Here is a 57671-nt window from a genome sequence, read left to right on the forward strand (position 1 = left end):
GCGGTGCGCCGGAGTTTACCTTGGTGAATCGGCACAGTTTTTTGGCTGGCCTCGGTTGTCTGGTGCTTTCCGCCTGCGCGACGGTCGGTCCCGATTATCATTTGCCCGATCAGGCCGTTGTTAATACGCCAAGTGCGCACGGGCCGTTTGTGTCGGCCGGACCTACCACCACCGATGAGGCGCTGCCGGATCAGTGGTGGAAGCTGTTCGACGATCCCGTGTTGATCGAACTCATTACGCAAGCGCTCCATGCAAATACCGACCTGCGCGTTGCGGAGGCTAACCTCCAGCGCAGTGACGTACTGCTTGCCGAAGCAAGAACGGGTCGTCAGATTGGTGGAACTGCAAGTTTCGAAACAAGCTTTGCGCAATCATCGGCCGAAGCTGTCATGCAACATGTGCCGCCGCCAGAGCATCAGATCTATAACGGTGGGGTGTCGGTCAGCTATGATCTCGACCTATTCGGTCGAATCCGGCGCGGTATCGAGGCTTCGAGGGCAGATAATGAAGCCGCCGTGGCGGCGCGGGATCTGGTTCGAGTAAATGTCGCCGCTCAAATGGCGCAAGCCTATGCCGATGTCTGCAATGCCGGGCATGAGATCGCTGATCTCCGTCAATTGGTGGTCCTGCTGGAAGAAAACCTCCGTTTCACGCGTCTGGCGATCGCTCACGATCGAGCGCCAGCGTTCGAACAGGATCGACAACAGGGATTACTGAACAGCACGCTGTCGCACTTGCCACGGATGGAAGCGGGCCAGCGGAATGCCGGTTTTCGCATCGCAACGTTGATGGGGCTTCCACCCGCCGAATATGATCACAACTTACTGAGTTGCAAAACACAGCTTGCACTCCGCCACCTATTACCTGTCGGCGATGGTCAGGCGCTGCTCAGGCGCCGACCCGATGTTCGTGCCGCCGAACGTCGATTGGCCGCCGCAACGGCGCGGATCGGCGTGGCGGCTGCGGCACTTTACCCTAATATAAAACTGGGCTTTTCTGCTGGCTCAACCGGCGCGGCGGCAGACCTGCTGTCGCCGTTGACCAATAGATTTGGACTGGGACCGATGATCAGCTGGAATCTCCAGCGCAGCACGGTCCGGGCACGTATTGCGCAGGCGGAGGCCCAGACACGCGCCAACCTTGCGACCTTCGACGGTGTCGTGCTGACAGCTTTGCGCGAAGTCGAAAGCGCCTTGAACAATTATGCGGCCGATCTCGCAGTCCTTGAAGATTTGAAGGCGACGCGTGAAAATGCATCGAAAGTGGCGAAGCGAACGAGTGCGCTACAACGTGGGGGCAAAGTTGGAGGACTGGCCGTTCTTGACGCACAGAGAAGTTTCGTCATCGCGGAACAGGCGGTGACGGTGGCGCAGACCGACATCAATCGCGATCAGATCGCGATCTTTCTGGCGCTGGGTGGCGGGTGGTCGAATACCGGCCGCTCCGCTGCTCCGCAGCAACAATGACAAAGGGGAACCAGGCTGTTCCATTTTGACGCCACCTAAATACATGGGCGACTAGCGGGCAGCGCGCTCCACCAGACGAGTATAAAGATGCCACGTTGCGTAACCTAGAACCGGTAACACGATGGCAAGTCCAATAAATGCCGGGATACAGCCAAGTACCAACAGACCTGCGACGCGCAGCCCCCATGTGGTGGTCGCCCACGGATTGGCACGAACGGCGCGAATCGATGTCTCTATCGCGGTTCCGGCGTCAACCGGACGGTCGATCACCATTGGTAACGACACCAGTGTGCATACCAATGTCACTATTGCGAAGAGCAGCCCGGTAAGATTGCCCAGGACAATCATTGTCCAGCCCTCGGACGTCGTGAACAGCTTTGTAACGAACGCCTTGATTCCTACGGGGTAAGCAGGACCGAGCGTCGCCGCGTAGATACCCCATGCAAAAGCCAGCCAAAGCAGGAACAGAATACCAAGACCCGCAGTTAAAAACAGGAGTGAGTGTCGGTTCGGCCCCTTTAGTGGATCGAAAAAATGCTTCCAGCTGGAGTCGAGACCGTCTTCCCGGCGCCGGGCGAGTTCGTAAAAGCCTGAAGCAACTGCGGGCCCAAGGATCGACAGACCTGCGACAAGGGGGAAGAACAGCGGTAAGGCCGCATCGTTGAACGCAAGAACAGCGGCTAAAATCCCCATCAGAGGATAGAGCAAAGCCAGGAAGATCAAGTCACCGCGTTTCTGGCGAAAATCGTTCCAGCCCTGGGCCAGCGCCCATCGAATGTCATCCTGACTGATCCTGCGAACCGTTGTGCGGGGAGCAGAGAAAAGTGGGGTCGAGACGGTCGCCTGCATCGGGCATCCTCCAACTATGACATTTGAATAATATACCTCTCGGCGACCAGTGTGAAGAGAATACGCACCAGTCCGCAAATGCCCGTTGGGCAAAGTGAATCCGGCTGCTCCGCCAGCTATGGGGCAGGGGCCAGTTCACCATATCAATCCTCAGCACGAAATGCGTCGTATCAGGCCATCACGAAACCGCGCAAAGCGCCCAGGTTCTGGATCCCTTCGGGAAATTGATCTCAATCTCACCGAGACGGTCCTGGGCGTCCATCGATGAGCCGAACCGGCAACTGTTGCAACAACGCCCCAATAGAAAGCTTCTTCCACGCGCTGAAAGTCCAACTGGTCTATCAATGCTGCTGACCAAGCCAAGCTGAGGTCATCTTGTTCGGACACATCGAAGGATACTAAACCAGCATCGCATGCACTCCAGCTCTCGGGTATTTCACAATCGAACAGGCCAAGGAGTTGTGACTGGCTAACTCTAGGTGTCCGTGCAATCCGGGAAGATCAAGGTCTCTGGCTGCACAAGCTCAGTTGATCTGCGCATGAGACGCGCAGCTTCGTCGATCAGTTGGGCGGCGATGTCTGCCGTCTCCTCACGTACGGCAATCGTCAGACAGTTGCTGGCTTCAATGCGTAAACGTACACCACGCCTGGCTTTTGTAACGTTATTCACTTGTGCGATGCTTCCCAGAATTCATACCATTGGTAATAGCTTGTCAACATCGCACTTCGTTGCGCTGCGCAGCTTCACGATGATTAGCGCAATCGCGCCGATCAGCATTCATCCTTAAATCGCTCAGTCGCACGATTGCACATAATCGCGAATGTTCGGGTTCCAGATCAATCCGCAATCGTCGATTGAGTCATAATAATTGTCGTCGTACCCATACCCATAGTAGCCGTCGTCGCCAAAAGCATACCCGAGTGGGTAGCCATAGAAACCGCCGTAGCCGCCATAATATCCTCTGCCATAGCTCCCGCGGTAGCCGTAGCCTCCGCGATATCCATGACCGCCTTGTGCGACGCGATAGCCGTTACCGCCACGATAGGCACCGTGTGCTCCAGCGCCACGGCCAGCGCTTCCGTGATATCCACCATTACCGCCGCTGCCGTGAAACCCACCACCGCCATGCGAGCCTCCTCCGCCACGCTGTGCGGCGGCGGGTACTGCGCTCATCAGTGCGACTGTGCAAATCGCTGCGAAAATACTGTTCAACTTCTTCATCGGACGTCCTCGGGCAAGAGCCCCTGTAAGAAGAAGATAGGTACGATCGACTATGAGTTTTAGGGTCAGTTTTAAGAGATTTCGAGAGGTCGCGGAGTTGTCGTTATATAAGTGGGGGCCGGCGAAGCGGCCTATTCGGCGCGTCTGTTTGCATCCAATGCGCTGCTGTCGCGCTGCGGCTGTCCAAATTATCTTTCTCGTGTTGTGGGCTCGCGATGTCGTTCAACAACCCGCGACGATGGAATGAGTCTGCGGCTATCACAGGATCTTGATTGGCCAGGAATAATTTGATGCCCGCATTGCCAGGCAATCAACGAGTATGGCCGTCCGAGGATTGCTGTGTGCCAGAGTTGTAGCCCGTAAGTCGATAGATTCTTTATCGTTTTCTATCCCGCCATCGCCAATACTGAGCATGTCTAGCGACAACAGATTTAATTTAACGCCGCCAAGCATGAACAAAGTTTAATTATCTTCAACCGGCGAATGCTGCGACTAGCTCGCATTAGCGGTGTGACTCGTTGCTAATGATTATGATGGGCGGCTGCAAAAAGGGAAATTATATGAGCATTCGGTTTCTAATGTCTGGCATCTTGCTTGGTGGAGCACTGGTGCCGTCGATTGCATCCGCGCAGCAGCCAGCTGAAGACGCCGCAAATACCACCGACGCCAATGCCAGCCCGATTATCGTTACCGGCGTGCGCTCACTGACGGTGGATAAAATCCCCGAAGGAATTGCCCACGCCCCCCAAAGCATCACTGTCATCAGTCATGAGCTGCTTGAGCAGCAGGCAACAAGCCGGGTGCAGGACGCGCTGAAAAATGTGCCGGGCATTACCTTCAATGCCGGCGAAGGTGGAGCGCGAGGCGACACTGTCAACTTGCGCGGATTTCCGGCCTTCAACGATTTCTTTCTCGACGGCATTCGCGATGCCGCCATTTATTCGCGCGACAGTTTTAACCTTGAGAGCATCGAAGTTTTGAAAGGACCATCGGCTGTGCTGTTCGGTCGTGGATCGACAGGCGGTGTGGTCAATCAGGTTTCGAAGGCCCCGACACTGACCCCGCTGTATGCAGCTACGCTGGTGGGCGGTACCAACAACGAAGTGCGCGCGACCGCCGATATCGATCAGCCGATCGGCAGCAACGCGGCTATTCGGATCAACGCAATGGGCGAACACAGCGAGGTCGCGGATCGTGATCTGGTCCGTAATCGTCGCTGGGGTATCGCGCCTTCAATTTCGGTCGGCATTGGTGGCCCGGATACGCTGACTATTGAATACCTTCATCAGGAAGAGAATGATATTCCCGACGTCGGGATACCGTTCGTCAATGGTCGCCCCGCCAATGTCTCACGCAATTTCGACTATGGTTTGGCGACCGATCGCTTTAAGTCGAACGTCGATATTGCCACGGGGCGTTACCGGCACGAATTCAGCAATGCCATTTCGATTTCCAACACGCTGCGGTATGCGGATTATCACTTTTTCGATCGATTCAATGGTCCCAACTTCGGCTATGTGGGCGGCAATGCACCGGGACCAACGACACCACTCGATCAGATTCTTGTCGGGCGCGACACGCCATCGAGTTCGGGACATCGCACCAATCTGACCAACCAGGCCGACGTGACCGCGAACTTTGTCACCGGACCGATCTCGCACACACTCATTGCGGGTGCCGAATTTGGGCGGGAACGTGACAACACGATTCGTTACGTCAATCCTTTTGGAGCAGCCGGGGAAACGCCCGCCACACCGCTACTTGCGCCCAATCCCTATGAGATGTCCCAGATCGAGCCGGGAAAGAGCCGCGCTGTCACCACCGCCTTCTCGGAGGCAGCCTATATCATCGACACGGTTCACCTTGGACAATTGTTCGATCTGACCGGAGGGGTCCGTTTCGATCGCTTCGCTGCACATTATCGCCCGCAAGCACTGGTTGCTGGCGTTTCGGCGGCATCCTTGGTTCCACTCGATCATGTCGATAACGTCTGGAGCCCGCGCGCCTCGATCGTGTTCAACCCAAGCGCACATCAGCGCATCTATTTCTCCTACGGCACGTCGTTCGATCCATCAGCCGAAGCGCTTTCGCTCAATGCAAAGACTGCAAACCTTGGACCTGTCAAAGCGAAAAGCTTTGAGCTTGGCGCCAAGGCTGATTGGCTCGGTGGCAGGATCGCCACGACCGCCGCGCTCTTCCGCACCGAAATCGACAATGCGCAAGTTACAGATCCCGACCATCCGACTGCGCTCGTTCTCGCGGGCAATCAACGGGTAGATGGCGTCGAACTCGGGGTTACCGGTCACCTCACCGACAAATGGGAGATTACTGCGGGCTATACGTATCTTGACGGCAAAACGTTAGCGTCCACCAACCAAGCGACCGTCGGCAAGAGACTGGCGAATACTGCGCGAAACGCCGTCAACCTTTGGACCGAATATGAATTCACAGAGCATTTCGAGCTTGGTGTCGGAGGAAATTATCTGGGTAAACGTTATTCGGATTTTGCAGAACAAGCTGTGCTGCCAAGCTATGTGATTGTCGATGCGATGGGGGCGTGGAGTGCCAATGGGCACCTGACGTTGCGGGTCAACGTCAACAATATCTTTAATAAACTCGCGTGGCAGAACTCATATTATGCGAGTGCAGAAGAAAACCACGTGATCCCAGCGCCTGGCCGGACCGCGCTGTTTACTGCAGCGATCAAATATTGAATCGTTGCTGTGCGATAAGCCAAGGCAGGCAACTGCGCCGTCAACCACGGTAACTTCGGAGAATTAGGTGGCGACCCTAAAGCGATCATTCCTTCTCGATTTGACTCACATCGCGCACGGCGCCGCGTGCTGCGTTGGTTGCGAGCGCAGCATAGGCGCGAAGTGCTGGTGACACGTTGCGCTTGCGGCTAAAGGGCTTCCAAGCCTTCTTGCCCCGCGCCACCATTTCCTCATGTCGTGCCGCGATTTCTGCATCGTCGATGTCGAGCCTGATGATGCGATTGGGGATGTCTATGGCTATAGAATCACCCGTTTTGACTATTGCGATCATCCCCCCTCGGCAGCTTCCGGTGAGATATGGCCGATGGACAGGCCCGAAGTGCCGCCGGAAAAACGCCCGTCGGTGATGAGCGCGCAAGCTTTGCCCAGCCCTTTCGACTTCAGATAGCTCGTCGGATAGAGCATTTCCTGCATGCCCGGTCCACCCTTCGGTCCCTCGTAGCGGATGACGACGACGTCGCCTTCCTTGACCTCGTTGCCGAGGATGCCCGTAACGGCGGCGTCCTGACTTTCATAAACGCGCGCGATGCCCTGGAAGGTCAGGATGGAGTCATCCACACCTGCCGTCTTCACGATGCAGCCTTCCGGCGCGAGGTTCCCGAACAGGACGGCAAGGCCGCCATCCCTGAAGAAGGGATTTTCAGCGCTCCGGATCACACCCCCTTCGCGGTCTAGGTCGAGTTCCTTCCAGCGGTTGCTTTGACTGAAGGCGACCGTGGTGCGCACACCGCCCGGCGCGGCCTTGTAAAAGTCACGCACACTCTCGCTCTGGGTGCGGCTAATGTCCCAGTGGTCGAGTGCATCACCAAGCGTCGGGGAATGGACGGTCGGCAAGGAGGTGTCGAGGAGGCCGGCCTTATCGAGTTGGCCGAGGATCGCCATAATCCCGCCCGCGCGGTGGATGTCCTCCATATGAACGTCCTGCTTGGCGGGCGCGACTTTGCACAGACAGGGGACACGGCGCGACAGACGGTCGATGTCGGTCATGGTGAAAGGTACTTCGCCCTCATGCGCGGCGGCAAGCAGATGGAGTACCGTGTTGGTCGATCCGCCCATGGCGATGTCGAGGCTCATGGCGTTTTCGAAAGCGGCGAAGCTGGCGATATTGCGGGGCAAGGCGGAGGCGTCGTCCTGTTCGTACCAGCGCTTTGTGATGTCGACGATGATGCGCCCTGCCTCGCGGAACAGCTTCTCGCGATCGGCATGGGTAGCAAGGACAGAGCCATTGCCGGGGAGTGACAGGCCCAACGCTTCCATCAGGCAGTTCATCGAATTGGCAGTAAACATGCCAGAACATGACCCGCAGGTTGGACAGGCCGACCTCTCGATGACCGCGACTTCTTCGTCAGTATAGCTGTCATCCACCGCGACGACCATCGCGTCGACCAGATCGAGCGCAACCGTCTTGCCACGTATATCAGCCTTGCCCGCTTCCATCGGGCCGCCTGACACAAAGATAGTTGGGATGTTGAGGCGCATTGATGCCATCAACATACCCGGCGTGATCTTGTCGCAGTTGGAGATACAGACGAGCGCATCGGCGCAATGAGCGTTGGCCATATACTCCACACTGTCGGCGATCAGATCGCGACTGGGCAGCGAATAGAGCATACCATCATGGCCCATGGCGATGCCGTCATCGACCGCGATGGTGTTGAACTCTTTGGCGACGCCGCCCGCTGTCTCAATCTCGCGCGCGACTAATTGGCCGAGGTCTTTCAGGTGGACATGGCCAGGCACGAACTGGGTGAAGCTGTTGACGACGGCGATGATCGGTTTGCCGAAATCCGCGTCGGTCATGCCGGTGGCGCGCCATAGGCCGCGCGCGCCGGCCATGTTGCGGCCATGGGTGCTGGTGCGTGAACGATAATGGGGCATTTTTCGCAGTCCTCGACATCAAACGTTATTGGCGACCGTTTTACGCCCCAATAGAAAGGTTGAGAAATATCTTATTTATACAGTATAAGGTCGTTGAAAGTATTTATTAGATGATGGATTTCCGCCAACTCCGCCACTTTCTAGCGGTTGCCGACACGCTCCATTTCGGTCGCGCGGCGGAGCGCCTTGGCATGACCCAGCCACCGCTCAGTCAGTCGATCATGGCGCTGGAGCGGGCGTTGGGGACTCCTCTTTTTGTTCGGTCAAAGCGCGTTGTCACTTTGACGGCTTTTGGTCGTCAGTGGGTGGAGTACGTCCGGGCCGCCGTTCACAATATTGCGGCACTCGCTGATGTGGCAGAACGCCTTAGAACTGGTGTGGCGGGAAAGCTGTCATTGGCCTTCGTCAGCACGGCCGACTACAGCGTGCTTCCGCATCTGGTTCAAAGATATTCCGCGTCTTTCCCTGACGTCGAACTCGAACTGATCGAAGCAACAAGTGACGTTCAGGTCGAAGCATTGCTAGACGGACGGATCAACGCAGGCATTTTGATCTCTGCACGATCCGCTTTGCCGTCAGCGCTGGAATACCATCCGCTGGTTAAGGAACCACTCGTGGCCGCCGTGCCAGAGTCATGGATCGATGACGGACGCCTGCCACTGGTCGATGGAATGCTCCGGGGCGATGATTGGATGGCACAGCCGCTCATCATTTTTCCCAAGCGCGTATCGCCCGATTTTCATGACCTTGTGATCGGTTTTTATCGAGCCAGGGGCTGTCAGCCGCTTATCCGCCAGGAAGCTATTCAGATGCAAACCATCATCAGTCTGGTTTCAGCCGGTCTGGGTATGGCGTTAGTTCCTGCGTCGTTGCAGCATCTTGCTCGTACCGGAGTGCGCTATATTTTTGTTGCCGACGAATCTCCGGAACTCGAAACTGGGCTTGCATGGCGGAAGACGGACGAGGTGCCAACTTTGGCCACCTTGATAGAAATTTCTTTAAAGCTCGACAAAGAGTTTCATGGCCTCCGTATCTGAGCACGTTTAAGCGCAATGCTGCAAAATCGCTCAGCAATAAACTGCCGGACTGACATTTCAGCCGCGTGTGCGACAAACGGGTATCTAAAGTAGCTCACGCGGCGTTCAATGGAAATTCTGCGGGAAGGTTTAGTGCGCGCATCGTCCCGATATCATTCCCGTATAACGCGATGCGAAACCAGCCGGTGGAATTTGTGACGTTACCAATAGAAACAGCGCCTCATCTCTCAAGTTGGCCAGCATCCCATATTGGAACGTTTCCGGGGGCCAGACCGTTGTTGGATATCAACGAGGAGACAAATCATGCGCTTCAAACGACTGACAGTGGTAGCGGCGATCGTGGTGATTAGTGGAATTAGCGTTTCCGCCTGCCATGACGGACGCCCCGGACATTCGAGCGATAGACATAATCACGACCGAGATCATAATCGTTACGATCGTCCCCAGTAATCAAACGATTTGATTCTAGTGAGAAGTGCATTTTGCGTAGTTTCAGCACGAACGAATGGAGAACAGATAGGACAGGTGGAGTTGGTTGTTAGTTATCTAGCGAAACTTCGATCGGCTTGGTTTTTGTCACTTCACGTCTTTAATGATGTCAGAAGCGGCCTGTTTAATCAGAATTTGGGTAAAGGAGAGAATTTTTCTACGCCAGTTAATCGTCAATGCTGCGCATCACTCGACCGATGTCTTCAAATGTCAGATTTGTCTTCGATCTCAAAAATGATGTAATTAAGTGATGAATAATACGATCACATAAAGAAATATCCGCGGTAGGACTGGCCCCAGAATTTGCTTCAGGCCTTGGCGACACGTCTTGCGCTCACAAGGCATAATAGTGGCGCAAGTGTGAATGTGCCGAACAGCCAGCTCGCTGCACTTGTGGTTCCCTCTGTCCCGCCCGGATCGATCAAGCCCCCGGCATTAACAACTAATCCGGCGACGGCAGCTCCCATTGCCGTAGCGAATAACTGGATGGTTGTTATTGAGGCAGCGGCCAATTCCTGCTCGCTTGGAATTGTGACCTTGAGCACCCGGGTAAGAAGATGCGGCCATGCCAAACCGACGCCCAGCCCAATGCCGAACAGCGCGAGGCAGATCGGAGTTAATGCCAGCCAAGTGCCGCCGCTCGCCTTTGGCAAAAGAACTGTCAGCGCTGCCATGCCAACAAGTCCTAGGAGCGGGCCAATCGTAATCATGCGACTGACGCTGCGCCCGCTTGCACCCGCACTGGTGATCGAACCGAGCGTCCAGCCTGCAGCCATAAGCGCTGCCAGAAAGCCGGCCCAGAGCGGAGATTGATGATGCAAAACTTGCAGGAAGAGTGGAACGAAAATCTCGCTGCTTGTGACCGTAATAGCGAGCAGCGACATTGTCGCGTAGAGAGCGGCGATCGCGGTTGTTGGGTGGAATGAACCAAGAGGTAGTAATTTCTGCCGAGCGCGACCTTCCACGTTGATCAATAGAACCGTCAGCACGACTGCTGCAACGATGCCTATAATATTTCGGGTTAAGTCAGAAGATGTGCTGCCTGCCGAGATCGCCAGAATTGAGGCCATCAGCAAGGCAAGCTGCGCGAAGGGAACCGATGATCGCTGAGTCGCCCGAACATCACGCTTTGGGAGCACAGTTGCTGCCAACAGCCCAAACAGAATTGCGACAGGAGCGAGCGACCAAAAGGCGGCCCGCCAGATGCCAAGTTCAGCGAATATACCGCCGACGGCGGGGCCAACCAAGGTTCCTACGCCCCACATGCCCGAAACAAGAGCCATTGCACGGGGCCACAGTGCTTCGTCGAACACCAGTCGGATCATCGCATAGGCGAGAGCAATGAGAAAACCGCCTCCGAAGCCTTGAACGAGGCGACCGATCAACATGATTGGCATCGAAGGCGAGACCGCACAGATCAGGGCGCCAAAAGCGAACATCGTTGCCGCTATCGCATAGGCACCCCTTGGCCCCGTCTGCTGAAGCAGCTTAGCAGAGAGCGCAGAACCCAGGATGGAGGCAATGACGAAAACCGTTGTGTTCCAGGCATAGAGATCGAGGCCGCCGATATCCCGAACAACCGAAGGCAGAATGGTGGTTGCAATATAGACGTTGATCGCATGGAGTGCGACACCGCCTGCGAGCGCCAGCGAACGCACGCCATTCGCGCCGGACAACAGGGCAGCCCAGCCAGTCTTTGAGGTGTGATGGATGTCCTCGTTTACGGATGCGCCCGACGATGGAATGAATTGTAAGTGTCGATCAGGCGGGACGTCACGAGTATGCATGTCAACTCCATTTTGGGGATCTCATCCACAACCGCGAATGGGAGCTTGCAAAAACAAGCCGACATGCTTCATAGAACCTAAACCATAGTTGAGGTCAAGAGCTTTTGTGAATATGCCGATTGATGTCCGAGTTGCTCTTTCGGTCGGAGAGATTGCCCGCCGCAGTGGCGTCGCGATTTCGACTATTCATTTTTACGACGCAAAAGGGCTAATCGAAGGTTGGCGCAGTGAAGGAAACCAGCGTCGCTATTCCCGCGATGTTCTGCGCAGGGTTGCCATCATCAAGGTCGCTCAGCGCGCAGGCGTTTCGCTGGCTATCATAAAGGCCGCCTTGATGGAGCTTCCTTCGGGTCGAGCTCCCACGGCGAGGAATTGGAGAAACCTCTCGACGAGGTGGAGAGACATGTTAACCGACCGGATACACAGTCTTGTGCAACTCCGTGACCAGCTTGAGGGATGTATTGGCTGTGGGTGTCTTTCCATGGAAGATTGCCCTCTCAGAAACCCGAGCGATCGTTTGAGCCAGCTCGGTGACGGTGCCGTCTTGCTCGAAAGAGATACGAATCCGAAAAGTTAAGTGTTGAAGGACGCGATGTATCGCTTGTTTGCCGCAACCGAGTGCGTCAGCGACAAGCCTAATCTCGTTATTGCGACCGATCGCCGGACCTATCATCTCCAACTCGAGAGTTGCACAGCGATCGCAATGTCGGCGATTTCGTGAACCTATCCGCAGGATGCACGCACAAACACGATTTCGTAGAACAGTTCGTCGAGTGAATTCAGCCACTGCATGAAGTTCGTGATTGGGTTCCTTGTAGCCATTCCAAAGTCGAATAGATTGGCACCCTGTCTAGAACACGGTCTTCGGCCATTTCAACTCGTAAGTAACCATTAAGCCATCATGATCGGATAACGCTGGTTGACCCGGCTGGCCATCGAACATGGCCTCGATCTTCACCGGTCGGACCGATATCGACGCGCCGTTCGAGAAAAACTGCAGATCCTGCGTGTCCATCCATGGCTCGTCACCGTCCCACGACATGCGAACATCGCAACTCGGATTATGGGTGCAGACTTTATGCACAAGAGTGAGCGATTGATAGCGTGAGAAACTCTCCCACCGCTCCTCCGATTTCCGCATGTTGAAGTCACCGCCGAAAACTATGGGATTGGCATCGTTATGGGTCCGCTCGATGAATTCCCACGCTTCCAGCGATTGCCGATCATGGGCTGCAAGATGACGGATCGCGGGCGCACGGGATGCACCCCGCGAATTCAGGTGCGTGTTGTACACGTCGATTGGCGTGGGCAGCCCAGGAATAAGGATACGCGCGAGCACAATCCCTTTGTTGCTCAGACAATCCAGTCCAGCGCACGACTTGCGGCCATAAGCGCGCATTTCCGTTTGGATAATCGGGTAACGCGAGGCAATTGCCAACCCGCCGCCGGTTAGATGAATACCCAGCTCACCACGCTTTATCTTCGCCCGGCCTGGCAACGCTTCGCCAGTTGAGCCATCGGGGCGAGACGTTCTTCGGGGGCCGGTCGCTATCGCAGGATAGCCCGTTGCGCTAACCGCCTTCTTTGCCGGGCCACTGAACATCTCCTGAAACATAACAATGTCGGGTCCGTTGCCGGTTTTGCGCAGTATCCGTAACTTTTCGCCGATCTGACGCAATTGAGCCGCCCGCCCCCCGCGTGCTGGCCAGCCCAATCCTTCGATATTATATGTCAAAACCGACAACGTGATGCTTGATGTCGTACCATCATGGGAAACCCGCACCGGCGAATGGGGCGCTGCTCTGCAGTCGATTGACCGCAAGGGAGGAGGGGCCCCGCAAGCGGACACGAGCAGGGCAAGCATCGTGATCAAGCATCGTCGTGAACCTGGCACTATGGTCGACCATGCGGTTGTTTTCGGTGCTGTGTGTCGCATGCCGTTCCATAATCTCATCGCATCGAACAAGTTATGACTTTTGTTTGCCCGTAAGTCTGACCATATCGTGAGTGCCAGAGATTGCATGATTCTAAAGTTGTAGGTGGAAATAGCGCGATCGCTGCGACGGCAGCCGGGAATTTTGCTGCCCCGCTGTGCTGAGGCAGCGGGATTGTAGGAAGGCGTATGCGATCACTGTCATCAATGCATGTCAGCAACCCTGTCCACGACCTGCTCCGAAATGGTCGAGGTCTGTTGATCTCCTCAATCGCGATTTTCGGCTTGGTCAGGGCGCCTATTGATCCGCAGGCTCCTTCGTCCGTGCCATGCGCTCCGGATCACTGGTCCAGCTTTCTGGCAAGATTAGCCTCAAACTTATCATCACCGGCACTTCACGGAATGCGAGCGCTACCGACACCATCGTCTGGGGGTATCATATCGATGCCATTGCACGATCTGGTTGTCCTCGGTCATAAGCCCGATAAAGGCTCGCATACACACCATCTTGCCCGACCAATTCAGGATGCGAACCTAACTCCACGATACGCCCATCACAGATGACCGCAATTCGATCGGCGTCGCGGATCGTTGCTAGTCTGTGCGCAATTATGACCGCAGTGCGCCCCTCGCATAATCGTCGCAATGCTCCCTGAATGCGGCGTTCGGTGCTGACATCCACAGCAGAGGTCGCTTCGTCGAGTACCAGAACCGCCGAATCAGCGAGATATGCGCGTACAAGGCAGACAAGCTGGCGCTGACCCTGGCTGAGCTGGCTGCCCAACGGGCCGACCGAAGTCCCATAACCATGCGGCAGCGTCTCTAGAACTGCGTCAGCGCCAAGCTCACGCGCGGCGTTGATCAATTCGTCATCGGTCGCTTTGGGTTTTGCCAGACGCAGATTATCCAACACGGTGCCGCCGAACAGGACGTTATCCTGTAAAACTACTCCCACATTGCGCCGCAGGCTCGCCTCGGAAACCGATCGAATATCATGACCATCGAGGAAAACCGCGCCCGAGGTGACGTCGTAAAAGCGTGTAAGGAGCTGAACGAGGGTACTTTTTCCATGGCCAGTCGGCCCCACGATCGCAAGAACTTCGCCTGCTGCGATGTCCAGGGTAAGATTATGGATGACGCCCTTTTGGGGGTGATAGCCGAAACTCACGTCTTGAAATTCGATCCTGCCTTGTAGTCGGGAAAGGTCGATCGCGTTGGGAGCGTCTACAATTTCCGGCTCGGTGTCGAGCAACAGAAAGATGCGTTGAGCACAGGCTGAACCATTAGCAAATCGTTCGAACAGGTCGCTGAATTCCTGAAGTGGCGCCAGGAACAGGAACACGTAGAAAAGGCTTTGCGCCAATTCGCCCAGCGTGAGCGTATGCAGAGCGATTCCGCGTCCGCCGATAACAAGAATCAGTGTCAGACCAGCCGTCGTCAGGAGACCGGTAAACGGTGCAAACCATCCCGAGCGAACGCTGCCGCGGATCAATGATGTGTTGAAATCGTGCAACAGCCGCAAATAACGATCGAGATTCTGCTGCTCACGCCCAGCCTGCTTGATCAGCCGTACACCGGCAACCGTTTCCACCAAATGCGCAGTGAAACGGCTGCGGTTCTCGGCCACGCGACCCCAACTTTGCTGCGAGACGCGCTTGAACGCGATAGTGGCGAGGATCAGCACAGGAACTACGCCAGCGAGTGCAAGCAGAAGCATCGGTGCGATTGCCCATAGCAGCACCGCCGAGATCAACAAACGCAGTACCGCCGACAGCAACTGCGGCGGTCCCTGGATCAACAAGGGTTCGAGCATGTCGACGTCACGGTCGGCGCGAGAAATGATCCGGCCCGCCTTTGTTCGATCGAAATATCCAACGCTCAGCATCTGGACATGGGCAAACACCCGCGATCGGATTTCGTTCAACACCGTGATTGCGGCAGTGCCCGCAAAATATTGGGAAAAACCGCCAAGTATGAACCGCGCGGCCCATGTAACGGCGAGGCCGATACAGGCCCAGCCGATCAACGTGCTGTTCATCTTCTGGCCGGCTGCCCCGAGGCCACGGTCGATCACTATTCCGATCAATAGTGGCCGTGCAAAGATGACGAACACCTGCACTATTTCGATTACCGTAACCACAGCGATCCGCGCGCGTACCGGTCGAAGCAGCGGCCACAATCGATGTGCTATGCCACGGTCGAGCGCCTTTTGTGCCAGTTGCTCTTCCAGCTCGATATCGGAAAGGGGCCGGTCGCCCGCGAGTGCGTTCATCTTAAAGGCCCATCAATGCGCAATAGGAGGGCGAGGTTGCGACCAGTTCGTCATGCGTGCCTTGTGCGGCGATATGACCATCCTGCAGTACCAATACACGATCGGCAGACAAAATCGTGGATAGCCGGCTGGACACCATCAGCATTGTCAGCGGCCTCGCTGCATTTCGGCGGAGCGCCCGAATATTGTCGATCGCGCGCCGTTCGGTCGCGGCGTCGAGAGCGCTGGTCGCATCGTCCAGAACGAGGATGTCAGCGTCGGCCAATAGGGCGCGGGCTAGGCAAATACGTTGGCGCTGGCCGCCAGACAAGGTGATACCGCGATCACCGACGCGCGTATCGAGGCCGTCGGATAACCGCTCAAGCACCTCGCCCGCCGCTGCCAGATCGAGAGCCTCGTGAAGTCGAGCATCACCGGCTTCGGGTGAAGTGAGGCGGAGATTGGCCGCTAGGGTGTCGGAGAACAGGAAACTCTCCTGCGGCAACACATGGACGCGACGTCGCAGTTCATTGAGGTCGAGATCGCGAACGTCGCGCCATCCTGTTTCGTCCGACCCGATCCGCACCGCGCCGCTGTCCGCTTCGAGCAATCGCGGCAGGAGGCCCGTGAGAATACTTTTGCCTGACCCGGTTGGGCCGACCAGCGCAACGATCTCGCCAGGCTGGATCGTGAAGGATAGGTCGCGCAATACTGCCGCATCGTCGCCCAGTGGCGCGAATGAAACGGCTTCCAGTCGGCATCCGATTGGTCCGACGGGAACGCGCTCCGTGCCGGAAACGATGCCGGGCAACTCGTCGAGCACTTCCCAGATACGCCCGGCGGAGGCGCGTGCATCGGCAATGATCTGGAGCAGCAAACCAATGCCCTCGATCCGTAGAACAAGGGTGTTGACCACCAGCAGCGATGCGACCAACGCGCCAAGGTCGAGGCGTCCCTGGCTCACCAGCCACGCACCATATCCCAGCACCCAAGCATGGCTGAGCGCAATCACGGACTGCGGCAATGGCATGCGCCGCGCCGCGTGCAGAATAGCTGCCCGCGCTTCGTAGCGAAAAGTTGCGATGTGATCGTTGAACCGTGCGATCCGCGCGTGATGGAGCCCGAAAGCCTTTATGACCCGAACGCCGTTTACACCTTCCGAGAGATCCTGCGTCACTGCGTCATAAGCAGCGCCGATTTTGCGGTCGAGTAGGACCAGTGCGTCCGCCTGTGCTGCGAGCAGTGCAATGCCGACGATCATCAGAGCCAGCGGGACGATCCCCAGCCACGGTGAATACCAGACAAGTAGTCCGGCCGAGAGCAAGACGATCAGGCCGGTTTCGAACATCTGGCGCCAAAAGTTGATCAGCGCGTCGCGGACCTTGTCGGCATCGCGGGTCATACGCGTCACCATTTCGCCGACACCGTGCTGCCAGTGATATGTCAGGTCGAGCCGCTGAACCTGAATCAGGATGCGCTCGCGCAGCACCGTCAACAGCCTCTGTCCTATGACGAGCGAGAGCAATCCTGCACCATATTGCACAATCACGCGAACAGCGGAAAGACCCAGTAATATTGCTACCCAGAACCAGGCGCGGCTGTAATCGAGATTGCCCGCAGAGTTTTGGACGACAAGCCCCCCACGCTCGCTTCATGGACGGCGCGCCCGACCAGCCCCTGCTGAACCACCAGTGCAATATTGACTAACAGTAACATCAGCGCCGTGAGCGTGAAGTGAACCGGCATTTGACGATAAATTGCCAGACAACGGATGAGCGGCGAGCCAGCCGGGGCGGCGGCTGGCTTGGAGCTTGCCATTAACATCGTCCCGAACGCTGACCCGTCAAACCGCTATACGAGCGGACTGGGCGGCTTCCAACGGGCGCGAGTCGATCCATTCGTTGACGTCGAAGCTGCGCGGAATGAACTTCCACCGTGCGAGGAAATCCGTGAAATTCTGGAGGGCGGCGATCGATTGCTCTGCCAGATCGGTTTTCAGTTTCGTCTGCGCGTCGTTGCCATAAGCGACCGACACCCAATACTCGCTCGCGTTGGTTTCGCGTGCAAGATAGCGGCGGACTTCCGATGCATTATCCTGTGCCCAAGCCTCCGCGCGCAACACCTGTTCGACTATCGTGACCGCTGCGTCGAAATGATTATCGAGCAGATGTGCATCTACCGCCAATGTGCGTGGTGTGCCGTTATTGGCACGGATTAGTGGCTCGGGATGCGCGCCGGTGTCGATCACTGTGGTCAGGCCGAACTGATCAGCGACCTGAGCGCCGTGTGCGCCCTTCAGGAAAATCGCATCAACCTCGCCGCGCAGCAGCGCAACTACTTCAAGGTTGCTGGCGCGCGCGCGACTTGGGCTGCGCCCGCGATACGCGGAAACGCCGTTTTCGTTCTTGGTTGCCTGATCGCTATAATGGCTTTCGATGTCCTGATCGATCAGTTCGACATCGGCGACGGTCAGACCTTCAAGGCTCAGGGCATTTTCAAGTCCACGTATCGCCTGCGCACGCGTGAAATCGATCTCGACATTCTTCCAGTTAGGCAGACCAAAGCGCCGCCCCTTCAGGTCATGCACCGATTTGATGCCGGAGTCCGGGTTTGCGAGAATCAACTGTGTTTCATCGGCCCATGAAAGGCCGATTACGCGCGTATCGCGTCCGATTGCCTTTGCGCTGATTGCGGGAATATTGCCGCCGTGGCGCACGGAGTTTTGAAGTGTATGGCTGAAATGCGATTCACGCGTTGCGAAGTCATTTGATTCAAGCAGGGATGAAACCCTGGTGCCCTGTGCGCGGAAAGCGTCTTCCAGCCATCCCTGTTGAATGGCGATGCCAAGTCCGGTGGGAACGGGACAACGAGTGTACCATAGAGTGTCGAGCGAGTTAGCCATGATGCTGATTTCCTTCGTCAGGAGACGGGGGCGAGAATGGGCGCAGGCTGGGCTTTCGGCACAGCTTCACGGGCAATCTGCGGACGCGGCAAGTGCAGATGTTCACGCAGTGTCGTGCCTTCGTATTCGGTTCGGAACAGGCCACGTCGTTGCAGCTCTGGCACGACCTGATCGACGAATTCAGTGAGCGAACTCGGCAAAAGCGGTGGGATCAGGTTGAAACCGTCTGCCGCATCGCGTTCGAACCAATCCTGAATCTGGTCGGCGATTTGGATTGGTGTACCGATCGCAACGCGGTGGCCGCGCACTGCATTGAAGCGTAAGAATAATTGCCGGATCGACAGGTTTTCGCGGCGTGCGAGCGCCGTCAATTGTCGCCAGCGGCCTTTGCCATTCTCAGGGTCGGGAAGATCGGGAAGTGGACCGTCGAGCGGATAGGCACTGACGTCGTGGCCCATTAAATTGAGTTCGCCGGAGAAATCGACTGCCGATTCCAGCGCGCCGAACTTGTCCTGTGCTTCTTGCTGGCTGCTACCGATTGCAAAGGACAGGCCCGGCATCACCTTCAGAGTGTCGGGGTCGCGGCCATGATTTGCCATGCGGCCCTTCACATCGGCGTAAAAAATCTGGGCTTCCTCGATGAACTGTGCAGCAGCGTAAATCATTTCGGCATATTTTGCGGCGAATTCGCGACCCGCTTCCGAATTACCAGCCTGAACGAATATTGGATGACCTTGAACCGGTCGTGCGGTGTCGAGCACTGTGCTGATCTGAAAATGCTTGCCGTGATGCTGCACGGGATGAACGTCGTTTGGGTTGAGGTAGATGCCGCTTTCCGGGTTGGCATTTTCGAAGGCGTCGTCTTCCCAACTGTCCCACAACTTCCGCGCAACATCGACAAACTCGGAGGCACGCTCATAGCGTTCGGCGTGGGTCATCGGCTGGGTGCCATAGCTTTTGGCAGCGCCGTCAGTCAGCGACGAGACGATGTTCCACCCGATCCGGCCATCGCTAATGTGGTCAAGCGAGGCGAACCGACGGGCAAGCGCAAAAGGCTGCTCGTAATTCGTGTTCACCGTTGCCACGAGCCCGATTCGACTGGTGATGCTGGCGAGCGCGGCGGTGAGTGTCAGAGGTTCGAAATCGAGAAACGCGTGGCGACGTTCGATACCCTTGGTGCTATCACCACTTTGCCCGGCGAAATCCGCAAAGAAGGCTGTGTCCAGCTTTCCACGTTCGGCGGTCCGCACGAGATCGGCCCAATAATTGAAATCGGGCCGCCCGCTCTTTGCTGAACCGGGCTGGCGCCAGGCTCCCGGATGATGCCCGTGCCGCGTCAGGAATACGCCGAGCGCGAGTTGCCGCTTTTTATTGGTCACGGTGCAGTCCTTTGAAGAGTGAAAAGCCGGAGCATTATTCGGCTGCCTGAGCCGTTGGTTCGGCATAGTGGATGGTGCCGTCGTCAGCGACGCTGGCATCCTTGGGTACGAGTTTCCCCATCTTCCACTGCTGTTCCAGCACACCGGGACCGAATGGCTTTGATCCACCAAGGGCTGCCCCGAGAATCTGGAACTGAGCGCCTTCCTCAAGCAACACGATGTTGTCTGTCAGGTCTCGCAGACCCTTCCAGCTCCAAACTGTCGCGCCGCCATTGGCTTCTACGATGGCGGGAACCTGCCGGTCTTTCTCGATCGCCTCTAGGATGAAATCGACCTCTGCCTGACGACGATTGATGTAAACGGGCAGTTCCGCCGTGAAGCGGAAGCGACGGTTCGGCACATAGAGAAGAGGGAGGGTCTGGTGTGCTTGAGAATAGGCGCCAAGGTGTGGGGTGTGAACGTGGCTAATCGCCTGAACATCGGGGTGGGTACGAAATAGTTTTAGATAGCGTGCCGTACCGCCGGGAGGCTCACTCCAATAGCTGTTGCCGTCAAAGTCAACGACGCCCGTCTTCGGGCGGTCGGGATCTTCTTGCCAAAGACCCTGATAATTCAAGGTGACGATCTTGTCCTCGCCGGGAATGCGAACTCCAAAGAAAAGTGTTCCACTTGGTGAGATGGTACGTGTCTCGCGCAACACGCGAAAGGCGCGGCTTGCCTCTTTTTCGATGCTGACGACGAAAGCGATGGTTTCGGGTGAAAGACCGGACTGGGTGGACATAGCGATGCTTCCTTTATGCGAGGGCGTGAGGCTGGGTGTTGCGCCCTGAATTGAGAGCGAGCGCGGCTTCCAGAGGACGGGCATCGACCCAGTCGGCGAGCGCGAAATTCGCGTCGAGAAAGCCGTAGGTGAAAAGGAACTTCTTCTGTTGGTCGAGCAGCGCCAGCCGCTCTGTATCGAGCGTCGGATGAAGCCCCTCGTGCAGTCGGCCATAGGCCTTATCGACCGCTTCGGCACTGCCATCAGTCTCGAACTCGAGGATCTCGCGCAACTTACCGGGGTGCTCCGCGACCCAATCGGCAGCACGCAATGTGGTGGCGAGGAAGCGAACCACCAGATCGAAATTATTATCCAGCAGGCTCTGATGCACGGTGATTGGACGTGGCGTCCCATTGTTCACGCGAAAACGGCGGTCTGGAATCGCGTCGAGGTTGACCGCAATGACAAGGCCTGCCGCGCGCGCGCCGTCGATAGCGGATGCCCCCTTGACGTAGATCGCATCAACATCGCCAGCGACCAGAGCTTCGATCGGCCATAATCGGCCAAGTCCACTCCGGCGCGGGCCGAGATCGCGCCCGCTGCCGCCAATGTTGCGGAGACGGTCTTCTGTTTCCACCAACTCCACATCGTCAAAAGTAAGCCCCGCAGAGGCAAGCACACCTTTATAGCCATGCAGAGACATGCCACGTGCGATACTCGTGCCGCGCACATGGCTTGGGATATCGTTCTGGCTCCATCCCGGCAGGGCAAGGCGGCGTCCATTGAGGTCGGCAGCGTTGCGAATGCCTGTGTCGGGGCGCGTTAGGATCAACTGGCTTTCCTCGATCCAGGTAAGGCCGACAAGTTTGGTAGGTTCGCCCTGCGCGCGGGCCGCGATTGAGAGCATATTGCCGCCCTCACGGATCAGAGTGGGGAGGCGGTGATCGTAATGGTGACGACCTAGTTCCGAGCCGGATTCCTGGAGCGTTCGCACCGTAATGCCATCGCCCGCGAACTCCTCTGTTAGCCATCCTAGTTTATAGGCGATGCCCGTCGCGGTCGGGACAGGGCAACGGGTGAACCAAAGTTCGTTTGGCAACGTGTCCGCCGAGGCGGAGCGTTCGAGCGTCGTTGCCATTCTAATTCTCCATCGCGGTTTGTGCTTGCCGGAAAGAGAGCAAGGGGCGTGCCAATCGACGTGCAACTGGGAACCGAGACAATCAGAGGAACAGCAGGCGGAAAGTTGCGCGATATTCAGCAGCAGCCGTGGTGAGTTTTCACCGCCGCGTGGACGATCCGCTCAGATCAGGCCAAAATTCTTCAGGTGAGTGCGCACGACGTTGCGCGTCACGCCAAGCGCAGCGGCGGTCTTGATCTGGTTCGATCCGCATTGTTGAAACGTCTCTGTCACCACCGCGCTGACGAGCCGGTCGAGCAGCGCCTCATGACTTCCATCGAGCAACTTTGTCACCAAAGGGCGGACGATGTCTTCTAACGCGATCGATGTGCCACTGGCCTGCAACGCTATTTCGCCCGCGAGTAATGGACCGGCGTATGACGGGGATGGGTAGGGGGTCATTGGCCCACCTGTCGGCAAGGCGAGATCTTCGATCTCTATCACCCCTTCCTGGCATAACAGGGTTGCACGATAGATGGCATTCTCCAACTCGCGAATATTGCCAGGCCAGCTATAATGATGAAGCGTTTCCTCCGCAGCGGCGCTGAGATCGAGGCGGCGGGGCTGGATCTTGTCGCCATAGATTTGAAGAAAATGCCGTGCCAGCGGCAGTATGTCGGCGCGGCGCTCGCGCAGGGGCAGCAACGGCAGCGTCACCACCTGGAGGCGGTAAAAAAGATCCGCGCGAAAGTTACCATCCGCGACCGACTGTTGAAGATCGACGTTGGTCGCCGCGATCACGCGCACGTCGAGTGGGATTGGCGTGCGCGATCCGAGCCGCACCACCTCGCGCTCCTGTAACACGCGAAGCAACTTTACCTGCAGCGACAGAGGCAGATCGCCGATTTCATCGAGAAACAACGTGCCGCCGCTTGCAGCCTCGAACCAGCCGGCGCGAGCCGTATGCGCGCCGGTGTAGGCACCCTTTTCATAACCGAACAGTTCGCCTTCGATCAGCGCTTCCGAGAACGCGCCGCAATTAATCGCCAGAAAGGGACCCTTTGCTCGGTTGCTCAGTGAATGGACGTAACGCGCAACGAGTTCCTTACCCGTACCAGTCTCACCAATCACCAGAATATTGGCATCGCTGGGTGCAGTCTTTTCGATAAGGGGTACCAGCGCGCGTGATCGCGGGTCGGAAAAGATGAATGCGCGCGCCCGAACGCTTACCGAGTGATGTTTTTCGGAGTCGAACGCCAGCAACGAGCGTCCGCTCGGGTGCTTGGTTTCCGTCACGCCGATCTCGACGCGCTTTGTTACATCTGTGTGCGGGACTGCGACCATGGGTTCCTACCGATCTAGCCGAAGGACTAACTAACAAAATTCCTACTGGTTAGCTAGGAAATAGAGGGTGCGCCCTAGCTTAGCTTTCACGCGTCGCCAAAGGGTTTGGGCCAGTCTTGGCGCGGTGGCGAAGTGCGGCCTGCAGCGGGCGGTTATCGACCCAGCGATCAATATCCACCGCCGTCTCGATAAAACCATGATGCCATAGGAAGTTAGCTTGCTTGCGCAGCATCTCCACGCGATCTGCTGATAAGTCTGGATGAAGCGAACGATGGAAGTCGTTGCGATATGCCGCATCGACGCCGGCGATGCCGGACAGCGTTTCCTGCGCCAGAATAGGCTTTAGTTCCGCCAGATTCGTCGATGCCCAATCGGCGGCGCGAAGGCTTTGCACAAGAAACCGGACAACCAGATCGAAATGATGTTCGATCATATGTTCATGCACGGTGATCGGGCGTGGCGTACCATTATTCACGCGCGCGAGTCGGCTGGGATAGGCATCGAGATCGATGCCGACCGATAAGCCCAGCCGTGCAGCGGTCTCGGCTGCTGCGGCACCTTTGACGTAAACGGCATCGACACGACCAACGGCCAGCCATTCCAGTCCAAGCCAGAGACGGCGCATACCCGCTGAGCTAGATTGTTCGACCGGCGGTGCGGGTACGTCCACCAGTTGCACATCCTCCAGGTCGAGGCCGCCCAAAGCCAGCGCGCTCTTGATGCCATGCAGAGACATGCCGCGCGCGATGCTTTCACCATGCGAGCGGGCGAAGCCGGGAAGTGCGAACCGCAACCCCTTTAGATCGGCGGGCTCCATCACCCGCGTCTCGGGTCGAACCATGATCGTCTGTCGCTCGTCGATCCATGTCAGACCGATCACCCGTGTTGGTGCCCCCAGCGCGCGCGCGGCGAGAGCCTGAATATTGCCTCCTTCACGGAAGAGATAGCGCGCCTGAAGATCGGGATCGGCCGCGACGAGATTGAGTCCTGCCTCTCGCACGCGTTTCACCGTCAATCCGTCTCGTCCGAATTCCTCGGCCATCCAGCCGAGTGCCCAAGCAACCCCTGAAGCTGCCGGAACGGGGCACCGTGTCATCCAAATACAATCTGGGCCAGCTTCGCCGGAGCCAGCTTGAGGGGGCAACGCCGAACGACGTCCTGACATCTGACCTTCTCTCCCGTTCTTAGCGGCGCTCTCAGCACTGCCTTTAATATTAGACGCACAAAAGGTTGGCGCGCATCAGCAAAGACCATCAGCAAAGCGCGTGCCAAAGCGTCTCCTGTCTGTCCTGGCGGGACGATCAGTGGTGCACCACTCTCAATCGCTGAAATCCGCGCAGTACCAGTGGCCGCGTTGCTCCGAATTGCGCAGTCGGCGCACGGATCAACGATTTGCCATGGTGTGTTCCGTGGGCTTTCCGATTGGCACGCGAAGTGCATCGGGCCACTCGAACAAGGAGTTTCGTGTGGCGAGTAAGACAAAATTCGGAGGATCATGGGCGATTGGTGCTGTCGTTCTGGCGCTGATCGCCGGATTGATCGCATTTCAGTTCCGCGGCCATGATGCCAAGGACGATCGATCGCCAAAGACGGTAACGATCGCCGGTATCGCATATCCCTATGAAGGCGGTCAGGTCTTCAATGGCGTTACCGGGGTCGTAATCAAACAGGGGTGGCTGAAAAACGAACTTGCCAAACGCGGCGTAAACCTCATCTTTACACCCGTACCGACGGCGGTCGGCGGCCCAATGATCAACGAAGCTTTCTCCGGTAAGCGCATCGATTTCGCCTCTTATGGCGACTTTCCGGCGATCATCGCCGTTTCGGGCGGCGTGCCGCTCAAGCTGTTGGTTCCGATCGGTGAAGGTCAGAATTCCTATCTCGTCGTCCGCAACGGCCTCGCTGCCAAAAGCATTGTTGATCTGAAGGGTAAGCGGATTGCGCTGCATCGCGGCCGACCATGGGAACTGCCGTTTTCCAAGCTTGTCGAAGCAAACGGTTTGAAGCTCAGCGACTTCACGATCGTCAACATCAATCCCGCCGCCACGCCTGCGGCGCTTGCGTCGGGTAATGTTGACGCCACTTTCCTGCTCTCGGATGGTCTTCTGCTCGAGCAGAAGGGGATGGGGCATGTAATCTGGTCCACCAAAGAGGCGCCCGCCGATTGGAAGATGCGTGCGGAATTGTTCGGTCGGGGCGATTTCGCCGGTGAAAATCCCGCCCTTACTCAGCTCGTTGTTGATGCCTATGTCCGTGCCGCAGCCTGGTCTGCGCAGGAGGTGAACCAAGCCAGCGTGATTCATGACGCGGCGCGGGGTGCAATGCCGGAAGCGATCGTTGCCAGGGATTACGCCGGCTCCGGTATCGCGTGGCGTGATCGGTTCTCGCCTTTGTTCGCAGCCGATGTGACGGACCATTATCGTTCGGTTGCGGAATATACCTTCGCTCGGGGACTGGTGCGTAGCAAAGTCGATACGGTTGCACTTCTGGACGACCGCTTCGTTACCAAATCACTGCAAAATCTGGATCTCGAGGGGTTCTGGAATGCTACGAGAACGCTTCCTGCCGCCCAGACCGACAAAGCATCGGGAGCGCGTCCCTGATGGCGAGCGCGGCGTTCCCCGCCAATTCTTCGCGTGACTTGCGCGCGCGACATTCGGCGTTTTCGTCCGTCATCGCTCCGCTAGCGCTGATCGCACTGTGGCAGGCTGCCTGCCTAAGCGGTTTGTTTCCCCCGCAAGTACTCGTTCCGCCAAGTGACGTCGCGCGTGCGTTGGTCGCGCTGGCCGCAACGGGCGAGCTTGAGCGCCACATCGGTGAGAGCATGTTTCGCCTCGCGCTGGGTTTTTCCATCGGGGCGCTCGCTGGCCTCGCGTTCGGCACAACGATTGCGTTGTCACGGTTTGCCGAGGCGATTTTCGGGCCGCTTTTCCTGGCGATCTGGCAGGTTCCGGTAATCGCTTTCGTGCCGATGCTGGTTATGTTTCTCGGCATCGACGAACCCTTTAAGGTGGCGGTTGTAGCGCTCGCGACTTTCTTCCCGGTGGCGCTGGCCACATTTGATGGCGTTCGTAGTGTTCCAAAGGCGTGGTTCGATGTCGCCCGTGTCTATCGCACGCGACTGCCCGATCTGGTCTGGCGTATTCTGGTTCCAGCGACGGTGCCTGCCGTCCTGACCGGGTTGCGTGTGGCGCTGACGCGTGCGTGGGTGGTGTTGATCGCCGCCGAACTGCTCGCGGCGGATAGTGGCATTGGTCAAATGATGGAGATGGGCCGCCAGCTTTTTCGTATCGACGTGGTGTTGGCCGGCGTGGTCGTCAGCGGCTTAATTGGGTTCGGACTGGATTATGGTGCGCGGGCGATCGAGCGACGTGCAACACGTTGGAAGACGGCATGAACACCGTGCTTTCCCGCCCTTGGCTACGCTTGGCGATCGGCTTGATCGCACCAGCTTTGATCCTGATCTGGTGGCAATCGCAGGCGACTGCGGGCGACGCCCGCGCACTTGCTTTCGCGCCATTGGGAACGATCGGTTCGACGTTCATCGAACTGGTGGAGAATGGCTCGCTCATTTCGGATATGCTGGCGACCGTGTCGCGCAGCCTTACCGGTCTGTTGATCGGGGGAATGCTGGGTTTTGCCACCGGCGTCGTGATGGCCGTCTGGTCACCGTTGGACCGTGTGCTTGGTCCGTTGCTGAATGCGATCCGGCAAGTTCCGCTTATCGGTTGGTTGCCACTCATCGGCCTGTGGTTCGGTACAGGCGAAGGGTCGCAACTGATCGTCATCAGCATTTCGGCGTTTTTCCCCACTCTCCTCAACAGTTATGCCGGCGTGGCAAATGCAGAGGCGCGATACTTGGATGTCGGGCGCATTTATGGCTTCACGCCGGTTCAGCGCTTTCGCCTCATTCTATTGCCCTCGGCAATGTCGCTGATCCTCACCGGCTTTACGCAAGCACTGGCCTTCGCGTGGATCGCGTCGATCGCGACGGAGATATTGCTTGGCGTCGGTCGAGGTCTAGGCGTTACGATGCAGCTCGCCCAGACGCAGCAGCGCCTCGATGTGATTCTCGTCGCCATCATCGCCACTGCCGTTGTCGGCTTCGCCATCAATCATCTGTTCCTGCTACTGCGCCGACATCTGTTGCGTTGGCAGGCGGCTCCACTGTGAGGAGACTAAGCTCATGATCCCCGAATCCCGCTCCCGGCCGATTGCGGAAATTGGCATGGCGGCCAAAGGGGCACTGTCGATCAGTGACCTTCATAAGAGTTTCACGATCGGCGGCGCGCCGCACCCGGTCCTCGAGGGCATCAACCTGACAGTGAAGCCCGGCGAGTTCGTCAGCATCGTCGGTGCTTCTGGCTGTGGCAAATCAACATTGTTGCGGCTCATCGTAGGCTTAGACGATGATTATAGCGGCGAAATCCGGCTGGACGGCGACCGGGTTGCCACTACGAGCCTCGACCGGGGCATCGTTTTTCAGGATCACCGCCTGTTTCCGTGGATGACGCTGGAACAGAACATCGAACTGGCGCTGCTCAACACCGACACGCCAAAGGCTCGCCGCAGCCAGATCGTTGCCGATCATATCGCGCTCGTGAATCTGCAGGGCTTCGAACAGGCCTATCCGCATCAGCTATCCGGCGGAATGGCGCAGCGTGCAGCAATCGCGCGAGCGCTGGTTACCGAACCCAAGTTGTTGCTGCTGGACGAGCCGCTGGGCGCTCTCGATGCGCTGACGCGGGTGCATGTGCAGAACGAGCTTCAGCGCATCTGGATGACGGAACGCTCCACCATGATCATGGTGACGCATGATGTGGAGGAAGCGCTCTATCTAGGCGACCGCGTGGTCGTAATGGCGCCAAATCCGGGACGCATTCGCCGTATCGTCGATGTCGACCTGCCGCATCCACGCGATCGTGGCTCACCGCTTCTTCACCGTTTGAAGGATGAAATCCTGGCCGAATTGACCGCCACGCCGAGTGATCCCGCCAATCTCGTGCGTTTGCCTGCCAGGGGGCAACGCTGATGTCACGTCAACCCGATTATCCCGTCGAGCCGTTGTTCGTAGATCGTTGGTCGCCGCGCAGCTTTACCGGTGAGCCTGTGCCCGACGCAGTGTTGCAGAGCGCATTCGAGGCGGCGCGGTGGGCACCCTCTGCTTCCAATGCTCAGCCGTGGCGTTTCCTGATTGCGCGTCATGGCGATCAGCACTGGGATCGCTTCGTTGATCTGCTTGCGCCGCGTAATGCGCTCTGGGCGAGCCGGGCATCCACACTGATCGTGATCCTCTCTGAGCTTCAGGTCGAGCGGCGAGGGGAGGTGGTGACAAATGTTTCGCATAGCTTTGATGCGGGAGCGGCCTGGACCAATTTCGCGCATCAGGCGCTTTTGTTGGGCTGGCATACCCACGGTATTGGCGGGTTCGACCGGGTCGCAGCCCGTGATCGGCTTCAGGTGCCCGACTCCTTTGCGATCGAGGCGATGGTTGCGCTGGGGCGTCAGGCAGGTCGCGATACCCTTCACGCAGAATTTCACGCGGGTGAGATTCCGAGCAGTCGACGCCCGCTCGAAGAAACGGTGTTTGCCGGAGGACTGGGCCTGCCCGCCTTTAATCAGGAAAAGAACGCGGCTTGACCATCCAGACCTATTGGCAAATTGATGTTGCCGCAGATGCCACGCGATCGGAGGCTCGAGCACGACCAAACGCACCGACGTTGTTTCGGGACGTTCGAACCGACGCGTCGAACCGTCATGATTATTATGCGCAGATCGCCCAAGCCGCCTCGCAGACTGCGTTCGACGGTTTGTTCGTTCAATATCGTCCGGAATCCGACGATAGCTTGATCGTCGCGGCGACAATCGCGCGTGAAGCGCCTCGCCTCGCGCTCATCCCAGAGTTTCCGGCATGGGTCGGTTCTGCCGTTTACGCGGCTAAGCAAGCCGTAAGCTTTCAGCGAGGGACCCACGAACGACTGGGGTGGGCGATCGCGCCATCCGCCGACGCGGCCACCCGCGCCCGCGACGGCGATCATGTGCCGACAGAGGAACTTATCGAGCGAACCGAGGAGTTCCTGAAAGTTGCGCGTGGCGTTCACGCCGAGCGGCCTTTTTCTCACACGGGCCAGCATTTCGAAGTGCAGGACGGCGGTTTCGAAGCTCCCCTGAACGGGGTCGCTTTTCCGCGCGTTTTTCTTCAAGGCGACACCGATGACGAACTGAAGTTGTCGGCGCGCGTAGCCGACGTTCATCTCTTCGCGGCTGCGCCTCTATCGACCCTGCGCCGCCTTACGGAAGAGTTGAGCTTGCTCAGTCGGGCGGAGGATCGATCAGTCGCATTTGGCGTGATTCAGCCCGTTCTTGCTCGCGAATTCGCCGATGAAGCGCAACATGATGCTCAGCGCGCCGGTCTCCCTGCCTCCGCGATCGTCGGCGACTACGCAGATGTTGCGGCGCAGTTGTCCGAACTTGCCGCATTGGGATTCGCTTATTTCGTGTTGACCGCGCCGTCTTCGCTCGAAGAGGCTTATGTGATTGGCCAGCATGTACTTCCGCGTTTTCGCGCGCTGACGGAAACCGTCCGCGCCGCTTCCTGAACCGAGGTACCTTTATGACTATCGACTTTTACTGGCGACTTCCCACGCACGGCTGCCACGGGAGCCTTCGCCAAAGTGCCTATGATCGGGGCGATTGGTCCCCGCTGGCTGCGCATAACATAGCGCCCGGTCTTGACCGGAACGATGCCGACGACGGCTACCGCTATATCGATCATCTGGCCGAGATCGCAAAGGCTGCCGAAAGCGTGGGCTTTATTGGCGGGCTGATCCCGTCTTTTCCTAATACCGACGATCCCTGGGTCATCTCGCCCTTGCTGGCGCGCGAGACCAAGAGCTTTCGTTTCATGATCGCGTTTCAGCCGGGCTTTCTAAACCCGGTTCATGCGGCGCGCATGGCGGCAAGTTTACAGCGGGCGACGGGCGGGCGCACGGTTTTCAATATCATCACCGGCGGCGGTGGTCCCGGCCAACTTTGGTGGGGCGACGGATTCAGCCACGATGATCGCTATGGTCGCACAACGGAATTTCTCGACGTCTTCAAGGGTGTGTGGAAAGGGGAGGGCTTTTCCTACGATGGCCGCTTTTTCCAAGTCGAGAACGGCGGGCTGTCGCCCCTTTTAGCCGCCGAAGAAGTCCCCGAAATCTGGTTCTCCGGGTCGTCCGACGCCGCTCTCCAGTCGGCCGCTAAGCACGCGGATTATTATCTTTCATGGCTCGAACCGTTCGACCAGTTGGCCGACAAGTTTGCGCGGGTGAAAGAACGAACTGCGGCGCTGGGTGGCGAACAGAAATGTGCCGTTCGCGTCGATTTGGTAGCGCGCGCAACCGAAGAGGAAGCCTGGCGTGACATTCGTTTAGGCTTTGAAAATGTATCTGAGGAGCGCCGTAAGCAAGGACGCGGCGGGCCCACGGATTCGGTTGGTGCAGCACGCCAGCAAGCACTCAAGCCCAGTGAGGCGCGCCGTTATGACGAACTCATTGTCGGGCCGAATCTGTGGGGTGGCTTCAATCTTCTTCGTGGTGGTCCAGCACTCGGCATTGTCGGTAGCTATGAACAATGCGCGGCGAGGCTCGATGATTTGATCGCTGGCGGTGCCGATGCGTTCATCCTTGCCGGGACGCCGCATCTGGAAGAAGCGTATCGCGTAGGCGAGGAGGTGTTGCCTTTGCTTGGCCGCCGCGCCGAAGCGTTATTGCAAGCGGCCGAATAGCGGGCGGAAACTCCACGAAGTCATACGAAGGGCGCCGATGCAATGCACCGGCGCCCTTTCTTGAATCCCGAAATTGCTATGGCCCACCTTACACCGAGGCCTGCCATTGTGCAGGCCTCGGTGTAAGAGCAGCGTTAAAACCGGACGATCAGCGATCCGCCAAAAGTGCGGGGATCGCCCCATTCCACAGTATCGCCGGTGATGCCGGCGGCTGCATTCGCCTGCGGCAGAGAATGGTTAATATATGCCGTATCAAGGAAATTGTTGACGAAGGCCGCCACGGTGAACCGTTGGCTCGACGGCGTAAAGCTGATGTGGGCATTAGCGATCGTATAGCCACGCTGGGTCAGCAAAGAGCGGTTCACCGTGTCCTGTGGTGTCACATAGTAAAACTGCAGTGAAGTGTAGCGTGCGTCCGCCCCCAATTCGACGCTTCCGACCGAACGCAACGGGACGGTGTAAGCCGCGCTCCCATTGAGAGTGAGTTTCGGTGCACGCACGAACTGCGCTCCCGAAAGATTTGCACCCCCGTTCAAAACTTGCAGATTATCATATTTGGTCCGCAAGATGCCAACCGCTCCGCTCAACACCAAGGGTTCGATCGGGTGCGCCTGCAACTCGAACTCGGCACCATTCACATGGGCTTTGTTCGCATTTTGGAGATACGAAACGGTCGCACCACCAACGGCACCAGGGTTCGGTCCAACGACGTTCACCTGAACGTTGTTATACTGGTAATGGAACACCGTGGCGTTGAACGTCAGGCGCTGGTCGAACCATTGTGATTTGTAGCCAAGTTCAAACGCATCGAGCTTCTCTGGCGCGACGATTGTCAGCGCAACCGGCAGCGTTGCCGCTGTGTTGAAACCGCCCGACTTCACGCCATGCGAATATTTGAAATAGACCAGATTATTGCGGGCGATCTTCCACGAAGGCGTCACGTCATAGGTGAATGCATCCCAGGTCTTTTTCAGATCGCTAGAGAATGTGCCGGGCCCGCCAAAGGTGCCGGTGTACGAATCCCACCAGTGCGAATAATTGCTCCACGACGTCGCAGCCGCATTCGCTGATGCGCTGCGATCGAATTCCAGCGTCTTCGTCTCGCGGGTCCAGCGTGCGCCAGCAGTCACCTTTATAGCATCGTTGAGTTTGAAGGTTGCGCTGCCGAATGCTGCGCCGCTTTCCGCATGATGGTTATAGGCGGTGAGGCTATACGCTGCCGGTGCGGTGCTGCCTGCCAGCGCAGGTACCGATCCGGCGGGCAATGTTGCCGAATAGGCGTTCGAGACGATCTTCTCATTGAAATAATAGGCACCGAGGATCCAGTTCAGCCGATTTGCCTCCGGGGATGCGAGGCGGAACTCCTGCGTCCACTGCTGGCTACGCGCCTGTGTATAGCCGCGTGAGATTTCGAGCGGCGTGAAGTCCGTGTCACCCGCACCGCGTGTCTTGAACTTCTCAAAGCCGGTGATGGACGTCAGCGACAGTGCGCCGACATCGGCGGTCAGGTGAAGGGAGCCACCGAACTGGGTGTTGCGGGTATATTCCGGAGCATTGATGCTGACGGCATTCTTGTCAGTTGATGGCGCGTATCCGTTCCGAACCACACCGTTCGCGGCATAGCTTGCTGTCGTCCAATATGAACCGTCGGTGTTATAGTCGCGGTAGTGCCCGCTAAGTAGCGCCGTAATTCCCGGTGTTGGCTTGTAAAGTAGCTGGGCGCGGACGACATTGTCCTTGATGGCGTTTGAGTTATTTCCGGTAAAGAGATTGGTGTAACGGCCGTCCCGATTATCGAGATGGACGGAAATACGGGTCGCCAGAACATCCGGCACCAGCACCGCGCCGACACCTGCTTCGGCGATTTTTTCGTTATAGCTACCGTAGTCGAGCCTGACGTAATTCTCATTCTCGCCCGGCGTAAGAGTCGGGGCTTTCGAAATGATGTTGATCGCGCCGCCCGTAGTATTCTTTCCCCACAAAGTACCCTGCGGTCCACGAAGGACTTCCACGCGCTCGATATCGAACAGCGGCAGGCCGGTTGCGCTGGCATTGCTGATATAAACATCATCGAGATAGAAGCCGACCGGGTTTGCAAGGTCGAGCTGCTGCTGCCCGGCACCGACACCGCGGATCCACCAGCGTGGGCGACCATGTTGTTGCGAGCCGGCGGAGGCGTTGGGAACCAGGTTCAACACTTCGTTGGCGGAGCGACCGATGCCGCCCTCCCGGAACAGGGTTCCAGTCAGTGCTGTCACCGCTGTAGGCACATCCTGAAGCCGTTCAGCGCGTCGCCCTGCCGTCACGACGATATCGTTGGAATCGGAAGCTGAACTTTCTGAGGATGGCGCATCGGCACCTGGTTGCGCTGTCGCTGGTGCCGTTGAGGCCGGTGCAGCGGAAGCGATTGACGGAAATTGCAGGCCGAACGCAATGACGGTGGCCAGTGAGAGTGTGCCGGCAGTACGACGCGGATATTGTAACAAAGAGGGATCCCCCAAGATTTCGGGGCGCGGAGAGCGCCGTGTTCATCCGGGAGATAAGCAAGCCGCGTGCCACCGATTGGAGTTAAGAAAAAACCTATGGAATCTGAATATATTAAGTTATTTTTGTAACCGGTTATCGGTTCAAACATGGTGCGAATGCAGCACCGATCCAGGCCCTCTGTTGCATCTGCAACAGAGGGCCGAGATGCTTACCGAATAACTCGGAATCACTTCTGGGTTATAAAGCGTGTGCCAGTCATTGGCGGGCTTTCGAATTGCGATGAACCGGTAAATTAATATGAAATTCAATTTCGATCGGTTGTGACCGCACGGTAAGCTTTATTCCGGGCGTTGATTGCCGATTATTGGAGTGTTTTCGAACCGGATGGAATCATCCGGTAACTCGGAAAACGCGTAAAATCAAAAGACTAGAGCAGCTAAACCGATGCAAACGGATCGGATACTGCTCTAAACCGTAACTATGGCGTGCCTTCTGTTATTTCCTTTCCGTATAGTCGAGGGGTGGCTTACGATCGCCAAGCAGCGGTCGATAGACGAAGTTCGGACCCTGCCGTTGAGCGAGTTCGGCTTTGGCGGCTTTTAGCAGATCAGGGCTGCGGAAGAGCTCAGCTCCCGTCAGCGCCAGCGTCTTTGCGGCAATTATGGCACCCTTGATGCCGATGCTTGTGCCGCTTGCGGAGGCTGCCTGCCAGCTATGGGGACTGGTACCCGATACCCAGGTCGCCGTCCCGAGCGAGCTTGTCGGCACGGTCCAGCTTATGTCCCCGACATCCGACGATGCCGGCACTTTGCGTCCCTTCTCATAGGGCGCGATCTGTGTCGGATCTGACGCCACAGTCCGATTGGGCAGAGTGGCGGCAATTGCCTTGGCATATGCTGCCTCCTTCGGTGTGTAGGTGTAGCCGCCGACCCGACGCAGATTGGCATCCACGATTTGTCCAAGCACGTCGTTCGGCAAATCGCCATAACTGCCGCCTACTACTTCGACCGATACCGTCGTCCCGGTCGCGAGCGCCGCGCCCTGCGCCGCCTTCTGCACGCGGTCCCAGACATCTTGCACTACGGAAGGGTCGTAATGCCGAATATAATAAAAACTTTCCGCATGGGCCGGTACGATATTGGGCTGATCGCCGCCGTCAGTGATCGTATAATGAATGCGCGTACCCTCGGGGACGTGTTCGCGCAGGAAATTGACGGCTACGTCATGAATCTCCAGCGCATCCAGCGCGGAACGTCCGCGCTCGGGTGCCACGGCCGCATGTGATGCAATACCGTGGAACCGGAACTTGGCAGAAATTACGGACATGAGTTGAGCCTGTGCGGCATTATTGCTGTCACCGGGATGCCAGCTCAGTACAGCGTCGACATCGCGTAAAAGCCCATTGCGGACGAAATAGACCTTTGAGAAACCGCCTTCCTCCGCTGGACTTCCATAGACGCGGATCGTGCCCTTGATTCCGTTCAGCGCCAACCATTGTTTAAGAGCAATTGCGGCAGTTACCGAGGCGGCACCGAGAAGATTATGCCCACAGGCATGACCGGCGATGCCGCCCAGCGATTTTTGGTCGGGTGTCGCATCCTGCGAGAGGCCCGGCAGCGCATCATATTCGGCCAGCAGTGCAATCACGGGCCCTCCCGAGCCGGCGGTTGCGACAAAGGCTGTCGGGATGCCCGAAATGCCGGTTTCCACACGGAAGCCGGCATCGCGTAATTCCTTCTGAAGCTCCGCGGTGCTTTTCGTTTCCTTGAAACCGACCTCCGCATAACTCCAGATATCGTGCGCGACGGTCGACAGCTTTGGACCGAGCGCATCGACCGACGCTTCAAGGGCTTTCGCTTCCGAATCTGATAAAGGCGCTGCGTGAAGCGGCGCTGTGATCGCCATAGCAGACAGCAGCATGGCGGTGCATAAAATGGATCGCATATATGTTGTTTCCTTTATTGAACGGATGAAAAATCTGCGCGGTGGCGTGGAAACGGCGAGCGGAATTAATCGAGCGCGCACGGAATCAATCGACTGCGCAGCGCGGCACGATGTGTTCACCGGCGATCAGACGCCTTGCAAACGGTACGGAATCGTCAAGCGACAGGTTCACGGTGCCGCTATGGTCGCGGCCAGGATAGACATGCGCCTCGATCGTCGTTCCGGCGGCGCAGGCATCCTTGATCAGCGCTCGCTGGCCGGGTGCACCGGGATCGTCAGTGCCTATGCTGACGAACACCGGTTGCGCGAACTTCAGCGTGGGAAAACGCTGCCAATCGCTCCACCAGGAAGCCAGCCTCGCCTGCGCACCGGGTTTCAGAGCATTGGCGCGGGTCAATCCCGCAAGAACGACGTCCGCCTCCAGCGGGATGACGCAAGTGCTCCGGGCATGTTCGAAGAGTGCCTCGCCGCGTGGGGTGAAGATTTCCGAAGCTTGCAGAGAGGAATCGATTTGTTGTGCGGCGAGCACCGAATAGTATTGATAGGCGATAGTTTCCTCGACCTTGTTCAGATCGACGGGTGCACTCTTGAGAGGGTAGGGCGGCGTATACATCGCCCCCGTGGCGATTGCCCCAAGGATATGAATGTCAGGCGCGTAAGAGGGGCCGTAGCCCGCGGTCGCGATAACGGCCGCTCCGCCCTGCGATTGGCCGACAAGGACAACCCTGTTCGACAGGGACGGGCTAAGCTTAAAGGCTGCGCGAAGACTGTCGAGCAGCGTATAAGCGTTTGACCGATTGTTGAGCGCCGGGTTTGGCCCAGGCACGCCAAGGCCCTGATAATCGGTTGCGACAACCGCAAAGCCTTCGTTGAGCCAGCGACTAAGATAGGCGATGTCGCGATAGGCGCGTCCTTGCCACGACGGCGCGCAGCCATCGCCAATGCCTAACGTCCCGTGCCCCCATGCAATGATCGGCCACCCGCCTGCCGGCGGCTTGCCCTTGGGAATATAGACCGCGCCCGATACGACGATAGGCACCTTTCCGCCAACGCCGTCCGTGGAGCTGTAGAGAATCCGGATATTCTCCCGTGCTGCTAACAGGGACGCGGCGCGGGGCAGTGGTTCACTGCGCAACAATTGTCCGGGCCTAGCGGGAATATTCCCTTCCCACACATAAAATGGCGAGAGCACTCGATCGCCCTGCGCTTCATCTGAAATCGGAATGCGTGTTTGGGCTTGCCCGTAGCCAGGAAGGAGCAGCACGGTGACAGCCGCCACCATAGTCATTATCATCCGACGCAACCTGTTCATTCCTGACTTCCTTTTGCCTGCGCATGGCGCAGCGGCCTTCGCCGCGGCTAATCTATCGGCAAAAATTTCAGCAAGTTTCGGGCCAAAAGCGGACAGGCGACACCCCGATGGCTTCAAGCCCGCGTTCCGCGCCGCGCTGCACAAATCACAACATAACTAGGCTCAATATTCCACATCCGTGCTCTCCGAAAAACCGGCGAGCCTTGGAACAGGAAGGCGAAGCAGATTGGCACATTCCGTGCACCGAGCAAGGGCCTCGGGGGAGTTACCGATCCATTAGTCATCGCCGGCACAGCCCAAGGCCGGCTTTTCCAAAGGGGAAATTATGTTTAGATACGCGAGTTTACTTCTGCTTCTTGGCAGTGCGGCGTGGCCAACCACCCTTCTCGCGCAGGATCGTAAGGCAACGGCCGCGACGTCCGACGACACAGCCAACAATGGCGATCAGTCTAGCGGCCAAGATATCATCGTCACGGCCTTTCATCGCGAAACGCGCCTGCAGCAGACACCGGCCGCGATCACGTCGCTCAGCACGGAAGCACTTAAAAATGCTAATATCGTCAACGCAGACGACCTGCAAAGGCTGGTACCGGGCCTTGTCGTAACCAATGCAGGGGCGGGTCAGCGCCGCCTGTCACTCCGCGGTGTGCGGAGTGCGGGCGATGCACAGGTGGGTGTCTATTATGACGAGTCCTCCCTTACCGCACCACCCGGAACGACAACCGACGCAGGCGGCTCGCAAAGCGATCTCGATTTCTTCGATGTATCGCGTGTGGAAGTACTGCGTGGTCCGCAAGGCACATTGTACGGTGCAGGCGCCATGGCGGGTGCCGTCCGCATCATCTTTAACAAGCCGGATCTCAACCATTTCGAGGGACGCGCCGATGTCACAGGCACGACCGAAGCCTATGGGGAGCAGGGCTATCAGGCAAATGCCGCGATCAACGTTCCCATCGTGGATGACAAGCTCGCAGCCCGCCTGGTTGTCTATCGGCGCTATGACGACGGTTATATCGATAACCCCCGCCTCAAGTTGCAGAACGTCAACGGGGAAAGCACTTGGGGCGGACGGCTCGTGATCCGCTATCGACCGATCAGCGAGCTGACCATCGACGCCGCCGCCTATTTCCAGAACAACAATGGCGGTCCGCCAACCTGGTCGCCCTCCGTCGGCAAATACCAGTCTGCGGACCAGGCCTATCTGTGGTTTAAGGACAAGAACCGGCTGTACAATCTCACGGCCAATGCGGAACTCGGTTTCGCCACGCTGACGGCGACCACGTCTTATCAAGATCGCGACGTGTTGATGACCCGCGATCCGAGTTATTTGTTCCAGATTGTAGGCGCTTCCGCCTACGCTCCGGCCATCTATTACCAGCCGCAATCGGTGAAAAGTTGGACCAACGAACTTCGGCTTCAGTCGGCCGGATCCGGTCCCTTACACTGGACGATCGGCGGCTTTTATGAGGATCGCCGGTCCAAAGTTCTGTCCGAGGCGCATGTTGTAGGATCGGATGGCCGCGATCTCAATCCGCCCGATGTCATTTTGCAACGTCATGTCGGTGAAAGTCTGAAGCAGAAGGCCGCATTCGGCGAACTATCTTATAGGATGTTTGATCGCTTAACCCTGACGGGCGGACTGCGCTATTATTCCTATGACAAGCTGGTCAGCGGTGACACGACTATCGGCTTCGCACCGCTGGGGACGTTTGTGCGTCCCTATGCCGAATTTCGAAGCAAGAACGATGGCTGGCTATACAAGTTCAACGCGAGCCTGAAGGCCAGCGAGCATCTGTTGCTCTATGCACAAGCAGCCTCGGGATATCGTCCGGGCGGCGTCAACCAAGTGCTGGGACTCGCCGAAGCGCTACCCTACCAGCCAGACAGCCTTTGGACATATGAGGCTGGCTTCAAGGCGACCTATCTAGATGGCCGGATCCTCCTGAACGTGGCAGCTTTCCGCACCGACTGGAAGGACATGCAGGTCACGCTGAACAGTGGTACTTTTGCCTATCTCGGCAATGCCGGTGCGGCGCGTATCCAGGGCGTCGAGGCCGAACTCGGTTTCGAACCGGTCAATGGCTGGACCGTCAGTGCGTCGCTCACTGCGCTGACCGCGAAGTTGACGGAGGACCAGCTTGCCACGGGTGCCGTCGCCAGTACGGCGACGGGTAGGGCCGGCGACCGAATTCCCAATATTCCACAGGGTACGGTTACGGTGGCAAGTCAGTATGAATTTCCGCTCATCGACGGGCTAACCGCGATCATTCATGGCGACGTCAACTATGTGGGTGATTCCTATAGCGATTTTCATCGGAGTACGTCCTATTTCCGGCTCGGGGATTATTTCGTTTCGAATGCAAGGATCGGTGTGAAAACCCGTTCATGGGGAGCGTATCTATTCGCTAGAAATCTCTTTAACGCTGTCGGTACAACCTATTCGGGCACTGTTCTTGGCGGTCGAACGCAGGTCGTCACCACTGTTCCACCACGGACGATTGGCATTAATCTGACCTCTAGCTTTTGAACTAAAGAAGTAGTTTGCGCGCATGGGGGCGGGATTTCCGCCCCCTTTTATCATGTTCGAGCTGACACTCTTGCTGTCTTATACCGGAGCGTGCCATAGGCGCGACCCCGCTGGCCCTAACGAGCTGCGGTTCCAATCATCAGGGCAGGGGTATGTCGTGGACGGCGAAGCGACGACGAACGCACTTGGACTCGACTTTGGCACGACGAACACAGTCGTCGCGATTGCGGATGGCAGCGGCAATTCACGGCTGACTGAGTTCGCAGGTGCGGATGCGAGCGGTGCCGTGTTCCGCACCGCATTGTGTTTCTGGGAAGAGGAAAAGGCCTGGCAGGGCATAGCTTACGAAGCTGGTCCCTGGGCTATCGCGGAATTTCTACAATCGCCGCTCGACAGCCGTTTCGTTCAATCCTTCAAGAGCGTCGCCGCAAGCCCGTTGTTTGAACGCGCCCAGATCTTCGGTAAAAATTTCCGCTTTGAGGAACTGGGGCAGCGTTTCATGCAACGACTGGTCGCGCATGCGGATGGACAACTTGACACGCTTCCGCGCCGCGTGGTCGTCGGTCGTCCAGTGGAATACGCCGGATCACGCCCCGATCCGGCGTTGGCGCGCCGACGCTACGACCTCATGTTCGAAAACTTCGGCGTCGAACTCCATTATGTCTATGAGCCGCTGGGTGCGGCCTATAGCTATGCCTCGCGCCTTACCGAGCCAGCCACGATCCTGGTGGCGGACTTCGGCGGCGGTACAACGGATTTCTCCATCGTCCGGGTAGCAGAGCCGGGCTCTGGGCGCCGCTGCCTCCCTCTTGCGTTCTCGGGCATCGGCATTGCCGGCGATCGGTTCGATCAGCGCATTGTCGACCGGCTGGTACTGCCACTTCTGGGTAAGGGCAGTAACTACCGCTCGTTCGGCAAGCTGCTCCAGATCCCGGGTGCTTATTTCGTCGATTTCGCCGATTGGTCGCGCCTTGCCCTGATGCGCAATCGCCGCACGCTGAATGAGCTAAACAAACTCCAGAGGGACTCAACAGACCCGGAGGCTATTGGTCGCATGATCGCGCTGATCGAGCACGAGCAAGGCTTTCCACTCTACAATGCTGTAGGCCAACTTAAACGAGCCTTGTCGAGCGAGGAGCAGGCTGAGTTCCGCTTCACCGGCGGCGGTGTAGAGATTGTAGCCAAGGTGCATCGCGCTGAGTTTGAAAACTGGATTTCCGACGATCTACGCCGCATCGAAGGTACAATGGACGCAGTCTTGGATCGAGCGGGCACCCTGGCTGATCGGATCGATCGAGTGTTCCTGACCGGTGGTTCGTCGTTGATCCCTTCAATCCGTGCGATCTTCGAGCGCCGGTTTGGCGCGGAGCGCATTGCAACCGGCGGCGAGCTGACGTCGATTGCACATGGCCTCGCGCTCATTGGGGAACAACCTGACCTCGCAGAATGGTCTGCCTAGTTCCGCTTTGGAGTCATGTCCCGAGCGCGAAGCCGTCTTTTTAGTAATTCGGGCGGTTCATCTTCATAGCTGGACGCGGGCGACGTAACATGTTGTTCAGCGTCGCGATTTGATCGTCATAGGCGGCAATCATGCAACGCCGATTCGCATTGCAAGCGCCGCGCTGGCGCTGAAACCCCAATCGCTGCGCGCGGAGAGCGGACTGGCCGGTAGTGTCGGTGTTCTGCATCGCCCGGTTGAACAAGGCCGCGGCCTGATCGTCGCGACGGCTGATCTGCGGATCGTTGCAGATCATGCGGAAATCGGGAGCAGTCTGCCCGTTGCAATTGATGCTGGCGGCACTGGCGCTCCCTGCGAAAAAAGCCATTGCGAGCGGAATAGCGAATTTAACGACCGCCATCTTCATGGTTGTTCCCCTTAATGCATTACTGAAATTCTTATTTGCAGCTTTGCGTAAAAGTCGTTCCTGGCTCTGCGCTGCCCTTTAGCGAAATCGTATAGACATCCTGAGCACCGATATTGATCTGCAACTCAGTCGCCGTCGCTGACCCAGCAGTCAGAAAATCGCCCACAGCAATGTCGAGTACCGGAACGACCGCCCCCTGATTATCGTCCATTACACCGCGTGCGACATAAAGGCCGGATTTTCCACCCGCCGTCACGCCGACGACTTCGGCATCGTTCACCTTAAATCCCGGTCTGGTTTTCGTTAGATAAACTTTGATTGCTCCCGATTTAGGAACGCATCGCGCCAGAAAGTCTCGGTCATCGGTCTGCGGGGTCCCATGAACTAGCGAGACTGGATTTGTGCCCTCGATATACCAACTTTTCTGATCGTTCAGAACTTCGGTCGCCAGTGAAGCCGGGATCGCGTCGCTAAACTTCACGGGAGACAGCACTTTATAGGTGAATGTTTTTGCCTCATCGAGCGTCGGTGACAGGGTGCACACGAAGCGGATGTTGGACCATCCTTTTTTCCCCGACATCTGACCCAACCCTTCAAGCCGTCCCGCCGTCAAGGTCAGTGGTGCGGTTGCACTCGACGGCGTTGTCGCATCGAGCAAACCGGGGAAAAACCGTGCGCCCTTCACTGGCGAAAGCGCCTGAGTGCCCGCCTCGCAGGCCCAGACCGCGCGTTGAAGATCATTGCTGTTGGCAACGACAGTTTTCGACAATATCGGCGCAGGCACGGCGCTCGCGGTGTAAGGTGTCGCCATAATGGTTAAACACAGTGCAACTGAACTGGTCCGGCTGATCTTCGTTTGTAAAATCATCATTGAGTGCCCCATATCAATCTCAATGGTAGGCGTGAGTTATGACAAAAACAAATTCGTCCAACGCCTCTAACCAAGATCGCTATCACACAAATAGTTAATCTTATTATTACTATGTTGTTGATGCCTATTGGATCGTTGTTCATGATTATTGTAGATGGGTGCTGAGGCGAGACACCAACCAATACCCAGCCTTCCATTATCCATCCATAAATGGGATCGCCCAATGTGGTCTGACTGACACCGGTGGTTGCCCAGAACTGGCGCGCCTTGAACTGTCCTCGAGCCAAACACTGTTTTCGTTCGCTATCTCATGACACCCGAGTCCATGCCAACATATGAGCCCTTGTGGTGCCCCCTGTGCTTCTTGGTTGCCGACGCGCTGTCGTCCGCTCCCGTTGGTTTGGAACTGGCCCCTGAAGCGACAGTGCTCGAACCATTCTCAACCAAAGGTGGCGCGGGCGGGCCATAAACGCCGCCACTGCTGGGTCGGGTCGGTGGATTGGTTGCAGTGCTCGAGCCTCCGGTACCAGAGGTGGCTCCTGCGGTCGTTTGGGTTGCTGATTGGGCGGAGGACACCGCCGGCGTTAGGATAAATGCTGCCGCAATTACGAAGTTACGCATAACAGTCTCCGAGTAACTAGCAGGGGGATGTTCCACAAATTAGTCCGGCACTACTGCGTCCAAAAGCGCTAACTTCACTCCTCGCACAGTCTCACCGCCGGTCGCTCACTGGCGACCTACGCCGTACTGAGCCTATTGGGATGAACGGCGGCTTACAGACGCGACCTTTATGGAGTTAAACGTCGCGAAACGGACGCCCGCCGGTTATCTGTCTTCGCCAAACCCGCCGTCATGGATGCGCCAAAGCGTAATTCAGCGCTGCGCACACCGCCGTCACCTGTGCGCGGGTGCATTCGTCTGGGGTCGTGCGCGGGCTATCTGGATAAACTTCGGTGGTCGTCGTGTAGCGTGCGCCCGTGATCGATGTGGAAAGCGCAAGCTCTGCTAGCCGATATTCGATCACGCCATGCGCGACGACAGGTGAACCGATGATCTCCCCATGCGGGTCCGGCGCGGCGATGTGGGTTACTCGTTCGACTGCGGAGATAATCGCTTGCTGAAATGCAGGCTGCGGGTTTTCGCTATCATCGACCAGATAGAAGCCATCGGGAATCTCACACGATTCGTAGGCCTTGCCGTCTCGTGCGGCGAGCGCCGGGCCGAACTCCGTCTCGTCGCTATCGGTCGTTTCGTGCAAATCGATGTGCAGCAGGAACTCCTTCTGGGCGGATCTGACGAACTCGATCAGGGCGACAGCTTCCTGCGCCGGACCGTTGATGCGAAAATTACGGTTGGGGTCGATGGCGTTGTAGTTCCAGCGATTGATCCGCTCGTAACCCCACGGACTCACGCACGGTACCGCCAGCAGATTAACCTTGCCGGAATAGGCCGTGGCGTGCCTCTCGAGGAATTCGAGTACGCCCATCACGCCGCTCGTCTCGTAACCATGCACGCCGCCGGTCACTAAGGCGGTCGGCAGCGCGGGATTGATTATGCGGTCGCGCAAACCAAACAACGTGTAAGTCTCACCGGCATAATCAAGCTGCCCGTAGGCGACTTTTTCATACCGATCGGCCAGCATATCGATGCGCGGCACGACATCCTTGTCGTAGCGGCGCTGGCGTGACTGACGCGCGCGCCATTGGCTCAGTTCGTGTGCACTCCATGGCTGTCCGGGGATGCCTACGGGAAAAATGCTGGTCTCTGTCATCTCAGTCTCATTGTACAAACGATGGAATTCGCGACGTCGCAGATTCAAGGAGCTTTCGCATTGGCTTGCAACGCCAAGCAATAGCCAAGCGTCACAGCCGCCTCCTGACAAGTCTCTACAACGCGCCCACAGCCAGGCACAGTCCAGCATCCGTCCTTGTGACCTCTCCCCGAAAATCAGTTGCCACTACCGCGCGCCGGGCGAGAGTAGGGGATGAACTGGCCGAGACCGATCGTACCGCTCTGCATGCGGATTCCACTGTCATATAGCCGCACGATATCGACGCTGCAGAGCTGAGGCGAATGCGTATCGGTTACAAGCACGAGGTCGCTGCGCAGAGACGATGCGCCTGAGGTGGGCTTGTTCACATAGACCGTGCCGCCGTTCGTCTCATAGATGATTGCGGTATTGTCGATAATTCGCGACGAGCGGATATCTTGCAGATTGAGGCAGTCGACCGGCTTTCCGGCGACACGGCCGACAGTGACGCGGTCCAATTGTGCTGCCGGGCTGCGGTCGGTCGCGGCCTGCGCCATGCCCGCCGCGGCCAGCATCACGCTTGCCATGAAAAGTGGAATGAGCCGTGGCATGCCAATGTCCTTTCTAAATAAGACACTGCGCTATTAGCACGGGGATCCTTAGGGGGCGGTGACTGGGCCGTTAATCATCGTTCATCTGTCGAGCTGGCTGTGGTCAGTCAGTTAATCGGCTGAATTTCGTCAACAGGCAACCAAAATTGGGAACCTTCTGATCCAGTCGGGCGATCTGCGCGACAGCGTCATCAGGCGTCCCAACCACGATCTCATTCGCTTCTATGAGGTTTTCGAGCGTTTTGTGAGCGGGAGACTCTTTTAACTGCTCAGATTGGTTGGCGATGTACTTGAGATAGCGACCGTAACCCTTGCGAACTTGGTCCATCGCCTTGTCGCGCGTGTCTGCAATATGGATATCGGTCGCACAGCGAATGCGCGACGCCGACATTGTTCTTCCGTTCTTGGCAGCCTCGTCACAGGCGATTTTCCAGTTGTTCGACAACGCGTCGAACCCGCCCATCATCGTGGACGCAAGACACAGCATCCCCGCTTGGTATTTTGCTGCTAATGCGCCGCCGTTCGGTGAAAACGTGCTTGCGACGCAAATTTCCATCTGATCGTTATACGGGAGGACCTGACAATGAGCGTCGCGCAAATCATACCAGCTCGATTTTTCGGTGACCCACTCACCGTGCAAAAGGCGGGTGATCACGCTCAGTCCCTGGTCGAGCTTGTCGCGTGAATCACGCGCGTTCAGGCCAAGCATATGGGCATCGCTGACGAGCAGTCCTGGGCCTGCGCCAAAAATCACACGACCGAATGACAGCTGATCGATATGGGCGATGCGGTTCGCCGTCATGAGGGGATTGTGATAGGGCAGCGATACTACTCCTGTCCCCAATTTGATGCGCTTGGTGCGCTGCGCCGCGGCGGCTATCATCAGCTCGGGCGAGGGGCTGTTTTCGAAACCGCCGGTGTGATGCTCACCATACCAGAACTCCGCCAATCCCAATTCGTCGGCAAACTTCGCAAGTTCCAGGTCACGCTCGAATGCCAGCGTCGAGCTTTCGTCGAGGGGGTGGAAGGGGGCGACGAAAACACCGGCGCGAAGCTTTTGTGTACGCATTCAATCTCTCTTTACTTGCCAGTGAACATCCACCCGAACCGCCGAAGGATCAGAAACGAAAGCCGAGGTCGACGCCGTAGGTGCGAGGGACTTGAAACACGCCTATGACGGCAGTGGACAAGTCGCGCGCGAACTCGAGCTTACGGTTGTTGGTTAAATTCTGAACCCAGCCAGAGATCCGCACCTTGCTGCCCGCTACCGGCAGGTCGATCAACGAAAGACGCGCGTTCAGGTCGAAGCGAGAGGGCAGTTCGGTAAGGGCAGACGTCGTGGATAGCGGCACCGGATCGCTGTTTCGCTTGTCCTTGAAATTACCATCCACCCGCGCCGAGAGATAAGCTCCGCTGTTGAAGGCGGGGAGGTCATACTGGCCAAAGACGCCAGTCGTGTAACGCGGAGCAAGACTTTGCCGGGGGCCGAGTGATTGCGACAGCTTGTCGTCGAGATACCCGAAATTGGCACCGAAAGTCATGCCGGCGGTAGGAACTGCGGTCATCTCCAACTCGAACCCTTGTGATCGCGCGCTTGCCAGGGGAATGAGCACAGTGCCGAAGACTGGGCCGGTTGGCAGGTTGCACACGGACAATGTAGGGTCGGAACAGAAGAATATCGTCTGCACGTTCTTTCGGTCCATCCGAAACAGCGAGGCGTTCAGGCGAAGAGTGCGGTTCAGTAAATCGCCCTTCAGTCCGATCTCGTATGAATTGGCTGTCTCAGGTTTGAAGCTTATTCCGTTGAGCACACCGCCGGAGAGATAGCCTGTGGCGAAACGCGCATAGGCACGGACTAGCGGCGAGAATTTGTAAGTCGCCGTGGCGTCGAAATCCCAGTGATCGGATGTTGCGCGGAAGCTTGAGGGCGGGAACGTAAGGCCAATCAGACCTGCCGCAAGTACGGTCTCCTGACGCTTGTCTTTGGTATAGCGCACGCCCCCGGCCAGTTCGATGTGTTCTCCGATATCAAGACCCGCGTGCGCATAACCGGCATACGAGCGATTATGGACGCTGCTGTTCGAGCCAACGAAATAATCGGTTGGTACACCGAAGAGATTCGGGTTGCCTGCGCCCGGCGTGTACGTTCCAGAGGGGAACAGCGCGCCCACGAAGACTGGGTTATTGTCCCTTCCACGCTCGTCAAAATAAAATGCGCCGACGATCCAATTGAAGCCGCCTGTTTTTCCGATGAGCTGCAATTCCTGTGTCCACTGACGCTGGTGGCGATCTTCTACAGAGGAAATCGGTGTGAAAGCCTGGCCTGTGTTCGTGAACGGATCAACCAGTGCTCCGCCGTCGATGTCGTTGCCGCCGACAAATTCATCCATCTTGCGGAAGCCGGTGATGCTCTTGACCGAAACGGCATCGCTAATGTCATAGCGCGCTGTCAGGCTGTGGCCCTGGATGCGAAGGTGCGAAGGAGAAGTCATATCGAGAGCCAGCGCGTCGAGACGCGTGGTGGATGGGCCAACGACGACGGCCCCGGGCGCGCCATAAATGGCACCCGCCGTGGAAGCGAAGCCCGGATTGAAACCGATGAGCTGCTGACCGAGCTGCGTGCTGACCTTGTCCGAATAGTCAAACCGATAATCGATGACGACGTGGGTCAGGTCCAGTCTGAGCGCCACTGCGACTGCGTCGGTGTTCTCAGCACCGAATGTCCCGGCAGAACGTATGGTGCCGAAGGGCTCAGCAAAGTTAAATGTCCGACCCGGCGTAAGGTTGCGGACATAGCCCTTATTCTCGTTATGCAGATAGCTGACCCGCGCGCTCAACGGGCCCCACGCAGGTAAATCTACCGAAATGCGGCCGCGGCGTCGATCGTAGTTACCAAGTGTCCCTTCGCCATCAATCCTCAACTCTCCCCGTGGTGCCGAGGTGACGAAGTTAATTGCGCCGCCGGTTGAATTACGCCCGAAAAGCGTTGCCTGCGGTCCCCGCATCACTTCGATCCGCTCGATATCGGCAAGATCAAACGCAGCGCCGGCAGGTCGGCCCAGATACACTCCGTCAATATACAGGCCGATGCCTGCGTCGGTTTCGAACTTGAGCGAGCCTGTGGAAATGCCACGCAGATAGAATTGCGGCGCACTTGCGGATCCAAACTGACGCTGCGCCTCTAGGTTGGGAACCATTTTGCCAACATCGCCGAAGTTCTGAATCTGCATTGCGCGTATTGTAGTCGCGTCAAACCCAGTAACTGCGATGGGCACCCGCTGAAGGCTTTCGTTTACACGACGAGCGGTCACGACAATATCCGCAACTTGACCGGATCGTGCGCTGACATCGCGGTCCTGTTCGGATGGCGCGATCGGTTCACCGTTCGGAGATGCGTGGCAGACGGCGCTAACGGTGGACAGAAAAATTGCGCAGAACGTCTGTAAGGCGCGTGTGCCCGGTGCCGTGAATATCATTAAGACCTCTCCTGATGCTGTTTTTCACAGCTTGAGAAGAGAAATGGCATAATCGAACGGCTGGTCGATACCTTCAAATCAATTAGAAGGTATCGATATAACGGGGTGCACAGGATGCTGCTTTAAATGTAATCGCAAACTTCCCGACAATCAAAGTTGTGCACATTCGATTTCAATCAGACGATACAGCGTCGGGCGAATTGAGTGGTAAGCTGGTATGAACGAGGTGGACGAGTTGTGGCTGGCGACTGACACCCGTTTTGCTAAAAATCGAGCGGAGGTGCGCGCGGACGGTGTTCTCGGTGATTGCCAGCTCCAGCGCGACTTCGCTAACTGAACTACCGTTGGCGACCGATGCAGTAATCAACGCTTCGGTTGGGGTCAGTGCGAACAGTTCACGGAGTGCCTGCCCGTCAATACGATGGGGTCGTTCTGGATCACCCAGTAGCAGCGCCAGCGCCGGTGTCGTACCTGTATGCATGAATTTCGGGACATCGATCCGTCGTGCCACGATACACAGGTCACGTCGACCGGACAGCCGTGCGGCGGGAAAAAGACGGCCGTCGCTACCAGGGTTTAAGGCCGCCTCAAGCCAGCTACGAAATCGTTTTTCGGCGGTCACCTGTGACATCGCCAACCGTTTGCCCACCAGCGCAATCCCGTCAGCTTCGGCCAGTATCGTCGCGGCAATCGGATTTACCCGTAGTACATTGAGGGAGTGATCGAGCCACACCGTGCCCACCGCGAATTCCTCCACGGTCCCGGCGATCAACGCTTCTTCTCCGCGCGATGTGGCAAGGCCACGATAGATCTCGATCGACTGGCGCAAATGAGGAACCAAACTCTTGAGGTGCGCACGTTCATCCTGATCGAAAGGACCTCCGCCGGGCGCCCGCGTCACCCTGAGGCGTGCTTCAAATCCGCTGGCTGAGGCCACGTCAACGCCGAGGACATGCGAGCCGTCGATATCCGCAAACCAGTCTCGATAATATTCGCTACCTTTCAGGCGTTCCTCCCCGACAAACTCGAATAAGGCCACCACCTGTCCTTCAGGCAGGCCTACAAATGGGTCGATCGCGAGGAATCGCTCAAGGTATCTGCGGACCTGTGCGGGGGGCGCGGTGGGAGTGATCATGATGCCGCGGCCAGGGTCGTGCGGTGGCGTCAGTATAAGCGTGGCATGTTTGGCATTCAGATGATCCCGCAAGAGCAACAGGAAGTCGTGCCAGGGTTCACCTTCGAGAATCGATGCATTGAGTGACAAGACGAGCCGCGAGAAGATGCTCGATTGATCTTCGTCGATTGCCACTATGCATTCCTCATCTTAATTTTTGAAAAGCATACACCAGGCAAGACGCGCAGCCAATGTTGCTACCCCCTTCATTTGGGGTAGGCGCGAACCGCTCGTACCGACGATGATGAGATTTCGTGCAGACAGCAAGATAGCGTCGCAGGAACAGGAGAGAGAATGAGCGCGCAGTGTGACCTCTTGCCGCAGAGTCCGATCCCGAGTGCGATCACGCAATCGCAACGATTGGCTCCCACCGGATTTCTGGGCTGGCGCATGGTGTTCATCGCGACGTGCACGCAAAATGCCGCAGTAGGATTGACCTTTGGCTCGTTCGGCGCACTGGTCCTTGCAATCGAGCAACGGTTTGCAACGACGCGAACCCTCTCTGCGCTCGGAGTATCGCTGACTATCCTCGTGCTTTCACTGGGCGCGCCAGCGATCAATGTAATGCTCAGGCGCATCACGATTCGCCGGATGATGACGATGGGAGCTCTTCTGGCCGCCCTGGGCTATGCCTTGTTACCTCTTGCACAGAACATCGAGCAGTTCCTTCTGGTGTTCGGACTCCTGATCTCTCCTGGCATGCTTTTCCTGGGCGTGCTGCCATCTAACATTTTGGCAGCTAACTGGTTTATCAAAGGACAGGGGCGTGCGCTGGGTTTGGTCACCATGCCTGTCCTCGTCATGCTGGTGCCGATGGCGTCTTCCTGGACGCTGGAGCACTACGGTTTGAACACGGTCTTCCTAGCGTTAGCGATGGGACATCTTCTGGTCTTGCCGCTTATGCCTTTCGTGATCGACCGTCCCGAGCAGGTAGGGCAACATCCGCTCGGACAGGAGGCTGTACCTGCCGGGATCTGCGAACTGCCACCCATTGACGTGCGCACGCTGTTGCGGTTGCCGGTTCTGTGGCTGGCGACGATCGCTATCGGCATTGCGGTGGGCGGCGGCATATTGAAAGCGGCCCATTTGATCGCGCTGGTGACCGACCAGGGCTGGTCACTCGAGCGCGCTTCGTTTCTTTTCTCACTGTCCGGCGGTACTGGAATTCTGGGTGCGATTGCATTCGGTTGGCTGGCCGACAAGGTGGGAGCAGGATATTCGCTCGTAATCAATTGCTTGGTCCAAGCAGGGGTATGGTTCATTTTCCTCCATCCAGTCGGCTATGGCCTGCTGGTAGTTGATGCAGTGCTTGTGGGCGCATGCGGGGCGGATTAGCGGCGGCGCAGGGTGTTTTGCTCAATCGGCTTTTCGGCATCCGCAACTACGCGCGCGTCATGGGAATCGTCACCTTTTTGACTTTGCCGTTCACCTTCGGCGCTGCGCCCTTTGCCAGTGCGCTATATGACGCAACCGGTAGTTATACAGTGCCCATCGCTCTGCAGATCGCTGCTTTTTTTGTCGCCGCTGCGATATTTCTTTACGTCCAGCGTCGCCTGCCAGCGCGCGACATAATTTCTAAAAAAGGAGCCTAGTCATGCGGGCAGCCGACTTTATCGATCCCGGCACGATCTGCGCTAGGACAAATGCCAGTCGGCCCGAACCGCTAGCGGGCGAGATAATTGTGCAAGTTGCGGCCTGCGGTATCTGCGGGTCGGATATGCACATGTTTCGTTCCGGCACTTACCGCGACAAGCTCATCCGCCAAACACCCGAAGGTTATCAGGTGCCGGGCCATGAGTTTGCCGGCACGATCGTGGCATTGGGGCCCGGCGTGGATGGCTGGGCGAACGGTCAGCGTGTGGTCGGCGTCACCGGGCAAGGCGGTGGAATGGCGGACTATGTCGCAGTGCCCGTCAATCCATACCAGTTGGTGGCCATACCGGATGGGGTGAGCTTTGAGGATGCCGCCACAACCGAGCCGTTGGCCGACGGTCTGCAGATGATCCGCAAAGCCAATATTCTCACAGGGGAAAATATCGTCGTGTTTGGCGTCGGTATCATTGGACTGGGGGTAATACAGGGCATCCGTGCCCGCGGCTTGGACGTCGGTGCCCTCATTGCCGTCGATGTCCATCCTGCACGATTAGAAGCGGCATTGAAGGCGGGAGCAACCCACGCAGTAAATGCCCGCGAGGGTGATGTGTTCGATCAGATCGGCACGATCACGGGCATCGAACAAGGTTATTCCGGAACATCCGCACGGATCGGCGTGGTATTCGATTGCGCGGGTTACATCCGTCATATGCCAGGGCCACCACCGCTGGAGACGGCGCTGCGACTGATCGACCTCGCCGGCGGGCGTATCGTATGCTTCGGTGGATTTGAAGATCGGGTGACGCTCGAACTTAGTCCCCTGATCCAGAAGGCTCCAACAATATTGGGGTCTAACGGGTATGCACCGGAAGAATTGGGCGAGGCGCTGGCAATGATGGCAAGCGGCAAAGTCGATCGCGGTTCATTGATTTCGCATCGCTTTGCGCTCGACGACGTTGCAGCGGCCTTTGCTGCCCAGGGCGGAGCAGATGCCTTGAAAGTAATATTGAAAATGGATTCAGCGGAATGACGGTCGAGGCAAACCGCGATCTGTTTGTTACAATGTTGAATGCGCTTGGCCGTAAGGATTATGACACGTTCGAGGCGTGTCTCGCCGATGACATCCTGCTCGAGTGGCCATTTCCAGTTATGGACGGTTTTCCAACCGAGCATCGGGGGGCGCGCTGGTTTCGAGAAGCGCTGGAAACCAGCTGGGTGGATTTCGATCCGTACGCCTATCAGATCGAGGCAATCCACATGCTGACGGATCCGGGAACGCTGGTTGCAGAATACAGCTCGCACAGTCGATATCTGCCGACTTCGACACCATATTCGAACCGATATGTAAGCGTGGTCGACATTGCAAATGGCCGAATCGTGCGATGGCGCGAATATGTGAATCCCAGCATCGTCGCTGCTATTCTGGGTCAAAAGGCGGTGTGGAAAGAGTCCTCTGGTGCCACTGTCGGTTTGGAGTGATGAACCCCCACCATTCGAATGATGCCAGTTTTAGGCCTGTGACCTAAACGTCGCCCCATCCGTGCCCGATAAGACGCGGAAAACAGGAGGGTTGCTTGGCCTACGGACATTTGCTTTCGACCGGTCGGATCGGTTCGATGACGCTTCGTAACCGCATTTTCATGACGCCGATGGGGTCCAACCTGGCGGACGAAGACGGAATTACGGGTGAGAGACTGCGCGCCTATTATGAGGCTCGGGCGCGGGGCGGGGCAGCATTGATCACGATGGGTTCGGTTTCGATTGGCTATCCCGAAGGCTCGGGAAACTGGCGTAACGAGGCGATCTCTCACGAACGTCATGTGGCAGGTGTCCGCGCTCTGGCCGACGCCGTGCACGCTCATGGCGCAAAGCTGGCAATGCAACTGCAGCACGCCGGACTCGTTGCCATGAACGACATGCTGGCCGGCCGCCCGATCTGGACACCATCCGTGCCCGTGATTGGCAAGTCCGACGGTGACATGATGGACGGATTTCTCGAAGACGAACTTGCTATTTTCACCGCACCCTTTGCCGCGATGGCTGCACCCAATTATCAGGTGATGACGGCGCAGGATGTAGACACCCTCGTCCAGATGTTCGCGACCGCTGCCGCCCGCGCCCAGCGTGCGGGGGTCGATGCGATCGAGATTCACGCAGGCCACGGTTATCTCATTTCCTCGTTCCTTAATCCCCTTTCCAACCAGCGCACCGATGAATTCGGAGGGACTATCGAGAACCGCGCACGCGTGCTTTGCTCGGTCATCCGAGGCATACGCGCCGCTGTTGGCAAGGACATACCTATTTGGCCGCGACTGGACAGTCAGCATTTCCTTATCGATGGCGGGATCACCGTTGAGGATGCAGCAGCGACTGCGCGGCTGGCGCAGGAGGCAGGGGCCGATGCAATCCACGTTTCCGCCGATGGCCATCCCGGACGCGGTCTTACCTATTCCACGGGCCACGCGACCGACATCCCCAATGGTTTCGTCGATGCTGCGGCAAGAATAAAAGCTGCGGTCGATATTCCGGTTATTTGTCCCGGGCGGATTGAACCCGAGGATGCTGATCGCTTCATAGCGGACGGCAAGCTTGATTTCGTGACGATGGGGCGCAAGCTTCTCGCCGATCCCGATCTGCCTGCCAAGCTCTCAGCGGGAGATGCAGTCGCGATCAGACCGTGCGTTTATTGCTACACCTGCATCAGTCAGATCTTTTTCTCTCGTCCAGTCAAATGTGCGGTTAATCCCGAGACCGGGTTCGAGCAAACCCGCATTCCCACGATCGCGGCGACGAAGCAGCGAGTTGTCGTCGTTGGCGGGGGGCCAGCCGGTATGGAGGCGGCCCGCCGGCTGGCCCTGCGAGGGCACAACGTCACCCTGCTCGAGGCTGGCCCTACACTGGGCGGGACGGCCCGCTTTGCCTCGATTGCTTATGCTCCAAACGAGAAAATCGTCGAGTGGCTAAAGCGGGAAATTGCGCGCACTCCGGGCATTACAATACGTCTTGGCACACGTGCGACACCGGAGTCTGTTAGTGCGCATTCACCGGATACTGTGGTGGTCGCAACGGGCGCTCGTCGCGACCTGCCGTCGATTCCCGGGGCCGACCGCGACAATGTTTTCAGCGGCGATGAAATGCGCTCGTTGATGCTTGGCGAGGGGCTGGACAAGCTTGGTAAGAAAACGGACGCAAAGACGCGTTTGATGATGCGTCTGGGTCGGCTCAGCGGGCTGACAGCGCGACCCGGTTTCGTGCGTAGCGCGAGCAAACAATGGATGCCGTTCGGTGAGCGCATAGTGATCATCGGGGGTGAGCTGGTAGGGCTGGAACTGGCCGAGTTCCTGGCGTGCAGGGGGCGCAAAATAGTCGTTATCGATGAAACAACGCGGCTTGGCGCCGGGCTGCAGATCGTTCGTCGTTGGCGGGTGCTTGACGATCTTCACAAGCTCGGCGTGAAGTTGTTACCGGGCGCAGCGGATATTACCATTGGCGTCAAGCAGGTAAGCTACGCCAACTCTGCCGGACAGGTGAGGACAGTAGCGGCGGATCAAGTCATCGTTGCAAAGGGAGCCACTGCTGACGCGTCGGTGGCTGACGAACTGCGTGCCGCCAGTTTTGCCGTCCACGTTATCGGCGACGCTAATGGTGTCGGTTATATCGAGGGCGCTATGCAGGATGCAGCCGAACTCGCAATGATAATTTGAAGGAACACGCTCGCATGATCTATGATTTTACCGGACGTCGTGTCCTCGTCACAGGCGGCACCAGTGGTATCGGTGCGGCCATCGCAGGGGCCTTTGCTGCTGCCGGAGCAACGGTTATGATCACCGGTACACGCGCCGAGGATGCCTATGCCCCACTGACAGGCAATATGCGGCATATGCAATTACGGCTGGGCGATCGGAACGATGTCGCTGCGATTGCTGCCGAAAGCGACCGTCTGGACATCTTGATCAACAATGCCGGTGGCACCACCGTCCCCGAAGATTTCGACGCTGCAATCGACGCAAACTTGAAGGGCGTCCATGCGCTCACCGTTGCCTTACTGCCTGCGATCGAACGCAGCGAAATGGTTGGTGGTGGATCTGTGATCAGCATCGCTTCGATGATGGCAGTTTTTGGAAACTCGGTTTTCCCGGGTTACAGCGCAGCCAAAGCAGGGCTGCTGTTGATGACGCGCTCTCTGGCCGAAGGATGGGGCGCACGCGGCGTGAGGATCAATGCTATCGCTCCCGGTCCCGTACGCACGCCAATGACGGAGCGGTACGCTGACGACCCCGCCATGGGCCCCGGCACGGCCGAGCGCATGGCATTGCGCCGGTGGGGCCAGCCCGAAGAAATCGCCGGGCCGGCACTGTTCCTTGCTTCATCTGCCGCCGCTTTCATTACGGGTGAGTGCCTCATTGTAAGCGGCGGCTATATGATTGCTGAAGCCTAGCGTCTGTCGCGAGCATTTAACCGGCATGGCTGTTTATTTGCGGTCCCGTGCGCAACTCAACCTGCAGTTTGGGCTCCGTCGACTGGAAAGGAGATGCCTGAAACCTGTCGGGCATCGGAGGATCCCAAGAAGCAGACTGCCGCCGCGACATCCTCGGGATCGATCATATCCCCCAGCTTGGAACTGTTGCGCATGAGTAGTGACACGTCGATATTTTCTGGCCAAACGAGGTTGGACATCATTGCCGTCTTCACACCCGTTGGACAGATCGCGTTGACGCGCACTCCGGCGGACGCGAATTCGATTGCCATCGACTTGGTGAGTCCGATCACACCGTGTTTCGTGGCGCAATAGGCCGCGCTGTAAGCGACACCGACAAGCCCCGCAGCAGAAGCCATGTTGACGATATTGCCGCGCGAAGCCACCAGATGCGGCATCGCTGCACGGCTCAGGTGGAAAACAGCACTGAGGTTGACCGCTACCATTTGATCCCAACGGGATTCGTCAAATTGCTCGAGCGGGGCCCAATCCATCAATCCGGCGATGTTGCACAACATGTCGATGCGGCCATGCGCGCTGATTGCCTGTTCGATCAGCCCTCTACATCCGTCCGCAGAGCTGGCTTCGAACTCAACTGGCATTGCCTGTTTACCAATTGATATGGCGACGTCGCTGGCACCTTGCACATTGCGATCGCCCAGCACCAGCGTAGCCCCCTCAGTCGCCAGCGCCCGCGCTGTTGCTGCACCGATGCCGGACGCCGCGCCCGTTACGATCACTATTTTGTCCTGATATCGCAAAATGTTTCTCCTCAATTTACCCGGCTTGGCGTGATCGTAGCAATGTCGCGACCATGTCGGCTTAGATCGCCAATAAGGTCATTGCCCATCTGCCGCTCCACGATTGTCCAGCGCCCATTCCGTCGTTCGACGACGTCCCGATAGTCGCCACCGATTACAGGATGAAGAGGTCCGCCGGGGGCCTGTTGGAACACCATCACATAGCTTGTAGCCACCGCGCGGTCGTTGCCTTCGAAGGTGATGATCAGATTTGCGAGTATATGCCGCGTGCGCGGTGAGCCATCGTAGGTTATAACCCAGTCACGAAATGCTTTTGCCATTGATGCAGGGTCACGATCCGCCATCATTGCGCCGCCTGAATGGACGACGGCGTTTTCGAACAGCTGACCCACGGCATCGAAATCGCCGCGATCCAGCAGCATCGGATAACTGTGTAAAAGGTTCTGGATTGCGAAATAGTCCTCGCCCGTCATATTTTTTCCTCTCATTTTTCAAGAAAACTACTCGCTGCAAGATCCTGCGCCCACCTCTATTTGAATGATTTAAGGGTGAAGCCGTCGTGCTATGCCCGGCAGACAACATAAAATCAGGAGTCTGAGAGCGCATGATCCTCAAAGGAAAGGTAGTCATTATCGTCGGCGTCGGGCCGGGGATGGGCAAGGCAATGGCCGTGATCGCAGCGAAGGAGGGTGCAAAAGTTGCCCTCGGGGCGCGTAATCCCACTTACCTCAACACGGTGGTGGCCGAAATCATAGACGACGGCGGGGAGGCGCTGGCCCTTTCGACTGACGTCACAGATCCTGCACAGTGCAGGGCGCTGGTAGCAAAGACCGTAGAGCGGTGGGGTCGCGTCGACGGTCTCGTAAACAGTGCCTATGCACCGGGCGAGAATGGCGGGTTCGACGATGCAAATATAGAAAGTTGGAAGCACACGATCGATGTCGCCTGCCTGGGCGCGGCACGAATGGCCCAAGCGGTTTTACCTCATATGGTAGCCCAGGGTGGCGGCGCAATCGTCAATGTCGCGACAATGCAGGCGCAAAAACCGCTTCCAGGAGGATCGTTGTCCTATGCCATCGCCAAGGGGGCGCTGGTTACCACGTCGCGTCAGCTTGCTGCCGAAATGGCGAAATACAACATCCGCGTAAACGCCACCCGGATGGGTTGGCTGTGGGGCGAACCGGTACGCAACGCGCTTATAGGCATGGCTGAGTCACAGGGAACGACGGTCGAGGCACTGCAGGAGGGGATCGCGAAAAGCATCCCGCTTGGAGTGATCCCGCCTGAAGGGGACTGCGCCAAGTCCGTCCTGATGCTGATATCCGACTATACCAAGATGGTGACTGGCGCAGTGCTTGATGTGAATGGCGGTGACTGGATGGCGCCTTGATGCCGGGTCGAGTTGCAGCTGACGATCATGGAGCCCGCATCGCGCGCCGACGGAACGTTGCAGACATCGTGCGCGCGCAGGCGTCTCGTCGCCCCGAAAAGACGGCCTTAATTTATGAGGGGCGACGGGATACATTCGCAAATCTCGACGAGCTTGTTGATCGTGCCGCGAACGCCTTGCGTGAGCTAGGGATCGGTCAGGGCGATCGGGTCGCGATATTCTCGCACAATAATCGAGCATTCGTTGTTCTGCGCTTCGCTATCGCCCGAGCCGGCGCCATTATGGTCCCCATCAACTTCATGCTGGGTTGCTCGGAAGTGGCCTATATTCTGCAGCATGCGCAATGTCGCATGGTGATAGCAGAAGACACGCTATGCGAGACAGCAGACGCGGCGATCGCGCTGTGCGTTAAACTGGTTTGTATTAGGGCCAGCCTCACTCACACCGACAGTGTCCGGCCAGCCGGCTGGATCG

General features: G+C 57.6%; 47 protein-coding genes and 3 pseudogenes (2 of these 50 cut by a window edge). 23 read left to right on the forward strand and 27 right to left on the reverse strand.

What is annotated here, in order from left to right; translation table 11 throughout:
* Both D3Y57_RS19440 and D3Y57_RS19445 read left to right on the forward strand, forming a co-directional pair.
* Window positions 1–27 carry the final stretch of an efflux RND transporter periplasmic adaptor subunit gene (locus D3Y57_RS19440; RefSeq protein WP_121155344.1) on the forward strand. It extends 873 nt beyond the left edge of the window, so only the last 27 of its 900 coding nucleotides appear in the window; its start codon lies beyond the left edge, outside the window; the stop codon is at window positions 25–27.
* On the forward strand, window positions 24–1466 hold the full coding sequence (locus tag D3Y57_RS19445) for an efflux transporter outer membrane subunit (RefSeq protein WP_239025936.1): 1443 nt from the start codon (window positions 24–26) through the stop codon (window positions 1464–1466). Before D3Y57_RS19440 ends, D3Y57_RS19445 begins: the two co-directional genes overlap by 4 nt.
* A 51-nt stretch (window positions 1467–1517) precedes the next feature.
* Here D3Y57_RS19445 and D3Y57_RS19450 read toward each other — a convergent pair whose 3' ends face one another.
* Window positions 1518–2315 carry a DUF2189 domain-containing protein gene (locus D3Y57_RS19450; RefSeq protein ID WP_121155348.1) on the reverse strand — a complete coding sequence of 266 codons (798 nt, stop codon included), beginning with the start codon at window positions 2313–2315 and terminating at the stop codon, window positions 1518–1520.
* Window positions 2316–2570: 255 nt separating this feature from the next.
* On the opposite strand from D3Y57_RS19450, the pseudogene D3Y57_RS21695 reads away from it, so the two are divergent.
* Window positions 2571–2780 (forward strand): annotated as a pseudogene (locus D3Y57_RS21695) (integrase core domain-containing protein); the annotation flags it as partial.
* 328 nt (window positions 2781–3108) lie between these two features.
* Here D3Y57_RS21695 and D3Y57_RS19460 read toward each other — a convergent pair.
* Window positions 3109–3537, reverse strand: a complete 429-nt coding sequence (locus D3Y57_RS19460) for a hypothetical protein (protein ID WP_121155352.1) — start codon at window positions 3535–3537, stop codon at window positions 3109–3111.
* Between the two features lie 560 nt (window positions 3538–4097).
* On the opposite strand from D3Y57_RS19460, the gene D3Y57_RS19470 reads away from it, so the two are divergent.
* Window positions 4098–6251, forward strand: a complete 2154-nt coding sequence (locus D3Y57_RS19470) for a TonB-dependent receptor (protein ID WP_162987224.1) — start codon at window positions 4098–4100, stop codon at window positions 6249–6251.
* Window positions 6252–6336: 85 nt separating this feature from the next.
* Here the strand turns inward: D3Y57_RS19470 and ilvD are convergent.
* Window positions 6337–8189: pseudogene (gene ilvD / locus D3Y57_RS19475) on the reverse strand (dihydroxy-acid dehydratase).
* 113 nt (window positions 8190–8302) lie between these two features.
* On the opposite strand from ilvD, the gene D3Y57_RS19480 reads away from it, so the two are divergent.
* Window positions 8303–9226: a LysR family transcriptional regulator gene (locus D3Y57_RS19480; protein WP_121156232.1), complete on the forward strand. Its 924-nt coding sequence runs from the start codon at window positions 8303–8305 to the stop codon at window positions 9224–9226.
* 797 nt (window positions 9227–10023) lie between these two features.
* On the opposite strand, the gene D3Y57_RS19485 is transcribed toward D3Y57_RS19480, so the two are convergent.
* The gene (locus D3Y57_RS19485) at window positions 10024–11502 is read right to left on the reverse strand and encodes an MFS transporter (RefSeq protein ID WP_121155358.1); all 1479 of its coding nucleotides are present in this window, start codon (window positions 11500–11502) and stop codon (window positions 10024–10026) included.
* 112 nt (window positions 11503–11614) lie between these two features.
* On the opposite strand from D3Y57_RS19485, the gene soxR reads away from it, so the two are divergent.
* Window positions 11615–12079 carry a redox-sensitive transcriptional activator SoxR gene (gene soxR, locus D3Y57_RS19490; protein WP_121155360.1) on the forward strand — a complete coding sequence of 155 codons (465 nt, stop codon included), beginning with the start codon at window positions 11615–11617 and terminating at the stop codon, window positions 12077–12079.
* Window positions 12080–12352: 273 nt separating this feature from the next.
* Here the strand turns inward: soxR and D3Y57_RS19500 are convergent, their stop codons facing one another.
* The 11 genes and pseudogenes from D3Y57_RS19500 to D3Y57_RS19545 all read right to left on the reverse strand — a co-directional run bounded on the left by D3Y57_RS19500 (window position 12353) and on the right by D3Y57_RS19545 (window position 24230).
* On the reverse strand, window positions 12353–13246 hold the full coding sequence (locus D3Y57_RS19500; RefSeq protein ID WP_239025937.1) for an endonuclease/exonuclease/phosphatase family protein: 894 nt from the start codon (window positions 13244–13246) through the stop codon (window positions 12353–12355).
* Between the two features lie 443 nt (window positions 13247–13689).
* Window positions 13690–13865 (reverse strand): annotated as a pseudogene (locus D3Y57_RS21045) (transposase); the annotation flags it as partial.
* Window positions 13866–13871: 6 nt separating this feature from the next.
* A complete protein-coding gene (locus tag D3Y57_RS19510; protein WP_121155365.1) occupies window positions 13872–15707 on the reverse strand; it encodes an ABC transporter ATP-binding protein in 1836 nt (611 codons plus the stop codon).
* Between the two features lies 1 nt (window position 15708).
* Entirely contained in the window at window positions 15709–17235 is a 1527-nt protein-coding gene (locus D3Y57_RS19515) for an ABC transporter ATP-binding protein (RefSeq protein WP_347400406.1), read from the reverse strand.
* 29 nt (window positions 17236–17264) lie between these two features.
* Complete coding sequence (locus tag D3Y57_RS20470) at window positions 17265–17504, reverse strand: hypothetical protein (protein ID WP_205590087.1); 240 nt, start codon at window positions 17502–17504, stop codon at window positions 17265–17267.
* A 25-nt stretch (window positions 17505–17529) separates the two neighbouring features.
* Complete coding sequence (locus D3Y57_RS19520; protein WP_121155367.1) at window positions 17530–18588, reverse strand: ABC transporter substrate-binding protein; 1059 nt, start codon at window positions 18586–18588, stop codon at window positions 17530–17532.
* A gap of 17 nt (window positions 18589–18605) precedes the next feature.
* Complete coding sequence (locus D3Y57_RS19525; RefSeq protein WP_205590088.1) at window positions 18606–19967, reverse strand: LLM class flavin-dependent oxidoreductase; 1362 nt, start codon at window positions 19965–19967, stop codon at window positions 18606–18608.
* A gap of 34 nt (window positions 19968–20001) precedes the next feature.
* Window positions 20002–20748 carry a class II aldolase/adducin family protein gene (locus D3Y57_RS19530; protein ID WP_121155371.1) on the reverse strand — a complete coding sequence of 249 codons (747 nt, stop codon included), beginning with the start codon at window positions 20746–20748 and terminating at the stop codon, window positions 20002–20004.
* A gap of 13 nt (window positions 20749–20761) precedes the next feature.
* Complete coding sequence (locus D3Y57_RS19535; protein ID WP_121155373.1) at window positions 20762–21865, reverse strand: ABC transporter substrate-binding protein; 1104 nt, start codon at window positions 21863–21865, stop codon at window positions 20762–20764.
* A 162-nt stretch (window positions 21866–22027) separates the two neighbouring features.
* Entirely contained in the window at window positions 22028–23188 is a 1161-nt protein-coding gene (locus tag D3Y57_RS19540; protein WP_121155375.1) for a sigma-54 interaction domain-containing protein, read from the reverse strand.
* Window positions 23189–23267: 79 nt separating this feature from the next.
* Complete coding sequence (locus D3Y57_RS19545; RefSeq protein ID WP_239025938.1) at window positions 23268–24230, reverse strand: ABC transporter substrate-binding protein; 963 nt, start codon at window positions 24228–24230, stop codon at window positions 23268–23270.
* Window positions 24231–24654: 424 nt separating this feature from the next.
* On the opposite strand from D3Y57_RS19545, the gene D3Y57_RS19550 reads away from it, so the two are divergent.
* From D3Y57_RS19550 to D3Y57_RS19580, 7 genes are read left to right on the forward strand one after another with little or no spacing between them, the layout of a single operon-like run.
* The gene (locus D3Y57_RS19550) at window positions 24655–25791 is read left to right on the forward strand and encodes an ABC transporter substrate-binding protein (protein WP_239025939.1); all 1137 of its coding nucleotides are present in this window, start codon (window positions 24655–24657) and stop codon (window positions 25789–25791) included.
* Complete coding sequence (locus D3Y57_RS19555; RefSeq protein WP_121155381.1) at window positions 25791–26585, forward strand: ABC transporter permease; 795 nt, start codon at window positions 25791–25793, stop codon at window positions 26583–26585. Before D3Y57_RS19550 ends, D3Y57_RS19555 begins: the two co-directional genes overlap by 1 nt.
* A complete protein-coding gene (locus tag D3Y57_RS19560; protein WP_239025940.1) occupies window positions 26582–27361 on the forward strand; it encodes an ABC transporter permease in 780 nt (259 codons plus the stop codon). The genes D3Y57_RS19555 and D3Y57_RS19560 overlap by 4 nt, the downstream gene beginning before the upstream one ends.
* 13 nt (window positions 27362–27374) lie before the next feature.
* A complete protein-coding gene (locus D3Y57_RS19565) occupies window positions 27375–28220 on the forward strand; it encodes an ABC transporter ATP-binding protein (RefSeq protein ID WP_121155385.1) in 846 nt (281 codons plus the stop codon).
* Complete coding sequence (locus D3Y57_RS19570; RefSeq protein ID WP_121155387.1) at window positions 28220–28828, forward strand: nitroreductase family protein; 609 nt, start codon at window positions 28220–28222, stop codon at window positions 28826–28828. The genes D3Y57_RS19565 and D3Y57_RS19570 overlap by 1 nt, the downstream gene beginning before the upstream one ends.
* Window positions 28825–29787 (forward strand): LLM class flavin-dependent oxidoreductase, encoded by a 963-nt coding sequence (locus D3Y57_RS19575; RefSeq protein WP_121155389.1) that lies wholly within the window; start codon window positions 28825–28827, stop codon window positions 29785–29787. Before D3Y57_RS19570 ends, D3Y57_RS19575 begins: the two co-directional genes overlap by 4 nt.
* 14 nt (window positions 29788–29801) lie before the next feature.
* The gene (locus D3Y57_RS19580; RefSeq protein ID WP_121155391.1) at window positions 29802–30959 is read left to right on the forward strand and encodes an LLM class flavin-dependent oxidoreductase; all 1158 of its coding nucleotides are present in this window, start codon (window positions 29802–29804) and stop codon (window positions 30957–30959) included.
* A 134-nt stretch (window positions 30960–31093) separates the two neighbouring features.
* On the opposite strand, the gene D3Y57_RS19585 is transcribed toward D3Y57_RS19580, so the two are convergent.
* The 3 genes from D3Y57_RS19585 to D3Y57_RS19595 form a co-directional block, all read right to left on the reverse strand.
* On the reverse strand, window positions 31094–33445 hold the full coding sequence (locus D3Y57_RS19585) for a TonB-dependent receptor (RefSeq protein WP_121155393.1): 2352 nt from the start codon (window positions 33443–33445) through the stop codon (window positions 31094–31096).
* Window positions 33446–33941: 496 nt separating this feature from the next.
* Window positions 33942–35390, reverse strand: coding sequence for an amidohydrolase (locus D3Y57_RS19590; RefSeq protein WP_121156234.1), 1449 nt, complete (start codon window positions 35388–35390; stop codon window positions 33942–33944).
* A gap of 85 nt (window positions 35391–35475) precedes the next feature.
* Entirely contained in the window at window positions 35476–36702 is a 1227-nt protein-coding gene (locus D3Y57_RS19595) for an alpha/beta hydrolase (protein WP_121156236.1), read from the reverse strand.
* A gap of 325 nt (window positions 36703–37027) precedes the next feature.
* Between D3Y57_RS19595 and D3Y57_RS19600 the strand changes: the two genes are divergently transcribed.
* On the forward strand, window positions 37028–39229 hold the full coding sequence (locus D3Y57_RS19600) for a TonB-dependent receptor (protein WP_121155395.1): 2202 nt from the start codon (window positions 37028–37030) through the stop codon (window positions 39227–39229).
* Between the two features lie 157 nt (window positions 39230–39386).
* The gene (locus D3Y57_RS19605) at window positions 39387–40688 is read left to right on the forward strand and encodes an Hsp70 family protein (RefSeq protein WP_239025941.1); all 1302 of its coding nucleotides are present in this window, start codon (window positions 39387–39389) and stop codon (window positions 40686–40688) included.
* 40 nt (window positions 40689–40728) lie between these two features.
* Here the strand turns inward: D3Y57_RS19605 and D3Y57_RS19610 are convergent, their stop codons facing one another.
* From D3Y57_RS19610 to D3Y57_RS19640, 7 genes are all read right to left on the reverse strand, one after another.
* Window positions 40729–41094, reverse strand: a complete 366-nt coding sequence (locus D3Y57_RS19610; protein WP_121155399.1) for a lysozyme inhibitor LprI family protein — start codon at window positions 41092–41094, stop codon at window positions 40729–40731.
* A gap of 31 nt (window positions 41095–41125) precedes the next feature.
* Complete coding sequence (locus tag D3Y57_RS19615; RefSeq protein ID WP_121155401.1) at window positions 41126–41965, reverse strand: hypothetical protein; 840 nt, start codon at window positions 41963–41965, stop codon at window positions 41126–41128.
* 850 nt (window positions 41966–42815) lie between these two features.
* The gene (locus tag D3Y57_RS19620; protein WP_121156238.1) at window positions 42816–43736 is read right to left on the reverse strand and encodes a M14 family metallopeptidase; all 921 of its coding nucleotides are present in this window, start codon (window positions 43734–43736) and stop codon (window positions 42816–42818) included.
* A 176-nt stretch (window positions 43737–43912) separates the two neighbouring features.
* A complete protein-coding gene (locus tag D3Y57_RS19625) occupies window positions 43913–44326 on the reverse strand; it encodes a hypothetical protein (RefSeq protein WP_121155403.1) in 414 nt (137 codons plus the stop codon).
* 103 nt (window positions 44327–44429) lie between these two features.
* Complete coding sequence (locus tag D3Y57_RS19630; protein ID WP_121155405.1) at window positions 44430–45395, reverse strand: LLM class flavin-dependent oxidoreductase; 966 nt, start codon at window positions 45393–45395, stop codon at window positions 44430–44432.
* A 49-nt stretch (window positions 45396–45444) separates the two neighbouring features.
* Window positions 45445–47802: a TonB-dependent receptor gene (locus tag D3Y57_RS19635; RefSeq protein ID WP_121155407.1), complete on the reverse strand. Its 2358-nt coding sequence runs from the start codon at window positions 47800–47802 to the stop codon at window positions 45445–45447.
* A 172-nt stretch (window positions 47803–47974) separates the two neighbouring features.
* Window positions 47975–49111: a helix-turn-helix transcriptional regulator gene (locus D3Y57_RS19640; protein WP_121155409.1), complete on the reverse strand. Its 1137-nt coding sequence runs from the start codon at window positions 49109–49111 to the stop codon at window positions 47975–47977.
* Window positions 49112–49366: 255 nt separating this feature from the next.
* Between D3Y57_RS19640 and D3Y57_RS19645 the strand changes: the two genes are divergently transcribed.
* The 6 genes from D3Y57_RS19645 (at window position 49367) to D3Y57_RS19670 (ending at window position 55007) form a co-directional block, all read left to right on the forward strand.
* A complete protein-coding gene (locus tag D3Y57_RS19645) occupies window positions 49367–50311 on the forward strand; it encodes an MFS transporter (RefSeq protein ID WP_162987225.1) in 945 nt (314 codons plus the stop codon).
* Window positions 50296–50568 (forward strand): hypothetical protein, encoded by a 273-nt coding sequence (locus tag D3Y57_RS19650; RefSeq protein ID WP_121155413.1) that lies wholly within the window; start codon window positions 50296–50298, stop codon window positions 50566–50568. Before D3Y57_RS19645 ends, D3Y57_RS19650 begins: the two co-directional genes overlap by 16 nt.
* 2 nt (window positions 50569–50570) lie before the next feature.
* Window positions 50571–51599 carry a zinc-dependent alcohol dehydrogenase gene (locus tag D3Y57_RS19655; protein ID WP_121155415.1) on the forward strand — a complete coding sequence of 343 codons (1029 nt, stop codon included), beginning with the start codon at window positions 50571–50573 and terminating at the stop codon, window positions 51597–51599.
* Window positions 51596–52048: a nuclear transport factor 2 family protein gene (locus D3Y57_RS19660; RefSeq protein WP_121155417.1), complete on the forward strand. Its 453-nt coding sequence runs from the start codon at window positions 51596–51598 to the stop codon at window positions 52046–52048. The genes D3Y57_RS19655 and D3Y57_RS19660 overlap by 4 nt, the downstream gene beginning before the upstream one ends.
* 95 nt (window positions 52049–52143) lie before the next feature.
* The gene (locus D3Y57_RS19665; protein WP_347400407.1) at window positions 52144–54273 is read left to right on the forward strand and encodes an FAD-dependent oxidoreductase; all 2130 of its coding nucleotides are present in this window, start codon (window positions 52144–52146) and stop codon (window positions 54271–54273) included.
* Window positions 54274–54287: 14 nt separating this feature from the next.
* Complete coding sequence (locus tag D3Y57_RS19670) at window positions 54288–55007, forward strand: SDR family NAD(P)-dependent oxidoreductase (RefSeq protein WP_121155419.1); 720 nt, start codon at window positions 54288–54290, stop codon at window positions 55005–55007.
* A 56-nt stretch (window positions 55008–55063) separates the two neighbouring features.
* On the opposite strand, the gene D3Y57_RS19675 is transcribed toward D3Y57_RS19670, so the two are convergent.
* Both D3Y57_RS19675 and D3Y57_RS19680 read right to left on the reverse strand, forming a co-directional pair.
* A complete protein-coding gene (locus tag D3Y57_RS19675) occupies window positions 55064–55786 on the reverse strand; it encodes an SDR family NAD(P)-dependent oxidoreductase (RefSeq protein ID WP_239025942.1) in 723 nt (240 codons plus the stop codon).
* A 32-nt stretch (window positions 55787–55818) separates the two neighbouring features.
* Window positions 55819–56280 (reverse strand): nuclear transport factor 2 family protein, encoded by a 462-nt coding sequence (locus D3Y57_RS19680; protein WP_121155423.1) that lies wholly within the window; start codon window positions 56278–56280, stop codon window positions 55819–55821.
* Window positions 56281–56411: 131 nt separating this feature from the next.
* Between D3Y57_RS19680 and D3Y57_RS19685 the strand changes: the two genes are divergently transcribed.
* On the forward strand, window positions 56412–57197 hold the full coding sequence (locus D3Y57_RS19685) for an SDR family oxidoreductase (protein ID WP_121155425.1): 786 nt from the start codon (window positions 56412–56414) through the stop codon (window positions 57195–57197).
* Window positions 57197–57671, forward strand: the beginning of a protein-coding gene (locus D3Y57_RS19690; protein ID WP_121155427.1) for a fatty acyl-CoA synthetase. It continues 1151 nt past the right edge of the window; 475 of the gene's 1626 nt are visible here — the first part of the coding sequence; the start codon lies at window positions 57197–57199; its stop codon lies off the right edge, out of view. Before D3Y57_RS19685 ends, D3Y57_RS19690 begins: the two co-directional genes overlap by 1 nt.

Source organism: Sphingomonas paeninsulae (assembly GCF_003660165.1).
Taxonomy (GTDB): Bacteria; Pseudomonadota; Alphaproteobacteria; order Sphingomonadales; family Sphingomonadaceae; genus Sphingomonas_O; species Sphingomonas_O paeninsulae.

Coding starts and splice junctions, on each gene's coding strand:
- D3Y57_RS19450 (WP_121155348.1), bottom strand. CDS start 2,315: ATGCAGGCGACCGTCTCGACCCCACTTTTCTCTGCTCCCCGCACAACG.
- D3Y57_RS19460 (WP_121155352.1), bottom strand. CDS start 3,537: ATGAAGAAGTTGAACAGTATTTTCGCAGCGATTTGCACAGTCGCACTG.
- D3Y57_RS19470 (WP_162987224.1), top strand. CDS start 4,098: ATGAGCATTCGGTTTCTAATGTCTGGCATCTTGCTTGGTGGAGCACTG.
- D3Y57_RS19480 (WP_121156232.1), top strand. CDS start 8,303: ATGGATTTCCGCCAACTCCGCCACTTTCTAGCGGTTGCCGACACGCTC.
- D3Y57_RS19485 (WP_121155358.1), bottom strand. CDS start 11,502: ATGCATACTCGTGACGTCCCGCCTGATCGACACTTACAATTCATTCCA.
- soxR (WP_121155360.1), top strand. CDS start 11,615: ATGCCGATTGATGTCCGAGTTGCTCTTTCGGTCGGAGAGATTGCCCGC.
- D3Y57_RS19510 (WP_121155365.1), bottom strand. CDS start 15,707: ATGAACGCACTCGCGGGCGACCGGCCCCTTTCCGATATCGAGCTGGAA.
- D3Y57_RS20470 (WP_205590087.1), bottom strand. CDS start 17,504: ATGGCAAGCTCCAAGCCAGCCGCCGCCCCGGCTGGCTCGCCGCTCATC.
- D3Y57_RS19520 (WP_121155367.1), bottom strand. CDS start 18,588: ATGGCTAACTCGCTCGACACTCTATGGTACACTCGTTGTCCCGTTCCC.
- D3Y57_RS19530 (WP_121155371.1), bottom strand. CDS start 20,748: ATGTCCACCCAGTCCGGTCTTTCACCCGAAACCATCGCTTTCGTCGTC.
- D3Y57_RS19535 (WP_121155373.1), bottom strand. CDS start 21,865: ATGGCAACGACGCTCGAACGCTCCGCCTCGGCGGACACGTTGCCAAAC.
- D3Y57_RS19540 (WP_121155375.1), bottom strand. CDS start 23,188: ATGGTCGCAGTCCCGCACACAGATGTAACAAAGCGCGTCGAGATCGGC.
- D3Y57_RS19545 (WP_239025938.1), bottom strand. CDS start 24,230: ATGGCCGAGGAATTCGGACGAGACGGATTGACGGTGAAACGCGTGCGA.
- D3Y57_RS19555 (WP_121155381.1), top strand. CDS start 25,791: ATGGCGAGCGCGGCGTTCCCCGCCAATTCTTCGCGTGACTTGCGCGCG.
- D3Y57_RS19560 (WP_239025940.1), top strand. CDS start 26,582: ATGAACACCGTGCTTTCCCGCCCTTGGCTACGCTTGGCGATCGGCTTG.
- D3Y57_RS19565 (WP_121155385.1), top strand. CDS start 27,375: ATGATCCCCGAATCCCGCTCCCGGCCGATTGCGGAAATTGGCATGGCG.
- D3Y57_RS19570 (WP_121155387.1), top strand. CDS start 28,220: ATGTCACGTCAACCCGATTATCCCGTCGAGCCGTTGTTCGTAGATCGT.
- D3Y57_RS19580 (WP_121155391.1), top strand. CDS start 29,802: ATGACTATCGACTTTTACTGGCGACTTCCCACGCACGGCTGCCACGGG.
- D3Y57_RS19590 (WP_121156234.1), bottom strand. CDS start 35,390: ATGCGATCCATTTTATGCACCGCCATGCTGCTGTCTGCTATGGCGATC.
- D3Y57_RS19595 (WP_121156236.1), bottom strand. CDS start 36,702: ATGAACAGGTTGCGTCGGATGATAATGACTATGGTGGCGGCTGTCACC.
- D3Y57_RS19600 (WP_121155395.1), top strand. CDS start 37,028: ATGTTTAGATACGCGAGTTTACTTCTGCTTCTTGGCAGTGCGGCGTGG.
- D3Y57_RS19610 (WP_121155399.1), bottom strand. CDS start 41,094: ATGAAGATGGCGGTCGTTAAATTCGCTATTCCGCTCGCAATGGCTTTT.
- D3Y57_RS19615 (WP_121155401.1), bottom strand. CDS start 41,965: ATGATGATTTTACAAACGAAGATCAGCCGGACCAGTTCAGTTGCACTG.
- D3Y57_RS19620 (WP_121156238.1), bottom strand. CDS start 43,736: ATGACAGAGACCAGCATTTTTCCCGTAGGCATCCCCGGACAGCCATGG.
- D3Y57_RS19625 (WP_121155403.1), bottom strand. CDS start 44,326: ATGCCACGGCTCATTCCACTTTTCATGGCAAGCGTGATGCTGGCCGCG.
- D3Y57_RS19630 (WP_121155405.1), bottom strand. CDS start 45,395: ATGCGTACACAAAAGCTTCGCGCCGGTGTTTTCGTCGCCCCCTTCCAC.
- D3Y57_RS19635 (WP_121155407.1), bottom strand. CDS start 47,802: ATGATATTCACGGCACCGGGCACACGCGCCTTACAGACGTTCTGCGCA.
- D3Y57_RS19645 (WP_162987225.1), top strand. CDS start 49,367: ATGGTGTTCATCGCGACGTGCACGCAAAATGCCGCAGTAGGATTGACC.
- D3Y57_RS19650 (WP_121155413.1), top strand. CDS start 50,296: ATGCGGGGCGGATTAGCGGCGGCGCAGGGTGTTTTGCTCAATCGGCTT.
- D3Y57_RS19655 (WP_121155415.1), top strand. CDS start 50,571: ATGCGGGCAGCCGACTTTATCGATCCCGGCACGATCTGCGCTAGGACA.
- D3Y57_RS19660 (WP_121155417.1), top strand. CDS start 51,596: ATGACGGTCGAGGCAAACCGCGATCTGTTTGTTACAATGTTGAATGCG.
- D3Y57_RS19670 (WP_121155419.1), top strand. CDS start 54,288: ATGATCTATGATTTTACCGGACGTCGTGTCCTCGTCACAGGCGGCACC.
- D3Y57_RS19680 (WP_121155423.1), bottom strand. CDS start 56,280: ATGACGGGCGAGGACTATTTCGCAATCCAGAACCTTTTACACAGTTAT.
- D3Y57_RS19685 (WP_121155425.1), top strand. CDS start 56,412: ATGATCCTCAAAGGAAAGGTAGTCATTATCGTCGGCGTCGGGCCGGGG.